Source organism: Bradyrhizobium sp. MI1.7 (assembly GCF_055811795.1).
Window position 1 is genome coordinate 23987 of the sequence record NZ_JBVVPO010000044.1, and the last position, 55259, is coordinate 79245.

Sequence of the window (55259 nt, forward strand, 5' to 3'; positions counted from 1 at the left end):
GGGGGGTGGTTGGGGGGGGGTGGGGGCGTTCGTGGGGGGGGTTTGGGGGGGGGGGGGGGGCCCCGCCCCCCCCCCGGTGGGGGGGGGGGGGGGGGGCCGGGGGGGGGGGGCGGCGGGTGAGGGGTTATCTCCGCAAGCAAATCTCTTACGTTCGAACTCGCGGAGGGAGACCCCTCATCCGGCGCTCCGCGCCACCTTCTCCCACAAGGGGAGAAGGGATGGCAGCGTGCCTGCGGTCTCTTCAGCGGCCCTACAACACCACCCGCTGTCCCTCCTCCGCGGCCCAGTAGCCCGCGTAGTTCACCTTGATCGTCTCATACGCCAGCGCCAGGTCCGACAGCGGCTGCCTCCCGCTCGCGGCGCATTCCATGAAATCCTGGATCTCCTGCAAGTACCCGCGCGTCCACTCCTCCTCGAGGCAGACATATTGCCAGCCGGTTTTGCGGTCGACCTTCTCGGTGATGTAGACGCTGGCGAGCTTCTCCTCGCTGGTCTGGTAGCTCATCAGATGCGTGTTCGGGGTGATGTTGGCGAACAGCGAACCGCCGGAGGTGTAGGTTTCGATCAGATTGCGCACGCCGCCCATGATCATGTCGCCGGAAAACACCGTCGCTTTGGTGCCGTCGGAGAAGGTCGCCGTCAGCGTGCCCCAATCTTCGACATCGACCGGATTGGCCTTGATGTAAGTGCGCTCCTCGGGCTTCAGGGCTGCCGTGACGTTGCCGACATCGCCGGTGACGCTGGCGACGTGGATGGTTTCGCCGCGCGCCCTGGCCTCCACCTGCTTGAGATAAAGCACGGCCGAGAGCGGATGGCAGCCCATGCGGATCAGCGAGCCGCCGCCGGTCATCGCCCATTGCGCAGCATGCGCGGCGTGCGAGCCGGAATGGCTCTCCTCACCCTTCATGAACAGGATCTTGTCTTTCGTCGCCCTGATGATCTCCGCGGTCTTGGTCACCGCGGGCGCGTAGACCCAATCCTCCGCATACATGAAGAGCTTTCCGGTGCGCTCGATCGCGGCGCGGGTCGCGTCCATCTCCTCCAGCACCCGCTCATACATCAGCGCCTTCGGTACATGCTTGCCGATCGGCTGCGCGTCGCCTGCACGGCCGAAATAGCCGGCGAACGGCTTCTCGCAGATCACGTGCTTGCCGGCCTGCATGCTGGCGACGATCATGTCGGCATGGAGATTGGGCGGGGTGCAGATGTCGATGACATCGAGCTCGCGGTCCGCGATCAGTTCGGCGAAGCTGCGATAGACCCGCGGAATCCCGTGGCGGCCGGCGAATTCGACGACATGATCGCTGCGCGCCGCGACCGCCGCGACCTCGACATCCACACCGTAGACGCGGCGGAACGCATACATGTGCAGCTCCGACACGAAGCCGCAGCCGACAAGCCCCACCCGAATCCTGGCCATAGCCCCCCCTTACCCTTGCGTTGGGCGGCACTATAGCGCGACGGCCAGCCTATTCCACCGAGACCCGCACCACGCCGGCACTCATCATGCCGAGCGCTTTGGCCGCCGGCACCGAGAGATCGACGATCCGGCCGCGGATGAAGGGACCGCGGTCATTGACGCGGCACTGGATCGACCGGCTGCCGTAGGAGACTCTCAGCACGGTGCCGAACGGGCGCGTGCGGTGAGCGCAGGTCAGTTCGCTGCCCTTACCGGCTTTTCCGTAGCCGTAGTATGAGGCAAGCCCGCTTTCGGCTTGCGCGACAGAAAATGCAGAAAGCGAAAAAGTGGCCAGACTGAAGAAAAGCGTCGTCTGCGTTCGCACGGCACCGCTCCCGGTTGCCCTGCCCGGCGCTGCAAACGTCGATTTGTTCCGGTAAGTTCCAGGAACACTGCCGGGCGCGCCCGGCAGTGCCATCACACATTGTTACTGTTTATGGAACACCAGCGTGCGGACTTCGATGCTTTCGCGCGGAGCCGCATCGGCCGGCGTGGTCGGATCGACGAAGGCCGTATGCGGCCCGAACCGCGTCCGGCCGTCGGTTGCGGAATCGTAGCACTTGAGCAGCAGCGCCTCGTCCGGCGTCATCTCCGGAAAATAGAACCAGCGGTGGTTCGGATTGTATTTCACCGAATAGGTCTCGCCGCGGCGATTGGGATAGATCAGATCGGAGGCGACGAGATCGTCGGGCGCAACCGTCGTGCCGTCTGCCATCGCCAGCGGTGAATCGCGCAAGGGTCCGCGGATCGGCCGCCAGAGGTTGATCACCTGCACACGGCCTTTCAACAGCGCGTCGGCTTCGTCGGGCAGATGCTCACGCACGCGGTTGGCGCCGGAGACGGCGGTCTGGTCGACATGGACGCGCGTCGCAGGCTGGCGCGGGCCGCCATCGCGAATATCCGCCGCCCCCTCGACACGCCTGCGCACGGTATGATCGAAGATGACGACCCGATCGGCCTTCAGCGTCGCCCGCAGGAACGCCTCGACGGCGGGGTAATAGACCGCCCGGATTTCCTCGTCGTTGTAAAAGTCCTTCACCTGCGTCGGGTGACGCACCAGCGCAAAGCCCTCGCGATCGAGCGAGAAATCGTCCGCGATCAGGCGCGCATCGAAGATCGGGACCTGATGCGGCTCCGGCAACGACGTGCTCTTGGGCTCGCCCGGCGGCGGATCGAAAGCATAGGTGCGCGGCTTGCCGGAAACCGGCGCGAGGTAGTTGAGTTCAGCAGTGACGAAGGGAAGCGATTCGATTTTTGTTTCTTGCAGGCCCATGGCCGGTCTCCCGATGTGGTCGTCTGTGTGATTTTTGCGGGGATGCGGTGTGGTGCAAGCGAGGCGATGCAAATAGCAATGGGGCTGTTGTCGGCGGTGAGGAACGCAGAAGAAATGTTTCGAGGGTAACCCGGCGTACGCTACTCCCCTTCTCCCCTTGTGGGAGAAGGTGGCGCGAGCGCCGGATGAGGGGTATCTATCCGCGAGCTCCATCGCGAGAGGTGGTACGCGGAGAGAGACCCCTCACCCGTCTCGCCGCTACGCGGCGAGCCACCCTCTCCCACAAGGGGAGAGGGAAAGCGCGCACTACAATCCCGCCTTGGCGATCGCATCCGCAAACGAACGGTCGACGATCTCGGCCGCATCGAGCTTCTGCTTGATCAGGCCCCAGCGGAAATAGAGGTCGATCGTGCTCTGCTCGTCCGCGACCACGCCGTCGTCGATCGGCGCGATGCGGATCTTTGCGCGCGACAGCCAGTTCTGCGGCACGGCGGTCGGGATGTTCATCAGCTTGCCCCAGGTCGCGGCATAGCTATCGACGTTGCTCAGCGACCATGCCCGCGCCGCCGTGAGGCGCCGGATGAAGTCCGTCAGCTCCGCGCGCTTGTCGCGGATGGCGTCGGGCCGTGCGACCTGGAAGCTCAGCCCCGGCGTCAGGCCCTCCGAGGTGATGACACGGCGCGATCTGAACAGCACCTCCTCCTGGCTCACATAAGGCTCCCAGGTCGACCAGGCATCGACGGAGCCTTGCGTGTAGGCGATCTTGGCATCGGACGGCGCCAGGAACGCGATCTGCACGTCGGACCCAGCCCAGCCGTTCTTCTCGAGCGCAGCGAGGATCAATTGATGACCGATCGAGCCGCGGCCGGTCGCGATCTTCTTGCCGCGCAGGTCGGCGAAGGACTTGATCGGCGAATTCTCGGGCACGAGGATGGCGAGCCCCTCGCGGGTCTGACGGATCGCGGCGATCGCCTTCACCGGCGCGCCGGAGGCGGCGGCGAAAGTGAAGGGTGCATCGCCCACGATACCGGTCTCGATCGCGCCGGCGCTGAGCGCCTCCAGCAGCGGTGCCGCCGCCGGAAACTCCTTCCACTCGATCTTGTACGGGACGTCCTTGAGCACGCCTGCCGCTTCCATCACGGCCTGCGAGTTGCCCTTCTGGTCGCCAACGCGCAAGGTGGTTTGCGCCGCTACGAGCTCCAACGAGCCGAACAGCAGCGCACCGGCCAGCATGAGACGGATCATTCCGCCGCCTCGCCGCGAACGGCCTGGCGCTTGGCGACCAGCTCGCGCGTCAGCGGGATCAGCTCGCGGCCATATTCAATGGCGTCGATCAGGGGATCGAAGCCGCGGATCAGGAAGTGGCTGATGCCGAGATCGTAATAGTCGCCGAACACTTCGGCGACTTGCTCGGGCGTGCCGACCAGCGCGGTGGTGTTGCTGTTGGCGCCGGTGAGCTTGGCGATCTCGGTCCAGAGCCGCTTGTCGATCCGGCTGCCCTGGTCGGCGAGCGCGAGCAGGCGCCGCGCGCCGGCCGTGGCATGGCCGTCGGCGGGCTTGCGGTAGCCGGTCTTGTCCTGGAGCGCGGTGGCACGTGCCAGAATCTCTTCCGCCTTCTCCCAGGCCTGCTTCTCGGTCGAGGCAATGATCGGCCGCACCGAGAGGCTGAAACGCGGCGTCGGCCGTCCCTGACGAACCGCCGCGTTGTGGACGCGGGAGGTGACGTCGCGCACCTGGGCATAGGATTCACCCCACAGCGCAAAGGTGTCGGCATGCTTGCCCGCGACCTCGATCGCCGCATCCGAAGCGCCGCCGAAATAAGTCCGGATGCCCTCGGGACGATACGGCTTCACCTGCGAGAACGCGTTCTCGACCTGGTAGTACTTGCCCTTGTAGGTGAACGGCTTGTCGCTGGTCCATTCGAGCTTGAGGACATCGAGGAACTCGGAGGTGCGGGCGTAGCGCTCGTCCTTGTCGTCGAGCGTGTTGCCATCCTGCCGAAGCTCGGTCGCATTGCCGCCGGTGATGACATGCAGGGCGACCCTGCCGCGGGAAAACTGGTCGAGCACGGCGAACTGGCGCGCCAGCAGCGTCGGCGCGGTGAAGCCCGGCCGCTGCGCGATCAGCACATTGAGGCGGTCGGTGACGCCCAGCACGTGCTGGGCAATCTGGAGCGCGTCCGGCGTCGTCGAATGAAACGCCAGCAGGGCGCGGTCGAAGCCGGCATTCTCGTGCGCCTTGGCCACCGTCTCGATGTGGGTGGGGTTGAGGACCGGCCCTTCGCGAACGACGGTCTCGGACGAATTGTTGTTGCTGATGAAGCCGATGAACTCGATCGACATGATCGTCTCCCTGTTTGTTGTCCTGAAAGCTAGAGGCCCAATGCGGCGCGGCCGAGGCCGGTGCGGGTGGCATCGTCCTGCGGCGTGTGCACGCGGCCGCACAAGACATCGCGAAAGTGCCGCTCCAGCGGATTGGTGCGGGACAGGCCGTGATTGCCGGTCAGCGATAGTGCATCCTCGACCACGGCGACGGCGTTGTTGGTCACCGTCAGCTTGATCACGTTGGATTCGCCGGTGGAGAGATCGACGCCTTCGTCGAAGTCGCGGGCGAACGTCTCGATCAGCCGTGCATTGACTGCGAGCCTGGCCTCGATGGCACCGAGGATCTCCTGCGCCCGTGGCAAGGTCGCAAGCGGCGCGCCGAGGCTGGCGGGGACGCGCTGCTTCAGGAACTGGACGAACCAGTCGCGCGCGGCGCGGGCAACGCCGTCATAGATCGCGGCGACGAACACTGTGTGGACGGTCGCCTGCGCGATGTCGGGCGCACGCCACTCCTGGGGATTGCGGACATCGACCTCGGCATCAAGCGGGATCACGACATCGTCGAAGATGACATCATGGCTGCCGCTGGCGCGCAGGCCGTGATGATCCCAGGTCTCGACGATGCGGGTGCCCGGCAGTCCCGCCGGCACCAGGAACTGGCCGACGCGCGGCTCGGCCTCATCCGTCCGCGCCCAGACCAGATACCATTTCAGGATCGGCGACCCCGTCGAATAGATCTTGTGACCGGTCAGGCGCCAGCCGGTCTCGGTGCGGCGCGCGATCGTCGCCGGCAGGCCGCCGCGCGCGGGCGAGCCGAGCTCGGGCTCGACGCGGAGCGCGTTGACGAGCGCGAGGCCCTCGACGCTCTCACGCGCAAGCTTGCGCGACAGCTTCGCCGGCCAGGTCGGGCTGCGCCCCATCACCAGATGGTTGATGTAGTGCATCGACAGCACCAAGGCGGTCGAAGGATCGGCCTTGCCGATGATGCCGATGACGCGCGCGGCGTATCGTGCGCCCGCCCCGGCGCCGCCATGAACGGCCGGCACCGTCAGCGACAGCAAGCCCGCCTCGGACAGCTCGCGAAAATTCTCGAAGGGAAAGCTGCCGGTGCGGTCGTGCTCGGCTGCACGCGCAGCAAAGCCTTCGGCCAGCGCCTCGGCGCGCGCGATGTAGTCGGGCTCGCTATGGGCCGCCCGGCCCTTGGCTACAGAGGTCACCATGTAGCGTCCAATCCCAACAAGCCGAGGATCTGGCGGCGCAGATCCGCGAGATATGGATCGCCGCGATGGCGCGGATAGGGCCGGTCGACACGGATGTCGGCCTGCACCCGCGCCGGGCGGTCGCTGAACACGATGACGCGGTTGGCGAGCACCAGCGCTTCCTCGGCGTCATGCGTCACCAGCAGCGTGGTAAAGCCCTTGCGCTGCCAGAGCGAGACGAGCTCGGCCTGCATGGTGATACGGGTCAGCGAGTCGAGCTTGCCGAGCGGCTCGTCGAGGATCAGGATTTTTGGATCATTCACGAGCGCGCGGGCGAGCGCGACGCGCTGCGCCATGCCGCCGGAGAGCTGATGCGGATAAGCATTGCGGAACGACGACAGACCAACGAGATCGAGCGCGTCATCGACACGCTGCCGCTGGCTCTTCAAAATGCCCTGGGCCTCGAGGCCCAGGGCGACGTTGTCCCAGACCGACCGCCAGGGAAACAGGGTCGGATCCTGGAACACGACGACGCGCGATGGATGCGGCCGGGTGATGCGCGCCTCGTCCTCGCGGAGCGTTCCGGCCTTGGGCTGGTCGAGGCCGGCGACGAGCCGGAGCAAGGTCGACTTGCCGCAGCCGGAGGGGCCGAGCAGCGCGACGAACTCGCCCGGCTCAACGGAGACGCTGACGTCGCTGAGAACAGGCAGCTCAGTGCCATCGATGTCGAAGGCGTGGCTGACCTGCTCGATGTCGAGCGCGGCGCCGGCGGCCGGCGGGGGCGCGATTTCGGCCAGTGCGGTTGCGGCTACCATTTCACGGTCCCCTTCTGCCAGACCAGCAGGCGATCGCGGATGGCGAACAGCAGCGTGATGGCGCCGGAGCAGAGCAGCGACATCACGATCAGCGCCGCATACATGTTGGCGTAGGCGGCCCAGCCCTGCGCCCATTGCAGATACCAGCCGAGCCCGGCCTTCACGCCGATCATCTCGGCCACGACGAGCACGGCGAAGGACGAGCCGAGGCCCATGAACAGGCCGACGAAGACGTGCGGGAGTGCCGCAGGGATCGCGACCTTCAGCACCAGGAAGGACGGCTTTGCGCCGAGCGTGCGTGCGACGTCGTAATAGGCGTTGCTGACGCTCGCGACGCCGGACCAGGTCAAGACGGTGACCGGGAAGCCGGTCGCGAGCGCGATCAGGAAGGTCGAGGCGCTCCAGCTCGACGGGAACGTGAAGAAGGCGATCGGCAGCCAGGCGGTTGCCGGCAGCGGGCCGATGAAGCGCAGCACCGGATGCACCCAATAGCCGACCGCGCGCGACCAGCCGATCGAGACGCCGGTCAGGAAGCCGACCGTGGCGCCGATCAGATAGCCGCCAAGCTGCAGCTTGACCGAGGCGAAGACACTGTCGAGCAGCTTTGGCAGATCGTCGGTATAGACCTCGATGATCGACTGCGGCGGCGGGAAGAACGGCAGCGGCAGCCAGGCGAATTTTGCGGTGGCCACCTCCCACAGCGTCAGGAATGCGCCGAGCGCCACGAGCCAGGGCGCGCGCTGGCGCAAGGCCTTACCGGCGGAGCCGAGGTAGTCGGCGCCGACGGTGCCGAACAAGGCGATTGCGGCAACGATGAAGGCGGCGATGCCGAGCGAATGCGTCCGCGACCAGTCGCCGACATCCTCCCACCACAGGCAGGACAGGCCGAACGCGATCCACGCGACGCTGGCGAGAATGCCGACGCCGGATTCCCGGACCCAGCTCGCAAGAACCGGCGCGCGCGAGAGGCGCGGCGCGCCGGAGGCGAGGCCGTCAGACAGCGAATACGTCGACATAGATGCGCTCCGCGAATTTGGCGGTATCGGTGCTTTGCTTGAAGACCTGGACGCTCTTCAAATCGTCGGCATAGGACTTCAGCTCGCGCTTGAGCACTTCACCGACGGGATGATGATGGTGGGTGTGGTAGCGCACCATGCCCTCGATATCGGCGAGTGATGCCGTCTTCGGCGCATAAGGCTGGAACGACTTCGCCGTTACGGTCGGGTTCTGCGCGGTGAACATCGCGGCATCGAGCAGCGCCTGCGTCAGGGCGCGCGCGACTTGAGGTTCTTCGCGCACAAGCGAGCCGCGCAGGCCGAGGATGCAGCAGCTCTTGTCGCGATATTCGCCGTCGAGATTGGAGGCGACTTCCTTGTACTGGCTGTCCTTGAGCCAGAGATAGCCCAGCGGATCGGATGACAGGAAAGCCTGCACCTCACCCTTCTCGACGGCGACGTTGAGCAGGTTGCCGGGATAGGCGCGCCAGTCGACATCCTTGACCGGGTCGATACCGAGCTTGGCGAGCTGAATGGAGAAGAAGTTCTTGTCGGGGCCACCGAGGTCGCCGACCGCGACGATCTTGCCCTTGAGGTCGGCGAGCTTGCTCAGGTTGGAGTCGGCGCGGGTCAGGACGCGCATGCAGCCGCCATGGGTGCCGGCGGCGATCTTGACGTCAAAGCCCTGCTCCAGCGGCTTCAGCCAACGCAGCGCCATGCCGAGCCCGGCATCGCTCTTTCCCGTTGCGATCGCCTCGAGCAGCTGGTCGGTCGAGCCGGAATAGTTGATGAGCTCGATGTCGAGATTGTGCTTCTGGAAGAAGCCGTGCTCGATGGCGACGGGCACCGGGGCGAGACAGACCGCGCCGGCGTTCCAGGAGAGTTTCAGCTTGCGCGGCGCGCCGGTGAGGACGGGGCCATCCGCGGCCGTCCGGCACAGCGGAAACTCAGAGAGATCGACACCGGGCGCGATCGCCTGTGGCGCAAAGGCCTGGGCTGCACCAAAGGCACCAAGCGGCGCGGCGAATGCCGCCGCAAGCCCCGCCTGCAGCAAATGACGCCGGTCGATGCCCGATCCGCTGCCCTTGTTGTCGTTGCCCATCAGTCTCCACTCCTGCGCTGGCACAGCTCCGCCATTCACGCAACGTCTCGCGTTGCGCATGTTCCATGTGGAGCTGCGTTGAGAGAATAATTTTCGCGGGCGCTTACCACGCCGATTGATGCGATGCGCAAATCATGCGGCGCGCCCGCCGCATCGTCAATGAAATGGAATTTCGAATGTAGCGCGAAGCGAGGTCATTCTCTCCATCAGCGCATGGGACAGCGATGAAACGATTTTGGTTGCTGCATCATCTTGCAAGGATGCGCCGCGACTCCGCAGCCTGCATCATTCTTGCGCATCACCCGCCGCGCACGCGGTGCGTTCTCGAAAGCGGCGCTGCGCTGAAACGTCATTGCCCGACGCATCTGCAATACGGATAGCCATTTCATTGACTGCGCATCGCGCCGTCATAGACTTGTCGCTGCATCGCTCGCTCACGCGTCGTGAGCAAAGCAACAAGACAGGCCAAATGAGCATCAACTTCGACGACCATTCCATCACACGCCGGCTCGCAGCATCGCTGTTCGCCGCAGCCATCACCTTGTCGACGGCTGCCGCCTCGTTCGCGGCCGACACCGTCGTGCTGCGCGTCGGCGACCAGAAGGGCGGCAACCGCTCGCTGCTCGAAATCTCCGGCTATGCGAAGGACCTGCCCTACAAGATCGAATGGTCGGAATTCCCTGCCGCCGCTCCGATCCTGGAGGCGCTGAACGCCGGCGCGCTCGACGTCGGCTACACCGGCGATCTCTCCTTTCTCTCGGTCTATGCGGCCGGCGCGCCGATCAAGGCAATCGGCGGCACAAAGTCGGATGCGAAGACGCAAGCGATCCTCGTGCGCCAGGATTCACCGATCAAGTCGGCCGCCGACCTCAAGGGAAAACGCCTCGCCGGCACGCGCGGCGGCTGGGGCCAGTTCCTGATCGACGCGACGCTGGAGAAGGCGCAGATCAAGCTGGAGGACGCGACCTTCGCGCCGCTCGGCCCGGTCGACGCCAAGATCGCACTCGTCGCCGGCTCGATCGATGCCTGGGCCGTGTGGGAGCCCTACGTCTCGTTCGCGACGCTGAAGGACAAGGCCCGCGTGATCGCCGACGGCGAAGGCCTGACGCCGACCATCACCTTCATCGTGGCCTCCGACAACGCCATCGCCACCAAGCGCGCGGTGGTGCAGGACCTCGTGCAGCGGCTGAACAAGGCACGGCTGTGGTCGCTCGATCATGTTGCCGAATACGCAAAGAGCACGGCCGAGCTGACAAAACTGCCGGAGGACGTACTGCTGTCGGCCTACACCGCGCAGCGTACCAGCCCGATCGTGATCGATCAGAACGTGGTGAAGGAGGTGCAGGAAGCCTCCGACCGCTCGACGCGCTACGGCATCCTGCCGAAGACGCTCGACGTGAGCAAAGCCGTCGACCGCAGCTTTACAGCCGCGGCCGCGGGGTCAAACTAGCGCGGGGCGCGGCGGGATGCGCAAGTCCAGCCTCAAGGCCGGCCCGTTGCATCTCGCCGCGATCGTGCTCGCGCATCTCGCCTGCATGAGCCTGATCGTGTGGCTCTCGCTCTAGCCGCGCAGGGTCCTTACCAATATCCGCGATCATAGGCCCGGTACGGCCGGTAGTAGCCGTAGCGAGGGCCGTAGTATGGACGATAGGCTCGATAGCCGTAGTAGCTGGGACGCGCGTAGTAGCCGCCATACCCATAGCTCGGCCCGTAGCCGCCGTAATAGGCCGGCGCATAGCCATAGGACGGAGCGTAGCCATAGCCGTAGCCCGAGCCATAACCATAACCACCATAACCGCCGTAATACGGGCCGCCGCCATAGTAACCATAGGGCGCGCTGCTCGCGATGGCACCGCCGATGATTGCTCCGGCGAGGAGGCCTCCTGCGCCCCATCCCCAGCCACGGCCGCGCCAATACACCGGGGTGACATCGTCACCAACGGCGGCCTTCATGGTCGCGACGTTGGTCGGCAGCGGAGCCGCTGCCGCCTGCTCGATTTGGCCGGCCATCACCGCGCCCGCCAGCGAACAGGCAATTGCGGTTTTCCAGATACTCATCCTCTTGCTCCCTGTCTGACGTTCGTTTGGAAAAGGATCGCAAGGCCATGATCGGGCATCCTTGCCCCAAGTCAAAGCCTCCGAAAGTCACAGCCTGCATTGCGTGCACCGCACAAGAATGCCCGCGCATGCCTCGATTGTGGTCCGGCCAACGCCGGCGCCCGCACGGACATGACACCGGTGCGACGGAGCCACAGGCCACAGCAAAGCATTAAGCTTCCCGGGCGTTCGCAACCAACAAGCACCTTCCCGATTTACTATTCGTACCGTTACTATCGGTTCCAATGTGCGCGGCCGGGAGGCTTCTCGCAAAGCGCCAGAGTTGTGGGAGGATGACATGAGTGCCGCGAGACCCGAGCCGCTTGCCCGTCAGGCGCTGGCGTTCGTCCTGGCCGGCGGACGCGGCAGCCGGCTCCTGGAACTGACCGACCGGCGCGCCAAGCCCGCGGTCTATTTCGGCGGCAAGTCCCGCATCATCGATTTCGCGCTGTCCAATGCGGTGAATTCCGGCATCCGCCGGATCGCGGTCGCGACCCAGTACAAGGCGCACAGCCTGATCCGGCACCTTCAGATGGGCTGGAACTTCTTCCGCCCCGAACGTAACGAGAGCTTTGACATCCTCCCGGCCAGTCAGCGCGTCTCGGAGAACATGTGGTATGTCGGCACGGCGGATGCGATCTATCAGAACATCGACATCATCGAGTCGCACAACGCACGCTTCATCGTCGTGCTTGCCGGCGATCACATCTACAAGATGGACTACGAGGTGATGCTGCGCCAGCATGTCGACAGCGGCGCCGACGTCACGGTCGGCTGCCTCGAGATGCCGCGCCAGGAATCATCCGGCTTCGGCATCATGCATGTCGACGAGAACGGCTGGATCCAGCAGTTCCTCGAGAAGCCCAAGGATCCGCCGCCGATGCCGGGCAAACCAGACGTCTCGCTCGCCAGCATGGGCATCTACGTGTTCGATACGAAATTCCTGTTCGACCAGCTCAAGCGCGACGCCGAGGATACGAACTCCAGTCACGATTTCGGCAAGGACATCATCCCCTATATCGTCAAGAACGGCCGCGCCATCGCGCATCAATTCTCGACCTCGTGCGTACGCTCGGGCAGCGATCCCCGCGCCTACTGGCGCGATGCCGGCACGGTCGATGCCTATTGGGCGGCCAATATCGACCTCACCGACGTCGTGCCGGAGCTCGACCTGTTCGACCGCGCCTGGCCGATCTGGTCCTATGCGGAGATCACGCCGCCCGCCAAGTTCGTCCATGACGAGGAGAGCCGGCGCGGCCAGGCCGTGAGCTCGCTGGTCTCGGGCGGCTGCATCATCTCCGGCGCCTCGCTGCGCCGCTCGCTGCTGTTCACCGGCGTGCGCGTCAACTCCTACGCCACTGTCGAGAACGCCGTGATCATGCCCTACGTGAACGTCGCTCGCGGCGCTCGCTTGAAGAACGTCGTGATCGACCGCGGCGTCGAAATCCCCGAGGGGCTCGTCGTCGGCGAGGACCCGGAGCTCGACGCCAAGCGCTTCCGCACCACCGAGCAGGGCATCTCGCTCATCACCCAGACAATGCTCGACAGGCTCAATACATGACGCCTGTTCGCGTCCTCGCGGTCGCCTCCGAAGTCTACCCGATCGTCAAGACCGGCGGCCTCGCGGATGTCGCCGGCGCGCTGCCGCTTGCGCTGAAGGCGCACGGCGTCGAGATGCGCACGCTGATGCCGGGCTATCCCGACGTGATGCGGATGCTGGGGGGAGCCGGCGAAATCCGGCGCTGGCCGGATTATTTCGGCGGCCCGGGCCGCCTGCTCGCGGGCTCGCATGACGGCCTCGACCTGTTCGTGCTCGACGTGCCGCATCTTTACGCGCGACCGGGCAATCCGTACGTCACCCCTGAGGGCGTCGACTGGCCGGACAACGGTGTGCGCTTCGCGGCACTGTCGCGTATCGCGGCCGATATCGGCCACGGCCTCGTGCCCGCGTTCGTGCCGGATGTCGTCCATGCCCATGACTGGCAGGCGGGGCTCGCGCCGGCCTATCTGCACTATGACGGCGGGCCGCGCCCCGGCACCGTGATGACCATCCACAACATGGCCTATCAGGGCAAGTTCGATCGCACGCTGACAAGCGCGATCGGCCTGCCCGCGGAGGCGGCGTTCGACGTTCACGGCCTCGAATATTTCGGCGGCATCAGCTTCCTCAAGGCGGGGCTTCAACTCGCCGATCGCATCACCACGGTATCCCCGACCTATGCGCAGGAGATCCAGAGCGATGAAGGCGGCATGGGGCTCGGCGGCCTGCTCCGCGAGCGCGCTGATGTGCTGAGCGGCATCCTCAACGGCATCGACACCGACGTGTGGAATCCGCAAACCGATCCGCACATCGCCTACCGCTTCGGCGCGGACGACCTCACGTTCCGCGCCGCGAACAAGGCGGTGCTTCAGCAACAGTTCAATCTCGATTCCTCGGACGAGGCACCGTTGCTCGGCGTCATCAGCCGCTTGTCCTGGCAGAAAGGGCTCGATCTCCTGCTCGAGGCCATTCCGACCATTTTGGGCGACGGCATGCAGCTCGCGCTGCTCGGCAGCGGCGATCGCGATCTCCAGGATCGCTATCAGGCCGTCGCCCGCGCGAACCCCGGGCGGATCGGCGTCGTGATCGGCTATGACGAGATTCTGGCGCACCTGATCCAGGCCGGATCGGACGCCCTCATCGTGCCCTCGCGGTTCGAGCCGTGCGGCCTGACCCAGCTCTACGCGCTGCGCTACGGCGCCGTCCCGATCGTGTCGCGCGTCGGCGGCCTCGAAGACACCATCGTCGATATCGGCGAGTCCAACACATCGGACCGCGACGCGACCGGCTTCAAGTTCGCGCCCGTCACCGTAGAGGCCCTCACCGGCACGCTGCGCAAGGCCAACACCGCCTTCCACAACAAGGCGACCTGGCGCCGGCTGCAATTGAGCGGCCTTGCGACCGACGTCTCCTGGCGCAACCGCGCCGGCGACTATGCCGTGCTCTATCGCGATCTCATGGCGGCGCGCCGGACCTGAGGCGGCAGGGCTGCCGCATGTGAATAGCGGCTTCCCTGCGGCCCATCCTTCGAGACGCCCGCATTCGCGGGCTCCTCAGGATGAGGGCGGAGTACGCGGCAGCAATTTCGACGGCACCGATGCTGCTTAGCCTCATCCTGAGGAGACCGCAGAGCGGTCGTCTCGAAGGACGAGGCGCGCGCGGGCCGCCGCCAAATGCCCGCACCAGAAGCACGGCCGCCGTCGAATCCATGCTATAGAGCCGGCATGGACCCTTTCGCGATCAAGCTGATCGGCTTTGCCGCCGCAACCTGCACCACCGTCGCCTACGCGCCGCAGTTCATCAAGGTCTGGAAGACCCGCTCGGCGCGCGACATTTCGCTCGGCATGTTCCTGGTCATGGTGCTGGGCCTGGCGCTCTGGCTCATCTACGGCCTGCTCTCTGGCGACGCCCCGCTGGTCGCGGCCAACGCCATCACCATGGTGCTCGCCGGCGGTATCCTGTTCATGAAGCTGAGGTATGGGTGAGGTTGAAGCTGCGTAGAGCGGATTGGCGCGTGTACCCATAAAATCCGGGATGTCTGTTTTCGAGGGGCCCCGGAGCGGACATAGACAATCGATCATCGTGTGGTCCGTGCGGTACCTGAAAGGTAACGGTCCTTGATCCAGATCAAGTCAGACTGTTTGTAGCCCGCTGCTTAATTGCCAATATGCCAGGCCGCAGGAGCCGCCTCCGTTAGCGGCGCCGGAAACATTCTTCGTCGCTACGACGCCGCGGTAATATGAAGGGGCAGCGACAGACGCATTCTCAACACCGATCTCGCGTTCCCAAGGGGGCGCCTATGAGTAGATCAGAAGCTGACGTCCAAGATCTGCGAATGATGGAAAGATGCCTCGAACTCGCTCGGCAAGGGGTGAAGCAAGGAGAGCTGCCATTCGGCGCCGTAATCGCGTTTCGAGGACAGGTCATCGCAGAAGCGACCAACCACGTTTCATCGGAATGCGACGTGACCCGACACGCGGAACTCGTGGCTCTTTCAGAGGCGCAGAAGATTCTAAGACAAAAGCGTTTGCCGGATTGCACCTTGTATTCAATCGTCGAACCTTGCCCAATGTGTTCTTTCCCGGCACGGGAGGCGCGGATTGGTCGCGTGGTGTTCGCCATCTCATCTCCGATCATGGGCGGATTTTCGAGATGGGACGTTCTGTCGGACAACAGTTTGTCGAGCAAACTGCCTGAGGTCTTCGGACCTGCGCCGGAAATCGTCTCGGGCTTGCTATCCCAAAGGGCCGAGCAGGTTTGGCGCGACTGGAACCCGCTCGCCTGGCGATTTATGAGACGACGAGGCTGCTTCGGACGAGCGGCCGAGCCGACTTCGTGCCACGCGGGCGCGCCTCGGCCAACGTTTTCCTGGAACGCGCTGGCGGATATTTTGGCCGCGCCGGCTCTTTCGGTGAGTAACGTCTTCCTGCGCCGGCGTGCAGATTCGAACACCATCTCGGACCTGGACAAGCCTGGAGTCTGAGATCGGGAGCGCGCCGCTGCAGAATCAGGCGCGTGTGGCTATCGTTTCAAGTGCACGCGTCGGAATGGGGACTCGGTCTCGTGAACACAGGTGCGGGAAACCAAAGTGAGCTCCGAGCCGTCGCTTGGCGCTGCGCAAAGCCATCACCGCCATGACGGAGTCAACGGCGAGCCGGCCAAGGCCAGGGAGTTGCCCCGGGTCTTGAACAAGCGAACGTCCAATCTTGCGCAGTTCAGGCTTACCTGCTGGCCCGATATCTATGAGCGCTGCCCTCGGAAGTTTTCGATGAGCGGGGTTTAGAACAACACGACAGACGGCAAAGGGAATTCTGAGTTCGGAAGCAATTCGAGCGACGATCTGCGACTCCATATCGGCGGCAACCGCCCCGGTGATGCCATGGAAATCCCGTCTCTCTTCAAGACTTGTCATCGGGGAAGCGACACCAGCTATCGCAGAGTAGCTGGCACCCGGGATCATCCGAAGGAGCTCCTCGGCCCAGGGGAGGTCAGCTGGATAAGCTTCATCTTTCGCGGCAAATACCGACGAGGCGATGACAATGTTACCTGGTCGGAGCTTCGGATCTAGCCCGCCGCACACTCCGAAACTTATAATGCCGCGCGCGCCATGTCTGATGGCGTCGCGCAAGTAAAAGGCGGTCCGGTCACCTTCAGCGATCATCGCTGGCGCGCCGGCTATTCTGGCCTCGATCGCAAGTCCAACGACGGCGATGACCGCCTTCACGTCACAGCGGGGGGCGCCAGTCTGAGCGTCGTTGACCGTGACATGCAGCGTCATCAGAGGCGTCGATAATCCTGAAACCGAAGTATTTCCAGACTCGGACAATCAAGAGTAAGCCGGCACTAGCACTGTCCGTCTAGACAAAATCGACAGGCCTCCCGATTGGAAGCCAGTTGTTGGAGAACTGTGCCTCTGACACCACAGCTGCCGCCTGATCGCGGCGGAGAATCGCACCTTCAAAGGCGCAACGAACCCAAAGCGGACTCCTCGCAAATGCCGTGAATCGCTGTGCTTCAGCGAGAGCGGTGCCATGATCGAATTTTGCCGCTGTTTTGCCCGACGTGTCAAACCCGTCGAAATACCGCTCGCGTATCCTGCCCGGCAAAAGTACTCTGCTAAGCCATTCTATTTGCTGGGCCGTTCTACTGTGCATGGGGTTGTTTTCGACATTTTTAGTCGGAACCCCGTAGGGTGGATTAGCCCGCGGCTGCGCGAAGCGCAGTCCGCCAGCGTAATCCACCACCTTCATTGTGGCTCGATGGTGGATTACGCTGCGCTAATCCACCCTAAGATTCATCCAAACACATACGACGCCATCGCGACGTTCGCGACCTCGTCGACGAAGACGCGCTTGCCAACGTCGCTGCCGGCGGCACCTGCCGCCACCATCAGCGGCAGCAGATGGTCCTCGCGGGGATGCGCGAGACGCGCGCTCGGCGCGTTCTCCCAGTCGACCAGCATCGCGTTGCGGCGCGCCGCATCCGGGTTGCTGATCGCCTCGTTCAGATAGGCCTCGAAATCATACGAGACCGGCTTGGACTCAGGCCGGTTGAAGCCGCGCATGTTGTGATAGGTGAGCCCGCTGCCGACGATCAGGATGCCTTCGTCGCGGAGCGATGCGATCGCCTGTCCGACCTTGATGTGCTCGGCCGCATCGTAGCTCGACTTCAGCGACAGCAGCACGATCGGCATGTCCGCGTTCGGATACATCAGGCCGAGCGGCACGAAGGTGCCGTGATCGAAACCTTGATTGGGATCCTCTCGGCAATCGAGGCCCGCGTGCTCGAGCAGCGCCCTCACCTCCGCGGCGAGCTCGGGCTTGCCCGGCGCTGGATATTTGAGGTGATAGGTATGCTCGGGGAAACCGTAATAGTCGTACACCATCGGCGGATGCGCCGAGGTCGACACGGTGAAGGCTTCGGCCTCCCAATGGCCGGTGATGACGAGCACGGCCTTGGGCTTCTCGGGGAGAAGCTGCGGCAACCGGCCGAACTCCGCGGCCGTCTTGGCATATTGCACCCGCCGGTCCTCCATGAAGGGCCAGGGGCCGCCGCCATGCGACAGGAAGAGGGTTGGAAATCGCGTCATGGATGCCGGCTCGTTGACAACATGCGCGTGCGAGCTGCCCGCGCGAACGGCGGCGAGCATAGGCAAACCGGTATGGTTAGCAAGTCGTTAACGATTTGCCGCCCACAATCCGGCCGTGGCCGAAGGAGTCGGCCTGAAGACAAGCGGGACGTGAGATGAAGAAGTTTGCGCTGGGGGACGTCGTCAACAGTGACAAGGGCCGCCGCGGCGTCGTTCGCGCCGCCTACAGGTCCAAGGACGGTCAGCAGTTCTACGCCGTCGAGAAGGACGGCGCGATGGACCATCTGGAAGAACACCGGCTGAGCCCCGCGCCGCGCGTCGAGCTCGCGGCCTAAGCCCAACTCATTTTCTGCTCTCACTTGCAAGCCGGTCCAGGCGATCCGACCAGGGGTCGTCTCCGCTCGCGATGCGATCGTTCGTGATCAGCAGCAGGCGATCGCGGTCTGCGGCCGCGTCCCAATGCGGCAGATCCGGGCCGTTGGGATTGCCAGTTTTCGCAAAGTTGATCCAGTAACCGCGCATGCGGGTCGCGACCTCGCGATCCCCCCATGTGAGCGGCCCCGCGCCGGGCACGCCTTCCGCGCCGAAGACGAATTGCAACTCGCGCCCGTGCCCTTCGTCGGGATTTGTGCGCCGGGCCTCGGTCACGTAAGCGAAGCGATAGCGAAACGTTGGCGCACCGGTTGCCGCATGGAGGCGGGCAAGCAGCCTGACCGGCTCGGAGAAAACCTTGTCGGTGTAGAATCTGGCTGCGCGCTCCGATGGCCTGGCGATGTCAGGGTAGAGCTGGCGCAGCTCATCGCTGCTCTCGCCCGAGGACGCCAGCGTCTCCTTGATCTCCCGCTCGCCGTCGAAACGCGTCTCGTCGTCATTCGAGCCGATCATGAGTGGAATGCGGCTTTCATGTCCTGCCGCAAATCCCGCGGCCACGTCTTCGCGCAGCAGGATTCCATCCATCGCGGGCGCGAAGCTGCGCTCGGATTTGGCGAGCAGTTTTTGTTCGGCCGCAAGCAGCCGCGCCGGCGCGGCGACGCGCAAATCCGCCTGCTGCCCAAGCGCCGCCACGAATTGCCGGCCCATGGCCTCCGCCTCCTGCACCGGGCGCAGGCGCGCGCGGCCGGGCAGCGATTGCAGAATGGCTTTCTGGAACAGATCGCGCGATGGCGCACACAGCATCAGCAGCGCGATCGACGTCGCGCCTGCGCCGCCGCCGAACAAGGTGACGTTGTTCGGATCGCCGCCGAAGGCCGCGATGTTGTCGTGCACCCAATGCAGCGCCGCGATCTGGTCCATCAGGCCGTAATTGCCGGAGCCACCTTCCGACAGCGCGGGATGAGTGAGCCAGCCGAGCGCGCCGAGCCGATAATTCACGGTGACCACGATGAGGCCCGCTTGCGCGAGCTTTGCACCGTCGAACAGCGGATCGTTCGCGGTGCCGCTGATGAAGCCGCCGTCATGGATGAAGACCATCACCGGCAGCGGACCATCGACCCCGAAGGGACGGAATACGTTGAGCGTGAGGCAGTCCTCGCTCGTATCAGGCAGCGAGGGCTGAAGACACGGCGCGCCGTACTCATAGGCGGTGCGCATCTCGGGGTTCTCGGCCGTTGCCTGCGGTGGGCGCCAGCGCAGTGCGCCGACCGGAGCCGCCGCGTAGGCCAGCCCCTTGAACGACGCCACCTCGCCCTCGACGGCGCCGAGCATCTGTCCTTCACGCGTCAGCGCAAACGGAAACTGCCCGACCGCCTGAGCGACGGCAGCACCGTCCCAGCAGAGGAGTGAAGACGCCACAACGAGCGCAAACTGGAGTCGCATCCTGGAGGATCTCGATGCGCCAAAAGGTTCCCCGACAGGTTACGTCTGCGGCCCGCGATGAAGCAAGCTCGGCGGCGCCAGCTAGCTGCCCTTGGCGACGATCTCCGCCAGCGCGCGGCGTGCGACGATGCCGAGCTCACCAAGCGTGGAATGGCCCGATTGCGCCGCCTCGATCAGGCGCTCGGCGATGAACCTGCGGCTGTCGTGATCGCCGCCGTGCGGCAATTGGCGGCACGTCTGCTCCAGGACGACGTCCATGTTCGCTTTCGTCCGCTCACTCAGCTCTGTCATGACGCCCTGGGTACGCGTGGCTTGTAACCGCAAGCATACACAGAAGGATGTGGTCTGATTAGCCCGGACAATCCCGGCGGTTGTGCATCGCGGTGCGTGTATCGCCGCAACCTTCGCGCGGTCACGATGGTGCCGCAAACGACTACCGAAGATTGTACCTGTCCTGATGACAAGCCAAGCCTGCGGCGATAGCCTGCCGGCAAAACAAAAGACACGGGAGGAATACCATGCCAGACGCAATGGTCGCCGCACGTGAGTCCAAAGCGGCGAGTGGAACAGCCCAACAAGTCGACGTTGCCGTGGTCGGTGCCGGATTTGCCGGCCTTTATCTTCTCCATCGCCTGCGCAAGTCCGGCCTCACGGCGGTCGCCCTCGAGGAAGCCGGCGATGTCGGCGGCACCTGGTACTGGAACCGCTATCCCGGCGCCCGCTGCGATATCCAGACCATCGACTACAGCTACACTTTCGATCCGGAGCTCGATAACGCGTGGACCTGGTCTGAGAAGTACGCGACCCAGCCCGAGATCCTGCGCTATCTCGGCTTCGTCGCCGATCGCTACGATCTGCGCCGCGACATCCGCTTCAAGACCAAGGTCACCGAAGCCAAATGGGACGAAGCGACTGAGCGCTGGCAGCTCACCACCAGCAGCGGCACGCCGGTCTCCTGCCGCCACTACATCATGGCCACAGGCTGCCTCTCCGCGCCGAAGCCGCCGGAGATCGACGGCGTCAAGGATTTCGAGGGCAAAGTCTATTTCACCGGGCGCTGGCCGCATGACGGCGTCGATCTTGCCGGCAAGCGCGTCGCCGTGATCGGCACGGGCTCGTCAGCCATCCAGTCGATCCCGCTGATCGCCGAGCAGGCCGCGCATCTGACCGTGTTCCAGCGCACGCCAAACTTCGCGCTGCCGGCGCATAACGGCCCCTCGCCGTCCGATCGCATGGATATTTTCCAGAGCGACCGCGCGGCCTATCGCGAGCAAGCGCGACAGTCGATGACCGGCGTGCCCTATCCGCAGCAAACCGTCGTGAGCTGGCAATTGAGCGATGCCGAGCGTCGTGAGCGGTTCGAACGTGCCTGGGCAGCCGGCGACCTCGTCCACATCCTGACGCAGCTCTGGGCCGACCAGGGCGTCGACTTCAACGGCAATGCGCTGATCGGCGAGCTGATCCGCGAGAAGATCGGCGCTGCCGTGAAGGATCCGGAGACGGCGGCGGCGCTGATGCCGCACGACCATCCCTTCGGCGCAAAGCGCCCCTGCCTCGATACCAATTACTACGCGACCTACAACCGGCCGAACGTCACGCTGGTCAATCTGCGCCAGGAGCCGATCAAGGCGATCACCGCCAGCGGCATCACCACCGGCAAACGTAACGTCGACATCGACGTCATCGTGTTCGCGACCGGCTTCGACGCCATGACCGGCGCGATCCGCGCCGTGCATCCGATCACCGGACGCGGCGGCAAGTCGCTGACCGATGTCTGGGCGCAGGGGCCGCAGACCTATCTCGGGGTCACGGTCGAAGGGTTCCCCAACTTCTTCATGATCACCGGGCCCGGCAGCCCGTCGGTGCTGTCGAACATGGCGGTGTCGATCGAGCAGCATGTCGACTGGGTCGTCGACCGCATCGCTGCTCTGCGCGACGCCGGCTTCACCACGATCGAGCCGACCGAGACGGCGCAGGCCGGCTGGGGCCGGCATATGACGGACTGTTCGATGGTGACCCTGCACCGGCTCGCCAACACCTGGTACACGGGCGCCAACGTTCCCGGCAAGGTGCAGGGCCTGATGCCTTACACCGGCGGCGTCGGCCCCTATCGCAGCATTTGCGACGAGGTCACGGCCCGCGGCATGCTCGGCTTCAAGCTGACCGGCCCCAACGGCGCCGCGCAATGCAACGACGGCGAGGTGGTATGCCTGCAGCCGGATGTGCGGCTGGTGCTGAACCTGCTGGCATCGCTGAACCTGCCGCCGATCGAGTCGATGGGCGCGCTCGGCGCACGCGCCTTCGTCAACGAGTTCAACCAGGGCCGGCCCGCGGGACGGCTGATCGGCGATATCGTCGACGGCACGCTGCCCGGCGCGGACGGCCCGCTGCCTTACCGGATCTACAAGCCGGCAACGCCGGGGCCGCATCCGGTCGTGGTCTATTTCCACGGCGGCGGCTGGGTGCTCGGCGACGAGCAATCGGACGAGCCGCTGTGCCGCGATCTGGTGCGGCGGACCGGCATGATGTTCGTCAGCGTCGGCTATCGCCATGCGCCCGAGCATCGTTTCCCGACCGCGGCCGAGGACGGCTATGCGGCAACGCGCTGGATCGCCGAGCACGCGACCGAGCTTGGCGGCAGGCCGGGCCCGGTGCTGGTCGCGGGCTGGAGCGCCGGCGGCAACATCGCCGCCGTCACCTGCCAGCTTGCGCGCGATCGCGGCGGGCCTGACATCGCCGGCCAGCTCCTGGTCTGCCCGGTCACCGATTGCACCTTCGACCGGCCCTCCTACAACGACAATGCAACCGGCTATTTCCTGACGCGCCCGCTGATGTACTGGTTCTGGGACCTCTACTGCTCACCGGCCGACCGCACTGATCCGCGCGTCTCGCCGCTGCGCGGCAACGTCGCCGGCCTGCCGCCGGCCTTGGTCGTCACCTGTGAATTCGACCCGTTGCGCGACGAGGGCATCGCCTATGCCGAGGCAATGGCGGCCGCCGGCGTCCCGGTCGAGCAGCTCAGGGCGCGCGGCCATTTCCACTCGTCCTTTGCGATGGTCGACGTGGTGATCACCGGTGTAGCAGGCCGGGTGCAGATGGCCGAAGCCCTGCGGCGCTTCGCCGGGCTTCCGCCGGAAGTCAGCCGCGGCGATGAGGATAGCCACGATCATGCCAGCCCGGGCCACAGAATCGCGGCGGCCGCGAGTTGATTTGCGACAAGGCGGCCGGGAACCTTTTCCCGGCTGCTGCGTTAAGCGCTTGGCATTAAGATGCAGCGATAGGTGTGGGCCCTGGCACGCAGATCCGCGTGTTGGGGCTATTTTTGTTGCGTGAGGCGAGACGATGGGAGACGTGGTTGCGGATTCAAAGGTCGATTTCGGAGCGCCTGCAGCCCTGCATAAATGGCCGTCGCTTGCGAACCAGCGCCGACCGGACAGGGATTCTTATCCGATAAGCGAAGGTACGCTCGACCAGTGCATATCGGCCTTCATGGAGAAGCCGGCCACGACCAGGCATCTCTATGAGATTCACACGATTGCGCAGCCGCCGCTGGTCACCGATATCCTCTCGCCCGAGCACGTCATCGAGCTATCGCGGTTGAGAGAATTTCTCTGATTGCGTGCAGACGCGGAAGCTGCACGCGCGCGACAAGCTTTTCATGAGGCAGGAACCTTCTACCGGATTTTCCCGTTAACCGGGATCGGAAGTCGAGACGAGAGCCCCAAGATGCTTGAAGCCGGCGTACCATCCGCGGTCGTGCCCTATGGCGCAGACCAGACCCTGTTCGTGGTGATTGATCGCCGCGACAAGGCGACTGAAATCCGCATCGAACGAAGCGATCTTGAAGCCACGATTGGCGAGCTTGTCGCCGGCTGCTTCAACGATCCGATCAAGGTGATCTCGTTCAACACGCTCGAGCATTGGATGAAGGACATCTCGACCGAAATCGCCGGCGAGATCAAGGCGCGCTGCGACATCGATGGCGTCCGGCTTCCCGACTATCTCAGCGACTTCGTCGAGAGCCATAGCTGACCTGACCGCGCGTCGTTCTCATTGATACGCTTCAAATCGCAGGCAACAACAAAAAAAGCGCCGCTTCCGCGGCGCTTTTCGTGTGGCAGCATTATTGTGTGAGCGTGATCTTATCGGAGAACCGCTCCATACTTTTCCGGATCGTGCTCTAGTGGTGCCAGAACAATGCCAGCAGCAGAACGATCGGCAGCGGCACGCCAAGCAGCCAAAGCAAAGCACCTCGTCCAAAACCCATGACTTTACTCCTCCACATTCATCATTGACATGACGCCAGAGACGAACAGAAGTTCCGCGCCTCGCAGCGAGGGCGAATGCGTCCAGTGCATGGTTTATCAGGCGCGCCGATACTTGCCGGCGATGACCTCGATTTCGCGGCGGCGTTCGCCGGCGAAGGTCAGGAGCTTTTCGATCGTCAGCGTATCCGTGATCCGTTTGGCGAGCCGCTCGGCGCGCGCGGCCTGATCTTCGAGATACTGGATCGTGTTCAAACGCCGCCTCCCCCGAGGACTCCAAATTGGAGCCCCGACTTGTTTGGGCACTCATGGTGCGCCAGGGCGACTAACACTCGGTTAAGCGGGGCGGCTCAAGTCAATCAATCGCGCTCTATCGCACCACGTCGAGCCGGACATTGGTGATGCCCTTGTCGACCATGCCGAGCGCCTCGGCCGCGGACGGCGAGATGTCGACCACGCGCCCGCGAACATAGGGCCCGCGATCGTTGACCCTGACGGTCACGAAGCGGCCTGAGGAGACATCGGTGACGCGCAGCTTGGTGCCGAACGGCAGGCTGGGATGCGCCGCGGTCAATTCGTTCTTGTCGAACCTCTCGCCGCTCGCGGTCTCCGTGTCCGAATAGAAGCTGGCAACGCCGTGCGAAGCGGTTTGCTTTGCGTCACGGTCGGGGACGCGTACCCGGCTGATCGGACGCGGATGCAAGGCCGCTACCCTATGGGGCCGCTGGACCGCAGCCTGCCGATTGGTGCCAAGATCGGCCTTCTGGCGGCCGACCGGCGATTGTGCGCAGGCGGCGAGCGATGCGGCACCGACGATGGCGAGCAGCAACCGGCATGAGCTTGCGAGGGAAATTCGGGCAGTTTCGGCACTTGCAATGCGAGACATGATGCGCCCTCCGAACTACCCGGAGTTTCGGCGGGCAATGAGGGCAGAACCTTGGCTGAAGGAAAGCAGGCTTAGGGCCACGACCGTTTCGCGCCGGCTGTGGCGATTCCACCACAGTGGCGTGTCCTAAGTCGAGCCAGACTCGCGAAAAACTAACCCGATACAACACGCCAGACGATCGGGCGCGTCTCCAGCTGCGCGTCGCTCGCCTCGGTGTCACCCTTCAGGAGCCGCATCAGCTCGCGCCGATAGAGCCGCCGCCAGCCGGTTTTCAGACTGGCGAGAAAGTCGAGTTCCCGTTGCGTCAGTGTGCACATCATGGACCCGATCCGGTTGCGCAGGCCGCGCCGTCAGCCGACGAGGCCGCCCATCGGCTTGACGTCAGCACTGCCGGGGAAGACCGCATCCGCCAGCACCTTCTCCTCGACACGCAGATGATCCCTGAGCAGGCCCTTCAGCACGGCGCGGAGATCGGTGGTCGGCTTGAGGTCGCGATCCTCGAACAGTTGCGCCGGCTTGAGGCCCGGCCAGTCCGCGATCACGCGGCCGCCGGCGAGCGCGCCGCCAATGAGGAAGGCGACCGTGCCCGTGCCGTGATCCGTGCCCTGCGTGCCATTGATGCGCGCGGTGCGCCCGAACTCGGTGACGACGGCGACGACCGTCTCGCCCCACACCTCGCCCATGTTGCTCTCGATCGCGGCAAACGCACCGTCGAGCGCGCCGAGCAGATTGTAGAGCTGGCCTGACGCTGCGCCTTCCGCGATGTGCGTATCCCAGCCGACGAAGCCCATCGCGCCGACGCGCGGGCCGTCGGGCTTGGCGAGATAGCGCGCGGCGGTTCCGGCGGCTTCGGCGAAGTAGGCGCGCACGCGCGCGATGCCGGGCGGCATCAATGTCGGATCGTCCGACATCGGATCGCCCGTGCCGGGCGCGCCGCCGAGCGAGGCGAGCTTCATGCGTGCCTGGAGCACGGTCGCAAGCTTTGGATCGGTGTGCTGGTAGAGATCGAGCAGGCGGTTCTGCGTGTCCTCGCTCGCCGGTAACAGTTTTTGCGGCACCCATGTCATGACGGGCGCCGAGCCGCGCACCACCAGCGGCGTCACCGAGCCGATGCCGAGCGCACGGCTGCCGCGCGGATCGACGCGCCCACCCGATTCCATCGCGAGCAGCGCGCGGTTGAGCCATCCCGATGCGGTGGCACCGGGCTTGGTGAACCCGCTCTCCAGCACGTCCTGGCCGTCGAAATGCGAGCGCTCGCGGTAGGGCGTCGCGGCGGCATGGACGATTGCGGCCTTGCCGGTCTTGTAGAGCCGGTGCAGGTTCGGCATCGCCGGGTTGAGCGCGAAGAAGGAATCGAGCGGCAGCGCCGGCGGCTTGCCGTCCAGCACTAGCGCGCGATCGCCGCGCAAGCCGACCCAATCGGGATCGCCGACCGGCGCGACCGCACCGAGACCATCGAGCGCGCCACGCAAGACGACGACGAGAAGGCGCGGATCGCGCCCTTCGGCGCGTGCGATCCGCGGCATCTGGCTCCACGCGAACAGCGCACCGGAGCCGACCAGAAGCTCGCGCCGCGTGGGCAAATGATTGACGAAGCCCATGCTCACCTCCTCTGAAAATCCGCCGACATGAACAACAACGCCAGCGCCTGCTGCCGGCTCTCGGCGCGGCCGACCGCCTGCTTCACCTCGGACGCGATCTGCGATGCGAAGACGTCCTCGATGATCCCCTGCGGATCAGCAGTGGCCGCCACGCGCTCGGCAAAATTGTTGGCGATGTCGAGCCGCCGGCCAATGCCGTCGATCCAGCTTGCCTCGTCATCCGGATAGCCCTTGGGCGCCGACGGCCGCCACAGCCCTTCGCCGAGCAGCTCCTGGCCCGCCGTGAAACGCGTGGGGTCGACGACCGTAATCCCCGTCGCGCGCACCATGCCAACGCCCCATTCGCTCGGACGCTTCAGTTTTGACGGCGACCCGCGCCACGCGTCGTCCGACGAGACCATCGTGATCGCGACCTGCTTGAGATCGCCCTCGGTGTCGCGGAACGTCTTCGCCATTTGTTCGACGAGTGGCGGAGGCGGCTCGTCGGCCACGAAATGCCGTGCGAGCTTGGTTGCGACATGGGTCGCGGTCGCCGGATGTGCAGCAAGGTCGCGCAGCACGGCGCGGCCCTGCTCGGCATCCTCCTGCTCGTAACGCTTGCCGAGCACCGTCTGCCCGCCGGGCTCGTGGAGCCGCGGGTTGAAGGTGAATTCGCCGCCGTGCTCCGGATTGTCTCCAGGAGGAACAAGCGTCCATCCCGTCAACACATTGGCGAAGCTGATCACGTCGTCCTGGGTGTAGCCGGTCCGCACACCCAGCGTGTGCAATTCCATGATCTCACGCGCAATGTTTTCGTTGAGGCCGCGGCTGCGGTTGATGCCGGCGATCGAGTTCGCGCCCATCGAGCCGAGATTATCGAGATAGAACAGCATCGCCGGGTGACCTTCGACCGCCAACAGAAGATCGACGAAGTGGCCGAGCGCATTGGCACGAACGGCCTCGCGCTCGTAAGCACCCGACATGCTCTGGATCTTGTAGGCCGAGATGCAGAAATGATTGGACCAGAACCACACCAGCCGCTCGGCAAAGCCGATGTCGGTGGCGAGCGCGGCTTCGGTGCGCAGCTTGGCTTCCTGCAAGTAGATCGGACGGCCGGGATCGGGAACGGCATCGGCCGCCTGCTTGGCCGCCATCTCGGCAGCATCCTTCTCCTGGCCCTGTGCTGGCGCTTGCCCCTCGGTCTGCGCCTGAGCCTGAGCCTGAGCCTGGTCACCCGGAGCAGTTGGCACCGCAGCCACCTGCTGCTTCTTGGCCTGTTGCTGCGCCTGCTTGGCGCGCGCGGCTCGCCGTGCATTGGCATCGGCCACTGTGCGATAGGCCTTCGCACTGGTGGGAAGGCTGGCGGCGGCGCTCAATCCGAGCGGCCGATCGAGCTCTGCGATCAACGCGCCGCGCGGGTCGGTCCCGACAGCCGCAAGTGATCCCGGTCGCGGCCCCATCCCGAACCGATGAAGCGCCAGCACCGCTTCAGCCTTTGCAGAATTGCTCATGGCGAACGCCCAATTCTCCGAGCCACCCGACGGCAGCGCGATGTTGCCGCGTGCGGACTACGAACCGTAATGCTACAGACCGTAACACTAGAGATCGGCTTGCGCAAGCCGGGATTGAAAACGCCGCTGCACTATCTCGGTAGAACAAGCGCGCATCCGCTGCCCGGCGGACGCGCGTGAGAGGCCTAGAAATTCGGCCCGAGCGCGATCTTCGCCGCGTGCTGCTCCCAAGGCCCAGGATTCAAGATGAGCCCAGAGACTTTGCCCGCGGCGTCCCTGACGAAAGCGATCCGGGTACGATCTTCGTCGGCTGCGGTGAATTCGTTGCTTGATGTCGCCACGAACGGGGTCGCCTTGCCCTTCTCGAATTCGAGGACCGGCCAGACCCCCGTCGCTTCCGCGACGAGCTTGCCTTCCGCGACGCGAACCTGAAGCCGGACCGAATTGACACGGCGGTCGGCTCTCACGACACTGAGGTCGTTCACGCCGTCTTGCCCTTTGTGGACGAGCTTCATCTTGACCGTCGTGTTGGCTGGCCCTCGCAGCTTGGCCAGGACATCGGCGAGCGCGAGGCCTCTGAGCGACGCGCCGTCAATTTCAGTGATGAGGTCGCCCGCCGTCACACCGGCCTTGGCTGCGGGGCTGCTGCCAGGGTTCGGCTTGTTGATCCTGAGCCCCTCCTGCTCCATGGCGACGAAATTCCCGATTCCAAGCCATCCGGTCTTGCCATCGGCCAGGCCCTGCCTGTCACGCGAGCTCACCGTGGCGCCGAAGTCATAGCTCCCGGCATAATCGGCGAGCGCTTCCGGGCTCAGGGTCACCGGCGCAACCGGCGGGACGGCGGACGACTCGGGAATCGTCAATGCGCCATAGACGAGGTGATTGATCCCCGAATACAGCACCGCCTGGCGCCCTTTGCTGCCGGGCGTCGCCTGGACCATCTGTACGCCGATCAATTGCTCGGCCGGATCGATCCAGAAATACGTGCTCCAATGTCCAGCCCAGGAAAAGCTTCCGACCGCTCCCGGTATCCAGCTTTGGACCGGATCGGTGCGGATGGCGAAGCCAAGCCCGAAGGTTGTTCCCGCGCGGGCGCCAACCTCGTCACCTCCGAAGATGGTGACACCCGATGGCAGTGCGTTCGTCGTCATCTGCTTCACCGCATGCTGGCTGAGCACGCGCACGCCATCGAGCTCGCCGCCATTGAGCAGCATCTGGCAAAAGCGGAGATAGTCGGGCGCGGTCGATACGAGTCCGCCGTCGCCGGAAAACAACTTTGGCGGCGTCGTGACATCCCAGATCGGCGGCCGTTCCGGCATGGGAGAATCGACCAGCCGATCGAGCTTCTCCTTCGGCACAAAGAAGCCGGTGTCGACCATATGCAGCGGACCAAAGATGCGGCTCTCCAGGAACTGATCGAAGGGCTGACCGGACGCCACTTCAACGACCCGGCTCAGCACTTCGGCGCTCCAGCCATATTCATGGACCTCGCCGGGCTCGTGCGCGAGCGGCAGGCGGGCCAGGCTCGACACGAATTCCGCCAACGTCGTGTCGCGTCTCCGCACGGCCCTCAAGCCGTAGAGCCCATGGATCGTCCGGATCCCGAAGTCGGCGCTTGCGTCGGCAAGGCCCCGTTCCGGGTAGGCAAAATCGAGCTCCGGATAGATCAGGCCAGACGTATGGCGCAACAGATCGCGAACCGTCATCGCACGTTTTGCTGGTTTTGGCAGACCGAGCCCGTACTCCATTTCGCCTGTCGCCGGGTCCGCCTTCTGGAAAGCGACCCGCATGTTCGCAAGCTCCGGCAGATATTGCGAGACGGGCGCGTCGAGGTCGAGCTTGCCCTCATCCACCAGAATCATGGCGGCGACACTGGCCACCGGCTTGGACATCGAGGCGATCCAGAAGATGGAATTCGTCTTCATCGGGACGGTCTTGGCGCGGTCCTGAAATCCGATGGCTTGCAAATAGGCGAGCTTGCCGCCCTTCGCGATGGCGACGACGGCACCGGGGAGAAGGCCGTCCGACGGCGAGAAAGAATCGAAGCGCGCCTGATACCACGGCGCGATCCGCGCCAGACGCGCGGCCGAGAACCCCAGGCTTTTCGCATCGCCCGGCGTCGCGAGGTCATCGGCGAACGCCGTCCCCGACAGGCAAAGCACAACGGGAATCGCCCACATCGATGCGACGAGTCTCACTCCGCAGTCTCCGCAGAAGCAGAAGCACAACAAATCTGAGCAGGCACTCCTGCGGCAGATGTGAACCGCTAGAAATTGGGTCCGAGCGCGATCTTCGTGATCGTGCCGTTCCTGACGCCGATGCGCCATTCCGCCGAGCCGTTGGCGAACTGGGCGACATAGATGTCGCTGTCGAGCGCGGTGACGCCACGGAACGAAACCGCGCGCAATGCGCCGAGCCGCGCCAGGATCGCCTGGTCGAACGGAAGCTGCTGACGCGTGATGTCGGCCACCTCCGACGTCATGCGCTCGTAGTCCGGCTGGCCCTTGCCGACGCCTTCGATATAGCGGCGCAGCATCTCCTCGCCATTGGCGACCGGAACGGCGCGGCGCGCTGCGCGCCCCGGCCGCGCGCCGATGTTCGACGCTTCGACATTGTGGAAGCGGGTCTGCCGCCCCGGCACGAGGACCTCGAGGCACCGCCCGGACTTGTCGGCAATCACCCAGGGGTTGTTCACGGTGGTCGTGGACGCCCAGGACACGTTGGGCCTGACGGTGCTCTGCATCCTGCGATTGCCATCGGCGTCGAGATTGAAGACCTGGATGTCGTCGCCCATCTCGTTATAGACCATGATCCTGATCGGCGAAGTGCCGGCGTGGCCGCGCACGCGCGCTTCCTCCGAGCAAGGCACGATACCGCCGAGCTCGTCATTGCCGTCGGGCCGGAAGATGACGTCGCCGGCCTTGCCGTCGGGCTCGATCATCAAGCGGAATTCTGCCGTGCCGTTCTCGAACTTCGCGCCATAGATGTCATAGCCGCCAGGGCCGACGCCGCGGAAGAAGAGCGATTCCACCACGCCTAGCGCCTGGAACGCCTCGCGCATTTCATTGAGCTGCCGGTGGACCTTGGCCGCAAGCGGCGCGCTCATGCGATCGTAGTTCGGCGTGCCGGCGCGCAGGTCTTCGATCCCGCGCAAGATCATCTCCTTGCCGCCCGCGACCGGGACCTGCTCCCTGAACCTGTCAGGAACTTCGGCAAGGCGGCGCGTGAAGTCCGCCTCGACCGCCTGGGCCACCGCTGCATCGACGCGAGGCGCGAGGCGCGCGCCGAACATCGCGCTCTGGACCAGCACGCGTGCGACCTTCGACTGCTCGTCGCGCAGGAAGATCAAGAGATGGTCGCCGCGGAAGGAGAAGGCGTCAGCGCCCTCGGCGAGGACCTGCGTTGCGCCCTGTCCCGTCTCACGCAACCAGAGACGATCGCCGTCACGCCGCAGCGTGAGCACGCGGTTCGGCGCGATCCTGTACCAGCCGACATATTGATCGAGCGACGCGGGGGCGACGGCCGCCGTCGGCGTCTCGGCGACGCGAACCGCGCGGATATCGCGGCCGTTCATGCGCAGCGTCAGCTCGGAGGAGCGGCGCTCCGCATCGAGCGGGAACGTGATCTCGCCGGACGAGGCCGCGTAGGCCGCGGTGCCGTCACTGCCAACCGTCAGGCGCAGCCTGCGCTGTCCGGTGAGCTGGCCGTAGAGGTCGTCGCCCTCGCGGAAGATGGCGAACACCGAGGCAGGACCCATGGCGTAGAAATTGACGAAGGGGCGGTAATGCTGGGCCGGCACCTCGCCGGTATCCGCAGCGACGGGCGCGGGGTCCGGGGTGCGATAGGCGATCATGCCGGCGGACACGATCACAGCCGGAATGATCGCGGCCGCGATCCACAGCCGCTTGCGCCAGCCGACCGCGACGGGCATGGCGGCGGCCGCGATGATGCGCTCGACGCGGGCGCGTACGGTCGATACCCGCGCCATCGCGAGCTCCACCGGCCGCGGATTTACGCTGGTCGCGACATCGAGCAGGATTTCGGCATAAGACCACCGGTCGTCGATGACTTCGATCGCCTCGGCGTCGCTGATGATCTCGGCGAGCTCGGCAAGGCGCGCGAGCTGCCACCACGAGAACGGACTGAACCAGAACACTGCACGGTTGAGCGAGGCGAGCAGCAGGACATAGAAATCGCGATTGGCGACGTGCGCGCCCTCATGCGCAAGCACCGCGAGGCGCTTCTTCGCATCCCAGCCGGAGAACTGCGGCGGCACCAGAATGGTCGAGCCGAACGTGACGGGACCGCCGACCTCGCGGCTGACGCGCACGTCGGCGTCGATCAGCTGCGGGCCGCTCATCGGCCTTGCCGCGCGTGCCAGACGCCAGGTCAGGCAGAGACCGATGGCCAGCCGCAGCAGCAACGCGCCGGCGACGCCGGCATAGACGATGGTGGCGACCAGCCACCAATTGATCGATACAGCAGCTTTTGCCGGCGCCACGACAGCCGCGCCCGGCGGAATTGGCAGCGCCGGTTGCGGGGCCTCCAGCATCGAGATGTCGGCCGGCAGGAAATCATCCGGCACGGATACCGGCAGAGGCATCCGGGTGATCGTCAGCGTCGGCCAATGCATCACGAAGGGCATCGCCAGCGATGCCAGCAGCACGACGACCCACGCCGTCATGTGGACGTGCGGATTGCGCACGCGAAACAGGTTGAGACCGAACCAGACGACGCCTCCCAGCACGAAGGAGCGTAGCGCCGCCTCAGCCAGAGTTGCGATCATTCTTTCTTCACTCCCCTCGCCTTCTTCGCCTTGGCCACCTGGTCGGCCAGTGTACGCAGCTGCTGCTGGTCGAGCATCGCATTGTCCACCATGCCGACGAGGACTTCCTCCATCGAGCCGTTGCAGAACCAGTCGACGATACGCTGCACCGCCTTGGCCGCGACCCGCGCGCGCTCTTCCGCAGCGTGGTAGACATAGGTGCGTCCGTCCACGGTGTGCCGAGCATAGCCCTTTTCTTCCAGCCGGCGCAGCACCGTGCGGACCGTGGATTCCTTTAGACGCCGCGACAGCCGCTCGCGCACGACTTCGGCCGTAACGGGACCATGGGCCCAAACCAATTGCATAACCTCGTGCTCGAGGTCGCCCAGTTCGGGCAAACGATCGTCCATGGCATCTGACCTTGCGGATTGAGTTTTCTTGTAACGCTACAGATCGTCGCATATGCGGCCGCGCCGCGCAACGGCGATTCCACCTGAAATGGCGTCGTGGGCCGGCCTGACGAGACGGATAAACTTTCGATTTTGGCCAGCAGCGTGCCTTGCCCCTCACCCGGATCGCTAGCGCGATCCGACCTCTCCCCGCTGAAAAAGCGGGGAGAGGTTAAGAAGCGTCACCGCGAACGATCTGGCTGACCATCCGACGTCAGGGACGCACCACTCTCGCGCTCCCTCGCCCCGTTCTTACGGGGAGAGGGTTGGGGTGAGGGGCTGCCCCCACACGTTCGGCTGAAGTTGTGAGCCTCAATACTGCGGCTCGTACATCTGGGACTGGACCAGGCCCTTCACGTCGTTGGGAGCGGGGCCGTCGGCGAGACCGCGCTGGTAGGCGACGTCTGCCACCGCAACGGCGATGCGGGCCGAGACCTCACGGATGCGGGGCAGCGCCGGATAGAGGCTGCCCTGCGCGAGGTCCTCCTTGCCGACGCAATCGGCGAGCGTATGGGCGGCCGCCATGAACATCTCGTCCGTCACCAGGCGCGAACGGCTGGCGATGACGCCGAGGCCGACGCCGGGGAAGATATAGGAGTTGTTGCCCTGGCGCGGCGCGAAGGTGCGGCCGTTGAGCGTCACCGGATCATAGGGACTGCCGCAGGCGAACAGTGCGCGGCCCTCGGTATAGCGGTAGGCATCCTCGGCCGAGCATTCGGCCTTCGAGGTCGGGTTGGAGAGCGCGAACACGATGGGCTGCTCGTTGAGCGCGGCCATCGCCTTGAGCACCTCGGGCGTGAAGGCGCCCCCGACCGCGGCGACACCGATGATCGCCGTCGGCTTCAGCGTCTTGATCGCGGTGAGGAAATCGGCGATCGGCGCTTGGCCGGCATGGGCATAGCGCAGCTTGTGGCCAGAGAGGCCATCACGGCCGCCGACGACGAGGCCGCGGGAATCCACCAGCCAGTTGCGCCGGAGAGCTTCCGCCTCGGAAATCCCCTCCGCCATCATGGCGGAGACGACGAGATCGGCGATGCCGGTTGCCGCCTCGCCCGCACCGAGGAACAGGATACGCTGATCCCTGAGCTTGCCGCCATTGACGCGCAGCGCGGAGAACAGGCCGGCGAGCGCCACGGCCGCGGTGCCCTGGATGTCGTCGTTGAAGACGCAGGCCTCGTCCCGATATTTGTGCAGCAGCTTGAACGCCGAGTGATTGGCGAAATCCTCAAACTGGATCAGCACGCCCGGAAACGTCTTTCGCGCAGCCTGCATGAACTCGTCGACGAAGCTGTCATAGGCCTCGCCGGTCAGCCGCCGCTCGCGCAGGCCCAGATAATAGGGATCATTCAAGAGCTCTTCGTTGTTGGTTCCGACGTCGAGCACGATCGGCAGGCAATGCTCGGGATGCACGCCGGCGCAGGCGGAATAGAGCGAGAGCTTTCCGACCGGGATGCCCATGCCGTTGGCGCCGAGATCGCCCAGCCCAAGGATGCGTTCGCCATCGGTCACGACGATCAGCTTGGCCGGATAGGGCCAGTTCTTCAGGATCTCCGCGATCTGGCCGCGATCGCGCGATGAGATGAACATGCCGCGCGGCCGCTGGAAGATCAGACCGTATTTCTGGCAGGCGAGCCCGACCGTCGGGGTGTAGATGATCGGCTGAATCTCGTCGATATTGTCGACGACGACGCGGAAGAACAGCGCCTCGTTGCGGTCATGCAGCGCATTCAGCGCGACGTATTTCTCCAGATCCGTCGGCAGCGTGCGCAGATTGGTCAGCACGCGCTCGACCTGGGTCTCCATCGTCAGCACGCAGGGCGGCAGCAGGCCGCGCAGGCCGAGCGCATCGCGCTCCGCTTCCGTGAAGGCGGTGCCCTTGTTGAGCAAGGGATCGCGCAGCAGCGTCATGCCGTGAGCGGGGTCGGATGATGTCGATTGGGCGCTGACCCGAGCAGGTCTATTCACGAAATCCCCCAGGGAGTTTCTTATTGAAGGGCAAACATTGTCGGCCAGCGCTCACCTGAGATCAAGGACGTAGAGACTCAAGGCTCGATTGTGATCTCGCACCGCAGCGAGATTTCGTGAAAAGCCGGCATTTGCGCGCGAGAAGAGGTCAACGCAGCAGAACTACTCGGGCTTGATGTCGGCGGCCTTCACGATCGGCCACCATTTCTCGGTCTCCGCCTTCTGGAATGCGCCGAGCGCCGAAGGCGATTGCTGGTCGGCAGGCGGAATCTCCTGCCCCAATTCGGCGAAACGCTGCTTGACAACGGGATCGGCAAGCACCGCGACGATGGCCGCGTTGAGCTTTGTGACGATCTCCTTCGGCGTGTTCTTCGGTGCCCAGATGCCGTGCCAGTAGGAGATGTAGAGACCGGGCAGGCCCGCCTCGTCGACGGTCGGGATATCAGGCGCGGACGCGAGCCGCGTCGGCGACGTCACCGCGAACGCCTTGATCGCGCCGTTCTTGTATTGCGGCAGCGAGTTCGAGGCCTGGTCGAACATGATGTCGATCTGGCCGGCGACGAGATCGATCATGGCGGGTCCGGCGCCGCGATAAGGCACGAACTGGAAATCGGTCCCGGTCTTCTCCTTGAAGAAGACGCCCGCGACGTGTGCGCCCGTGCCGGCACCAGCCGTGCCAGCAGTCGCCTTGCCGGGGCTGGCCTTCAGCCACGCAATCATCTCTTTCAGATTGTTGGCCTCGAGCGACTTCCGGCCAACGATCAGCTGCGTTCCCATCGCGATCGTCGCGACCGGCTCGAAATCGGCGATCACATCATAGGGCAGCTTGAAGATTGCGCCGTTCAGCACATGCGTGCCCCAATGGCCGATGGTGATCGTCGTGCCGTCAGGCGTCGCGCGCGCGACGCGGGCGCCCGCAATGCTGCCGGAGGCACCGGCGACGTTCTCGACCACGACGGTCGTGTGCAGCTGAGCGGCGATCCGCTCGGACAGGATCCGCGCCAGCGTGTCGGTCGGGCCACCCGCCGCGAACGGCACCACGAGGGTGATGGGGCGCGACGGGAACGGCTGGGCGCCCGCCGGTACGGTCCACGCCGCACATCCGATCAACGCGCAAATGACGATCACATGACCGCGTAGTCCGGCCCACAGCCCCTGCATTCCATCCACCCTTTTTCATCGCCCGCATGTTGTCAGCGGGCTGGGGCCGGAGTGAACGCTGCCGGGCGGGCAGAGGCAAGCTGGAAATTATGCCGAGCGCTAACCAGCCGCCCGCCGCGGGGCCAGATTGGTGGCGCCATCAGCCGGCGGCGCGATCTGCATCAGGATAGTCTGGACCGGGGATGCGACCTCGATGCCGTTCTGCTGGAAGCGCAGCTTCATGCGGCGGTTGAATTCGCGCTGGACCGGCCAGCGGCCGGCCTCCGTGCAGCGGATCTGGCCGACGATCGACACCATGGCACCATCGACCTTGTCGATGCCCCACAGATCGAGGTCGCCGCGAATTGCCGCGCGAAACTCCGGCTCGCGGCGCATCTCCTCGACGATGTCCTTGAGGATCTGGCCGGCGCGGTCGGTGTCTTCCTTGTAGGCGACATTGACGCTGACGGATGCATTGCCGGCGCCGCGGCTGGCATTGGTGATGGTCGTCACCGCGCTGAACGGCACGATGTGCACGGCGCCGTCGCCGGCGCGCAGACGAATGGTGCGGATCGAGACGTTCTCGACCACGCCGGACAGCCCCGAGACGCTGACATTATCGCCGACCTGGACCGTGTTCTCCAGCAGCAGGAACAGGCCGGTGATGAGATCCTGCACCAGCTTCTGCGAGCCGAAGCCGATGGCGATGCCGACGATACCGGCGCCGGCCAGCAGCGGCGCGACGTTGACGCCGATCTCGCTCAGCGCCGTGAGGCCGACGACCGTGGCGATCAGGCAGAGCAGCGCCGTCCGCAGCATCGGCTGGAAGGTGCGCAGGCGCGCGGCGCGGGCGTAGTGCCCGTCGCGCGACAGCGTGTTGATCTGGCGGTCCAGCAGCGCGTTGCTGGCTTCCCAGATGGCGGCAGCAATGAGCACGGCGATGCCGATGGTCGCCACCGCCGAAATCAGCCGGCCGCCGATCTGGCCTCCATAGAACCAGACGATGGCGTCGACGCCCCAGACTTCGAGCACGGCCACGAAGCCGATGAACGCGATCACGCTGGATACGATCTTGCGCAGCAACGGCAGATAGCGGTTGGCGCGGATCTCGAGGCCCGGAAAGCGCTGGAGGATCTCCGGCCTGATGCGGAAGCCGCGGTCGATCAGGCTCAGCGTCACCATGATGGCGACGCGCGTGATCAGCGCGACCACGACGGTGCCGACGAAATATTGCAGCAGCAGCGAATAGCCATTGCGGATGTTGAGCGCCCACACCGCCCACAGCGCAAGGTCGAGCGCGATGGCGAGATAGTGCCAGCCGCCGGCAATGCGGTTGCGCAGGCGCGCCGCGATCCCCTGCCGCTCCGCCGGGGCGCGGATGGCTTCGGCGACCTGGCGGCGGCATTGCAGGATGATGACGACGACGAAGAGATGCACGACCAGCAACACCATGCGCAGCAGCGCGGCATAGCCGGCGCGATGCAGGCCGAGCAGCAGCGCCACATTGGCGAAGGCGATGCCGGAGACACCGACGCCGACGATGCGCCGCGCCCAGATCTCGATATAGGCCGCGGTTTCTGCCCGAACCGGAACCAGGCCAAACGGCCCCGCCAGCGCGCGGACGACGCAGATGAGCCCGCGCGAGAACGCATAGGCATTGACGACGGCCAGGATCACGAGGCGGACGGTTGCTGGATCGCCGATCTCCGTGCCGAGCAGTGCGGTTGCGACACCGATGAAAACGAACACGGGAAGCAGCTCGAGCAGGAGACGCCCGAGCACGAAGGGCAGCCGCAGCAGCAATTGCCAGACACGTGCGAGACTGTGGCGGCGCTTGTGCAGTTCGGGCGCGGGCGTGACATCGGCGACCGATGAGGGCGGATCGGCGATGGGCAGCACCTGCGCCGGCAGGCGCGCGGTTTGGGGTACGCGTCCTTCCAGGAAGGCGACCGGTCGCCGGATCGCGCGGAAGATCACCCACTCCGCCGCAATGGCGCAGCCGAGCACCAGCGCGAGCTTCCACGCGATCTCGATCAGGAGGTTGTAGGCGACGGGATCGTTGGCGGTCCGTACGATCCAGTAATAGAAGGCGGGGAAATGCGTCAGCGTCCGCGCCACGTCGGCGATCTCGCGCGATATCTCGCCGATCTCTTCCGACACCGTGAGCAGGAGCTGTGCGCCAAGGCCGTCGGCCGAGAGCGGGATCGGCGATTTCTGCTCGGGCGCGGCGGGCACGGGCTGCTGCTGACCGGGCACATTCGCGATCACGCGCAGCGTATCGATCATCTTCGCACGTTTTTTGTCGTCCTGGAGCGTCTCCAGCGCCCGCTTGGCTTCCTCCGGCGACAGTGCGGCGGCCCTATTGGCGGCCGGCGGCTCGGCGCGAACGGTGGAAAGAGATGAGATCGCGATGAAGAGAGCGGCGAGGAACGCCGGGGCAAGCTTGTGCGACACGAGGATTCCCTGGAAAAGCGCATGCGCCGGCGGAGTCGGGACTGTCGCCGCCGAAGCACTGCGTCATGTCGTATCGACGCTATTCGCCCCGGCGCTGTGTCGGAAGTTGGCCAACGCGGCGACATTCTCTTGGCATTTGCCGCGGTGCAGGAACGGGAACCGTCGGCCCCGTGCGGCCGAACATCAACCGAGTGCGATGCGCACAGCAAAGCTCGTCCGTCATTCCGGGAGTCGGCCCGGAATGACGGCGAGGAGGAGGAGGAGAGCAGGATGTCAAAGCGCCTATCGCGGCGGCCGCATCACGGCCATCCGACATGATCGGTGTGATGCAAAATACAGCGCCGGGAAGGTAGGGGCTTTGCCTCACTGATGCAGCCCGCTAAACCTTGACCCGGCGTGCCGTTCGCGGTTTCTGCCGCTATGCGATAGTCCGAACGAGCTCCATCGCACTTAACGCGGCTGGATCTGCGGAGGTGGAGTCATAGACCTCCCCTTGCTCATGAGGTGGACGTTACGCGTCGCGTATTCGCGACCAGCACGATGCTCCTCCCGTGACATAAAACTGTCAAGCAGGATCAATGGTGCCGGTATCACATTTGAGGACGTGTTCCCTCCCACCTCGACAGATTGATCACAGTGGATCAGGGAATAAATTCCCTCCCGCCGCGTTTGTGTCAGAGAGTCCATTCGCCTTCCGCATTCCATCCATTTCCAGAAAGCAAGACATGAAAGCATTACTTTGCATCGCCGCTGTCGCGGCCCTCCTGACTGGATCAGCCTTCGCGCAGACCCCGCCGCAGACCTCGACCAAGAAGGTCGACGGCACCGAGAACGTCTACGTCTTCCGCTATGGCGGTCATCAGTCGATGTTCATCGTGACGCCGCAGGGCGTGATCGCGACCGACCCGATCTCGTATTTGCGTCCGGCAAAGCCCTATATCGACGCCATCAAGGCCGTCACCGACAAGCCGATCAAATACGTCATCTACAGCCACCACCATTACGACCACATCGCCGGCGGCCAGCCCTTCAAGGATCTCGGTGCCACCTTCATTGCGCACCGGCGGACCAAGGAGCGCCTGCTCGAGCTGAAGAAGCAGAATTCGCTGCTCGCCGATGTCGTGATGCCGGACCAGGTGATCGACGACAAGAAGAGCATCACGCTCGGCGGCACCACGCTGGAGCTGAACTATGTCGGCCGCAACCACTCCGACAATTCGCTGGTGATGCGGCTGCCGAAGGAGAAGATCGTCTTCGTCGTCGACTTCGCGCCGATCGAGTCCGTGCAGTTCCGCAACATTCCCGACAACGCCTCGCCGGTCGAGTATATCGCCTCGCTGAAGAAGCTGGCCTCGCTCGACTGGGAGCGGATGATCCCCGGCCATCCCTATGCCGGAGGGCGCTTTGGCACCAAGAAGGACGTCGAGGACGACATCGCGTACATGGAAGATCTGTCCGCGGAGGTGAAGAAGGCCGCCGATGCCGGCAAATGCTTCGACACCGCGATGAAGGAAGTGAAGCTGCCGAAATACGAGAGCTGGGCGAATTACGAGACCGCCCTTCCCGCCAATATCGAGCGTTTCTGCTACTGGTGGGGCCGCGGGTATTGAGGGTCGGCTTGCTCAGACGCGACGAGCTTCGCTCGCGCTGAGATCGTAGGGTGGGCAAAGGCGCTCTTGCGCCGTGCTCACCACCTCTCGCCGGATGAAGATTGGTGGGCACGCTTTGCTTTGCCCACCCTAGGGATCGCCGCTAGCGAACGCGCCGCCCTGTCCTCGCCGACGGCGCCTGCGCGAAATACGGATTCGTCAGACATGTCGCCGGACGCCCCTGCGCGCTTGCCTGACACTGGGCGAACGAGGAGAAAATGCAGTCCATCCGCTCGCCCTCCAACTCGCCGAAGACGTGCAGGCAGACCGGCGCATCGCCCCCATAGGTCTGGGCGCGCGCGGAACCGGCGATCGAGAGCGCGGCGAACAGGGAAACGACGACAGCAGGCTTGTACACGACAACCTCGAAATCAGAGAAACATTTCAGTCAAATCAACCGTCGACGAGCTGCCGATCAAGTCGAAGTTTTGCGTCAGCCAGCTTCGCGCGGCCTCGCGCCCCTCGTCACGCAGACGGCACAACAGACTCCATTCGGGATGGAACTGCGTGGCCGTTCCGAGCTGCGACATCAATTGGTCGTTTCCAATCCAGTGCATGAACATACGGCTGTGCGTGTTGCGATCGAGCTCGCCATTGTCGATCAGCCGGGTCGCGAAGGCAATCGCGCGCATCTCACGCATCAGTGACGAATTGAAGCTGATCTCGTTGATGCGATGGAGAACGTCGGCGGCGCTCGCCGGCAGTTCGTCACGCCGGATCGCGGTCACCTGCACGATGATGACGTCTTGGCTACCTTTTCGATAGATCAGCGGAAAGATCGCGGGATTTCCGAGATAGCCGCCATCCCAATAATGCTCGCCGTCGATCTCGACCGCCTGGAAATATGGCGGCAAACAGGCCGAGGCGAGCACGGTCTCCGCGCTGAGCAGCGGCGTCTGGAACACCTTGATCTTGCCGGTACGGACATTCGTTGCGTTGAGAAAGAGCTGCGGTGCGTCCGGCGATGAATTGAGCCGATCGAAATCGACCACGCGTAGCAGCAACGACCGGAGCGGATTGAAGTGGAGGGGGTTGAGCAGGTTCGGCGGCACCGTGTGCGTCAGCGTGTGGATGAAAGCATGGACAGGGTGATATTCCGGCGGCAGCTTGAGGGCCTGGATCAACTGGTTGAGTGGCGAGAACAGGTCATAGACCTGATCCATCCGCGAGACCTCGTACCAGAACGCATGCAGGTTCTGCCGCGCCGCCTCGGCTCCACCGATGGCCATGCCTGAGGCCAGCACCACCGCATTCATCGCGCCCGCGCTTGTAGCGCTGATCGCCTCGATGGCGAGCCTGCCGTCCTCGAGCACGTGGTCCAGCACGCCCCAGACGAAGGCGCCGTGCGCGCCGCCGCCCTGGAGCGCGAAGTTGACGTTCTTCTGGTTGCTGGTCTCACGGGCGGTCACTTTGCGGGCTTCCGGCCTCCCTTCCCCTCGCGCTCCAGCGCCTTGCGCACCTCGTCGAATTCGCCAAGCGAGGCCTTGTCGGCGCGGGGGAAGCGCAGGTCGAGCTTTTCGAGCGCCGCGACGATCGCCGAGCCGATCACGACGCGCGCGAACCATTTGTGGTCGGCCGGCACGACATACCAGGGCGCGTGCGACGTTGCCGTATGCCGGACGATGTCCTGATAGACCGCCTGGTAGCGCGGCCACAGCGCGCGCTCCTTGATGTCGTCCATCGAGAACTTCCACTGCTTGGCCGGTTCCTCGAGCCGCTCAAGGAAGCGCTCGCGCTGCTCCTCCTTGGATAGATTGAGGAAGAATTTCAGAACCACCGTGCCGTTGCGGCTGAGATGGCGCTCGAAAGCGGAGATGTCCTCGAACCGCTCCTTCCAGATGTTCTTGGTGACGAGCCCTTGCGGCAGCTTCTGCCTGGCAAGAATCTCCGGGTGCACCCGCGTGACCAGGCACTCCTCGTAATGGGAGCGGTTGAAGATGCCGATATGGCCGCGCTCGGGCAGCGCGATCGCGTGGCGCCAGAGGAAATCGTGATCGAGCTCCTTGGTGCTCGGCGCCTTGAAAGCATGGACCTCGCAGCCCTGCGGATTGATGCCCTCGAAGATCGCCTTGATCGCAGAATCCTTGCCGGCGGCGTCCATGGCCTGGAGCACGATCAGCACCGACCAGCGGTCCTGGGCGTAGAGCTTCTCCTGAAACTCGATCATCCGCTTCTTGTTGGCGTCGAGAATCTCCTGCGCCTTCTCCTTGTCGAGATCGCCCTTCTCGTTGGTCTTGTAATCCTTGAGGTGAAACTTGCCCGATCCGTCGTAACGGAACGGCGTGATGTAGCTGTCAAGTTCCTGGGCGAGCGATTTGGACGGCTTCTTGCTCATGAGCGCGGGGCACCTTGCGTTGCGGCTTCAATCGGTCGAGCAGGCTACCAAGGATGCCCTTGGGAAGGAATATGATGAAAAGGACCAGCAGCACGCCATAGACGAGGTTGTCCCAGCCGACCGCCTTGGTGCCGAAGCCGATACGCAGGGTTTCCGCCAGCAGAATGGTGATGACAGCGCCAAAGGTCGGGCCGAGCGAGACGAACAGGCCGCCGACGATGGCCGCGAACACCATCTGGAGAGACACCGCGATGCCGCTGACGGTGTCGGGGGTGATGAACATCTGGTACTGGCAGTACATTGCGCCGGCGAGCGCCGTCATCACCGCACTGAGCAGCGTGATCTTCAGCTTCTCCGCGGTGACATCGACGCCGGCGGCGGCCGCGGCATCCTCGTCCTCCGAGATCGCCTCGAGCGCGTAGCGGGCCATGCTGCGGTCGACCCAGTGCCAGACCACGATGCCGAAAAGCCAGACCCCGAGCGCGATCAGATACCAGGTCGTCTTGTCGTCGAATTGCAGCGCCAGCAGCTTGTTGCCGGAGGCGCGATTCGGCGTATAGCCGAGCGAGCCGCCGGTATAGTCGCGCGTCGCGGTAATGACCTGAAGCACGATGCCTGACAGCGCCAGCGTCACCAGCACGAAATAATGTCCGGTGATACGGAAGCGGAAGCAGGGATAGCCGACGATTAGCGCCAGCGCACCCGCCGCAACCATGCTGATGGGGATGCCGATCCAGGGCGACCAGCCCAGATGATTCCAGAGCAGCGCGGTGACATAGGCGCCGATCCCCATGAAGCCGCCATGGCCGAGCGAGACCAGACCGAACCGTCCCATCATCGACCAGGACGTGTAGGCGAACGACCAGATCAGGATCAGCACCAGAATGTGCAGATGATAGGGGTCGCGATAGAGGAAGGGCAGCGCGATCAATGCTGCAAGCCCGATTGCCCACGCCACAAGCCGGCCCTGCCCCATCATCGGCGCCTCGCAAGCAGGCCCGCGGGCCGGATGAACATCATGACGATGAAGAAGGCGAAGGCGAGCACGTAGCCCCATTCGAGGTCGGAGAACAGGCCGCCGAGCGAGATGATCTCGGCGAACACAAAGGCGGCGATGAAGCCGCCGATGAAATTGCCGAGCCCCCCGAGCACGCAGATCAGGAAGGTGATCGGTCCGAAGGAGAGGCCGACGAAGGGATGCACGTCATATTGCAGCACCAGCAGGCAAGCGGCGAGCCCAGCCAGCGCGCCGCCGAGCGCGGAGGTGATGAGATACATTCTCTTCGTGTCGACGCCCATCAGCGCCATGATCTGCCGATCCTGGGAGATGGCGCGGATCGCGGTGCCGGTGAAGGTGCGGGTCATGAACAGGTACACTGCGACCATGCCGACCAGCGCGGCCAGAAAGGATAGCAGCCGCGCGTAGCTGAAATTCATGTCGCCGAAGGCGAGCACCGGCAGGCGGATGCCGAGATTGCGGAAGTCGATGCCGAAGGCGACGGTGGCAAAGCTCTGGAGCACGAACAGCACCCCGCCTGTCGCAAGCAGCTGGTTGATCGGCGGCGCGGTGAGCAGCGGCGCGATCACGAGGTAGTGCAGCGCGGCGCCGAGGATCGCGACGAGCAAAATGGTGAACGGCGCTGCGATGAAGTAGCTGAGGCCGTAATACTGCACGATGAAATACATGGCGTACATGCCGATCATCACCAGCTCTGCGTAGCAGATCCAGGTCACGTCGATGACGCCAAAGATCAAATTGAGCCCGAGCGCGAGCAGTGCCAGCACGCCGCCGAGCAGGATGCCGTTGATCACGGCCTCCAGCAGATAGATGTCGAAAATGCCCAAAAAAGCTTGCATGCCTGCATGAACCTCATACCCCGAGATACGCTTCCTTGACCGTGTCGCTCGCCAGCATCTCGGCCGAGGTGCCGGACGCCCGGATCGTGCCCGCCTCGATCAGATAGGCGCGATCAACCACTTTCAGCACCTGCTGCACGTTTTGCTCGACGATCAGCACCGTCAGGCCACGGGCGCGGATCCGCTTCACCAGCTCGAACACCTGCTGCACCACGACTGGCGCCAGCCCCGCCGACGGCTCGTCGAGCAGCAGGAGTTTTGGATTCGACATCAGCGCGCGGCCGATCGCGCACATCTGCTGCTCGCCGCCGGACATGGTGCCGGCCATCTGGTGGCGGCGTTCCTTCAGGCGCGGAAACAGGTCGAACACGACATCCAGCCGCTCGGCATAGTGGCCGCGCGCTTCCTTCATGAAGGCGCCCATCTTGAGATTGTCGTCGACCGTGAGCTGCGGAAACAGCCGCCGGTTCTCCGGCACATGGGCGATCCCGAGGCTGACGATCTTGTGCGGCGGCGTCGCCACGACATCGACGCCCTCCATCCTGATCGACCCGCGCGTGGGACGGATCAGGCCGGAGATGACGCGCATCAGGGTGGTCTTGCCGGCGCCGTTCGGACCGATGACGCCGACGGCCTCGCCCGCTTTCACGTCAAGATTGACGTCGAACAGCGCCTGGAACGTGCCGTAACCCGCGCTGACCGAACGAAGCTCCAGCATCGTCTAGCCTCCCGAGCGGCGGCGCGCTTCCGCCGCCGCGGCCTGCGTGGTCTCGGCATCGGTGCCGAGATAGACCTCGATGACGCGCGGGTCGCCGGCAACCGCGCTCGGCAAGCCTTCCGAGATCTTCTCGCCGTGATCGAGCACCATGACGCGGTCGACGACGCGCATCAGCACGCCCATGATGTGCTCGACCCAGATGATCGTGATGCCGAGCTCGTCGCGGATGTTGCGCAGCATGTCCGCCGCCTGGTCCATCTCGGTCTCGTCGAGACCGCCGAGGCTCTCGTCGGCAAGCAGCAGTTTTGGCGCGGTGGCGAGCGCCTTCGCCAATTCGAGCTTCTTCAGGCCGGCTGCGCCCAGGCCATCGACGCTGGCATGGCGATCGGTCGGCAAGCCCACCATCGCAAGTGACCGCTCGGCCGCCTCCTCCGCCCTGGCACGGCTGTGGCGGCCCTGGCCGTAGAAGCCGGCCAGTGCGACATTCTCGAAGATTGTCAGGCGCCGGAACGGCCGCGGAATCTGGAAGGTGCGGCCGATGCCGCTGTTGATGATCCGGTGCGGCGCAAGGCCTGCGATCTCGGCGCCGCCGAACAGGATCGAGCCGGTTGTCGGCGCCAGCGTGCCGGAGAGCATGTTGAAGATCGTGCTCTTGCCCGAGCCGTTGGGGCCGATCAGGCCGAGGATCTCGCCCTGATCGACCCGAAACGACACGTTGTTGACGGCGGTGAAGCCACCAAACCGCTTCACCAGCCCGCTGACTTCCAGCACCGCCCTGCTCCGCCGCTACTGGTTGCTGTAGGTGGTGCCCTTCGGCAGCGGCAGCACGGCCTCGCGCTGCGCCTGACTCTTGGGCCACACCACAGAGGATTTGTCGTCGATGTACTGGATCACGACCGGGAATGAGCGCTCGTTCTGCCCGGCCATCGGCGTGCCCTCGCCGTAGAACTTGACGCCGAAGCCGAGCATCGTGCCGCCTTCGGGGATGTCGGTGTCGAGCGCGGCCTTGCGCAGCGCGTCGGGATCGACGCCGCCATACTTTTTGATCGCGCGCGGCAGCACATCACTCATGAACACGTAAGTGTTGGACGCGCCGATGCCGACATGCGCCGAGCGGATGGCAACGCCGGGCCTGATCTTGTCGAACTCCTCGCCGACCATCTTGATGACGGGCGGGAGCTTGGGATCCATGGTCTTCTGGTTGGCGAGCCAGATCGAGATCGGGTCGGTGTTGAAGATGTAGGTAGCGTCGACCCCCATCCCCTCTTTCAGCTTCTCGTAGACGCCGTAGCCGGCGCCATGGCCCATCAGCGCGCCGAACTTCAGCCCCTGCTCGCGGGCCTGGCGCAGCAACAGCGTGATGTCAGGGTTGTAGCCGGTGTGGAAGATGACATCGGGCTTGGCACGCTTCAGCTTGGTCACCAGCGCGGAGAGATCGGGCGCCGTCGCCGAATAGCCTTCCTTCATCACGACGTTGAAGCCCGCCTTCTTCGCGCCTGCCTCATTGCCCCTGGAGACGTCGACGCCATAGGCGCCATCCTCGTGGATGATGGCGACGCGCAGGTCCTTCGGCTCCTTGTCGAACTTCGCCTTGGCATTCTGCGCGATGAAATCCATCGTCATCATGCCGAACTGGTCGCCGCTCGCCTGCGGGCGGAACACGTATTTGTAGCCCTTGTCGTTGAACACGGCCGACGAGATGCAGGTCGTCATCCACATGAACTTCTTGAGCTGCTCGACGCGGGCGGCGACCGGCACGCATTGCGCCGAGGAGAAGAAGCCGAGCACCATGTCCACCTTCTCCTGCTCGAGCAGGCGGACGGATTCGTTGATGGCGATGTCGGGCTTGCTCTGCGCGTCGGCGTAGACCGCCTCGATCATGTAGCCCTCGACGCCGGTCTTGGCGAAATGGTCGAGAATAATTTTTGCGCCGATATAGCCGAGCTCAGATCCACCGCCCGCGAGAGGCCCGGTCAGGTCGAAAACAACGCCGATCTTGATCTTCTTCTCTTGAGCCTGGGCCGAAGCCATCAAGCCCGTCGCTGATATCGCGACCAACAGCCCACGTACCAAGCGGGCAGCCATGCGCAGGCGCATTAAAACCTCCCTGGACGATTGTGCATTGCAGTCTTCTTGCTTTTGCTTTTTGGCCCATCACATGGGCTGGGGGCAGCGATGTCAAGCCTCGCGCTTCAGCGCGACGCGAACTGCTGCTCGATAAAGGCCGTGACAAATCGCGGCATGGTCGGCGTGAGATCACTCATCCCGCGCACGAGATGAATGGCCGACAACTCCGGTTCGGCTTCGCGGGCGAGGTTGGCCTCGATCCGGGCCCGGGCCACGTCACCCGGCATGTCCAGGTTGATGATTTGAATCATTGCAATCGACGGACCAGTGACGACACAGTGCCAGTCCGGCTGGGTCCGGTAGTCGGCCGCGGTCAAGCCGGTCTCTTCCCCGAGTTCGCGGATGACACTGCCGGGAATGTCGAGCGCGCCGTCACTGACGTCGTCCAGATCGGGCGTGCCCGAGGGGAAATAGATGCGGCCCGCATTGGCGGTGTGCTGCGCCATCTCGCCCATGATGAAGGCGCCGTCGGAGGCGCGCAGCGCGCCCATGCCAAAACCGTTGAACACGGCCCTGTCGGGAAAGCCCCAGTCGCGCCAGGCAAGGAAGCTCGCGAAATCCGTCTCGAAATAGGTCGCGGCGAGATGGCCGTCCGTGAACACGGCATCGCGCCCGAGCAGGACGCGGCCGTTCCACATCTTCGGCCGCTCGCGCTGCTTCTCGGCGAAATGCGCCGCGATCTCGGCGCGGCGTTCCTCCGCGAACGGCCAGGCGATTGGCCGCACGGCAAGATCAAGCGTCGTGACGCGATGAATGACCAATGACGTCATGACAGCTGATTACAATGCCTTCGCGTCAGTTATTTGGCATTCCCCGTGGTCTTCTTGGCCTGATCGACATACTTGTTGGTAAAGGTCTTGCTGACGTCGATCTTGGCGGCGGCCACCTCGGGCGAGCCGACGCTGAACACCGCGAGCACCGCGTCCGCGCCCTTCGGGTCCATCTTGCCGGTTTCGGAGAACATCGGGATCGTGTTCTTCAGCGCGGCGAGATAAAGCTCCTTGTTCTTGCCGACCATCTCGTCCGGCATCTTCGCCATGATCTCCTCCGGCGAATGCGAATGGATCCAGCCGATCGTGGCCAGCATTGCGTTGGTGAGCGCCTGCGTTTCCTTCTCGTGGCCGTTGATCCAGGCCACGGTCGAGTACAGCGCGCCGCCCGGATATTCGCCGCCGAACGTCTCGAGCGTGTCCTTCTGGGTCCGGGTGTCGCTGAGGATGAGCAGATCCTTGTGGCTGCCTTGGAGCACGGTGACGGAGGGATCGAGCATCACGGCGGCGTCAATCTGCCCCTGCTCCATCGCGGCCACGGCGGTGGCGCCGAGGCCGACGCCGATCACGGCGGTGCCGGCGGGATCGAGCCCGTTCTTCTTGAGCAAATATTTGAGGAAGAAGTCGGTCGAGGAGCCGGGCGCGCTGACGCCGACCTTCTTGCCGGCGAGATCCTTGATCGACTTGATTTCGTTCGTGTGCGACGGCGAGACCACCAGCACGAGGCCGGGATAACGGTCATAGACCACGAAGGCTTGAAGCTCCTGCTTCTTGGCGGCGAGGTTGACGCAATGGTCGAAATAGCCGGAGACCACGTCGGCGCTGCCGCCGAGCACGGCCTTCAGCGCGTCCGAGCCGCCCTTGAGGTCCACGAGCTCGACATTGAGGCCCGCCTTCTCGTATTCGCCGAGCTGCTTTGCCAGCACCGTCGGCAGATAGCACAGGCAGGCGCCGCCGCCGATCGCGATGGTGACCTTGCTTTGCGCCGCGGCAAGACCGGTGGTGAGCGTGAGCGCGAGCAGCGCGCCGGCGAGCCTGGCAATCGTGTTCTTCATTGGTTTCCTCCGTTCGGCCGGCGGCACCATAGAGCAGCGGGACTGGCTTGAGAAGCACCGCTTAAGTGGCACTGGCCATTGGCCTTTCGGCGCAATAACATGCTCAGACAAGAACAATTCTTGATGGGGAGGATCATCCATGAATCGCCTTGCAATCGGGCTGTCGATCGCCGCCGCCTTTGCCGCCGGATGCGGCGCAAACCAACTGCTCCGGCCGGCGCTGGCCGCGGAGAACGTCACCGCGCAGATCATCCATACCGGCGAGATGGAAGGCGACGCGCTCGGGCCCGCCAACAATGTCGGCTACCGTTCCAAGATGTTTGCCAGCGCCGACGGCGCCACCATCTCGATCCAGGTCGGCAATGTGCCCAAGCACATGCATCCCAACACCAACGAGATCCAGTACATCCTGGACGGGACCGGGACGATCTGGCTCGGCGACAAGGAGGTGACGGTGAAACCCGGCGACCTCGTCATCATCCCCAAGGGAACGCCGCATGGCGGCACCAAGCCGATCAGCGGTCAAGTCAAGGCCATCGCGATCAAGACGCCTCCGCAGGCGCCCGATGACACCAAGCTGCTGGATTAGGCTCCCCGCAACTCGGGCCGGTTGAACGTTCGGGCTCGCACTGCCGTGCGGGCCCATTTCGTCGGTTTCGAGGCTAGATCGGGCGCGTCTGCTTCCGGATCTCGTTCGCGATCGGCTTGAGGGTGTCTCCCGGAAGCTGGCCGACGAGCGTGTAACCCATGCCGCCATCTGCCCACACGAAGCCCGCGACATCGCCGGTCGATTGCGGCATCATCGGCGTATCCAGGTTGCGGTTGCTCATCGGACGCGTCAGCACGACAAGCCGGTCGCCGCGATCGTCATCGTACATGAACATCGCGGCCGGGCCGTGCGACGTCGCAACCAGGCGACCGCCCATCAACCGATAACCTGAGCCGGAGAGGTCCGGCACCTTGACCGGCTGTTTCAGCCGATTCGATACCCATCGCGTGAGCTCGGCACTGTCGGACGCCCTTATCTCGACCGGCCGCACGCGGTCCGGTGCGTAAACGCCATACGAATAGGCCGCCTCCTGTGCCAGCGCAGACAGTCCGTTCGAGCCCTCCTGCAAGACGCCGCGCATGGTCCATCCGCCGAGACCGCCGATGCCGAGAAGCAACATCGCAGCGATCGCCCACCACGCCCGCATGGGAGACCGCCTCCGGCTTTCGATGATGTGCGACAGATTCAGCTCGGCCGGCAACGGCTCGTCGGCGATCGACGCAAATGCCCCGCGCAGCTGCTCGCGCTGGGTGGCGAAGGCCGCAACGCGCGTGGCGACATCCTGATGATCGTCCAGATAGGATGCGACCTCCGCGCGCCGCTCAGGCTCGAGCGCCTGGTCGACATAGGCGTGGAGATCATCCTCGGTGATCGGCCGGCGGTTCATTTCACGCCCCGCAATGCCACGACGTTCCCTGGAGCCACGCCCTCCATCTCCTGCAATAGCCTCTCCCGCGCGCGCGACAGGCGTGACATCACGGTCCCGACCGGGATCTTCAGCACTCCCGCGGCGTCCGCGTAGGATAGATCCTCAACCGCAACAAGCAACAACACGGCACGCTGCTCTTCCGGCAGTCTCGCAAGCTTTTTCAGGACATCCTGATAGATCAGCCTGTGCTCCTGCGCGGCGGCACTGACAAGCTCACGCTCGCCTGCATCGTCGATCGGCATATGCCTGCCCCGCGCCGTCGCCTGACGGAATTGCGTGACCGCCAGATTGTGGAGGATGCTGAACAGCCAGGCGCGCACGCTGCCGTCGCGCCGCTGATGCCAATGGCTGACGGCACGCTCCAGGCAATCCTGAACCAGATCATCGGCAGCCACGCGATCGCGCAAAAGCGCGCGCGCGTAGCGGCGGAGCGCGGGGATAAGCGGCTCGACCTGAACCAGCATGTCCTTCACGAGCCGCTCCACCTGCCCTTTGCCGACGTCGGACGGCGCGTCATCGCGCCTCGATCTGGACCGCCTCACCAGGCATGGCCGCGTCACCGGCCGCAATCACCAGGTACCGCCTTGCTTCAGCGGCGGACTGGTCGACGATCTGCCGGATCGGACCGGCCACATTGACGATGGCAGATCCAGCCGGATTGGTCATGAACGCCGCCAACGGCTGCAACGGGCCACTGCCGTCGCCATGCTCCGCCAGGGCAAGCACATATTTCTGCTTGGGCTGAAGTCCCGTCACCGAAGCCTGCAAGATCTGAATCAGGCCCTGATCGAACAGCGACACGCTGGTCGGCGCCGTGCCGTCCTTCGCACCGTCCTTCGACGCAAGCGTGAGATGAGCGACTTGGCCGGCAACGCCGAGGGCCTGCAAATTCTGGCGGTCATCAGGGTTAGGCGCAGCATTTGGAACATACGCGATTGCCTGCGGCGCCTGGCCGATCGGAACGTTCCCGACCACCTTATTGGTCGCCGTGTCGATGGCCGCGAGTGCGTCCGCGTTCTCCAGCCCCACATAGATGCGCGTGCCATCGCCGGACGGCCAGACGCCGTGCGGCAGATTGCCGACCGGGATCGTCGCGACCTGCGAGAAATCGTCGGTGCGGAACACTTTTACTTCGTTCAGGCCACCGATGGTGACGTAGGCGAACGTGCCCTTGGCGGTGTGCGCGAAATTGACGTGGTTGGTGATCGGCCCGGTATCGATCGTCTTGATCGCGTTGAACGGTGGCCTGGCGTTGAACACCTGTGTCCGGCCGACGTCCTTCAGCGTGAACCACACCTGGTTTCCATCCGGCGTCGCCGCGATGTTCGGGCAGAATGGGCTCTCCTGCTTCACCGTGGCGATGATCTTGTGCTCGGCCACCGAGACGACGTCGGTCTCGGGATTGAACGACGAGCAGATGTAGCCGTATTTGCCGTCGGGTGAGAAAATCTGCATGCCCGGCCCGTTCGGGGTCGTGATGCGAGTCTTCTCCTTGAAGCTGATCGGATCGATGACGGAGACGTAGTTCTCGCCGCGAACGGTGACCCACACTTCCTTGCCGTCCGGCGTGAAGAACGCCTCGTGCGGCGATCGTCCGACGTAAGTGATATGCTTGACCGCGTTGGTCGCGGTGTCGATGAAGCTCACCGAATTGGAACCGATCGACACCACGGCGAGCGTCTTGTGATCGGGCGAAAAGCCCATACCGTGCACGAGCACCTGCCCCTTGTAGAGCGGGCTGAAATTGCCTGGCTGCGGGTCGCCCAGCCGGATCACGCCAAGCAGCTTGTTATCGACGGGATCGGTGACCGAGACCGTATTCGAGAACTGCTCTGCGGCGTACACACGGTCGTGGTGGCTGATCGGAATATCGGGGCCGGACAGCGCGCCCGGCGCCTGCCCCGCCCTCGCGACCGAACCCGTCGCAAGCATCGTGGCCGCCAGGAAAATGCTCTTCATCATGGTGCTTCGTGACGTGGTCATCTGCGACTCCTACTTCTTCATTCCCGTGGACATATCCATCTGCATGCCCGGATGATGATGGACGGTTGTGTTGGGAGCGGAGGGCGGTTGGGTCGGGGCGGGCGTGGTGTCTGTCGCCGGCTCGCCGATCGCGAGCTTCATGGCCGCGATCTCCTGCATCTGGTCGACGATGATTTCCTGGGCGATGCGCCGCAGCTGCTCGTTCTTGCCATAGCGCAATTCGATGACCGCCATCTCGATCGCGCCCTGATGATGCGGACTCATCATTGCGACGAAGTCGCGATCGATGTCGCCGGTCGGCTTGGCCGCCATGTCGTTCATCATCTTGGTCATCGCCGCTTCGTTTTCTTCCAAAAACGCACGCTCCTCCGTGCTCACCGCGGCCGGCGGGGCGGCCGGATGGGATTCATGCGCGAACACGAGCAGCGGGAGTGCGGACGCGACCAGAATTGGCGCGGCAAGGAACGCCGTACCGAGGCCGGGCCTGGGCCATCGGCATCTGCCTGCGAACACCGCTACGGCGCGGCGGAACTGTGAGGGGGGCATCCTGAACTCCCATGCAGGTGGTTGCATGGGGGTATGACGTATGGCCGGGCGTTCTATTCCGGGCGGTCAATCACATAAACGTCAGCAGCCAAACGAGGCGGACTACCCCCGCCCGTCCACGGTCGGGCGCCAGACCAGCAGCCTGCGCTCAACCAGCGTCACCCCGAAGTCGATCAGGATGACGAAGGCCGACAACACGAACATGCCGGCGAACACACCGGCGACGTCGAAGATGCCTTCGGCCTGCTGGATCAGATAGCCGAGCCCCGCCGCCGATCCCAGATATTCGCCGACGACTGCGCCGACCACGGCGAAGCCGACCGAGGTGTGCAGCGAGGAGAACATCCACGACAGCGCCGACGGCCAATAGACATGCTGCATCAGCTGCCGCTCGCTCATGCCGAGCATGCGGCCATTGTCGAGCACGGTGCGGCTGACCTCCTTGACGCCCTGATAGACGTTGAAGAACACGATGAAGAACACCAGAGTCACGCCGAGCGCGACCTTGGACCAGATGCCGAGGCCCAGCCACAGCGCGAAGATCGGCGCAAGCACGACGCGGGGCAGCGCGTTGACCATCTTGACGTAAGGATCGAACACCGCGGCAACCAGCGGCTGGCGCGCGAACCAGAAGCCGACCAGCACGCCGCCGAGCGATCCGATCACGAACGCCAGAATCGATTCCGTCAACGTGATGCCGAGATGCTTCCAGATCACGCCGGACGAGAACCATTTGACGATCTGGCTGAACACGTCGACCGGGTTGGAGAAGAAGAACGGTGGCAACAGGATTTTTCCGAACACCGGCACGGTCGCAAAGAGCTGCCACAGTGCAAGGCAGACAACGGCGACCAGGACTTGCAGCGCAAGCAGCGTCACGCGCGACATCAGATCGCCTCCGCCGCTTGGGTCGATTGCGCGTAGCCCTTCATCACCTCGTCCTTGAGCACGCTCCAGATCTCGCGGTGGAGCGCATGGAACTCCTTGTCCAGCCGCACCTCGAAAATATCGCGCGGGCGCGGCAAGCTCACGCGCCAGTCGCCGATGATGCGCGAGGACGGCCCCGCCGACATGATCACGACGCGGTCGGCGAGCGCGATCGCCTCTTCGAGATCATGGGTCACGAACAGCACGGCCTTGCGGTCGGCATTCCAGAGGTCGAGCAGCAGATTGCCCATCACCTGGCGGGTCTGCGCATCGAGCGGCCCGAACGGCTCGTCCATCAGGAGTATCTTTGGGTCGCGGATCAGCACCTGTGCCAGCGCCACGCGCTTGCGCTGGCCGCCCGAGAGCATGTGCGGATAACGGTTGGCGAAGGCGCCGAGGCCGACGGAAGTCAGCCATTTTTGCGCGCGTTGCAGCGCCTCGGCGCGGGGCGTGCCCGCGATCTCGAGCCCGATCGCAACATTGTCGAGCGCGGTCTTCCAGGGGAACAGCGCATCGGCCTGGAACAGGTAGCCGGCGTCCCGGTTCAGCCCCGCAAGCGGCCGGTCGAAAATCTTGATGCTGCCGGCGGCGGGCTTGAGCAGGCCGGCCGCGACGTTGAGCAGGGTCGATTTCCCGCAGCCGGTCGGCCCGACGATGGCGACGAACTCGCCCTGCGCGACCGAAAGATGGGCCTTCTCCACCGCCGTATAGACCCGGTCGTCCCCCAGCCGGAACGCGACTTTGGCGTCTTCCAGCGCCACTGCCGTGGGCGTCGTCATGTGTTCCCTCCGAACTTGGCCCGATGCCTTAGCCGCTCGCGCGGCCAAGTTCAATCGAGCCGCCAAGCGTGCTACGCATGGGGTCCGTCGCCTCCTTCACCCTCCCCTGGAGGGGGAGGGTCGGTGCGCATGAAGCGAAGCGGAATGCGGACCGGGGTGGGGTGACGGTCCCTCCACGTCCAACACCGCCCGTGTTGAGAGATGGCCCCCCCCCCCCCGCCCGCGCACGGAGCGGGCGATGGGGCGGCCCCACCCCCCCCCCCCGGGGGGGGGGGGAGGGGGGGGCCGCCCCCGGGGGGACGGGGGGGGGGG

At 64.6% G+C, this 55259-nt stretch carries 53 protein-coding genes; 11 read left to right on the top strand and 42 right to left on the bottom strand.

Annotated elements, in window-relative coordinates:
- Nucleotides 1–250: 250 nt before the first annotated feature.
- The 9 genes from AC0L3X_RS31290 to AC0L3X_RS31330 all read right to left on the bottom strand — a co-directional run bounded on the left by AC0L3X_RS31290 (nucleotide 251) and on the right by AC0L3X_RS31330 (nucleotide 9167).
- A complete protein-coding gene (locus AC0L3X_RS31290; protein WP_063981669.1) occupies nucleotides 251–1420 on the bottom strand; it encodes a Gfo/Idh/MocA family protein in 1170 nt (389 codons plus the stop codon).
- A 49-nt stretch (nucleotides 1421–1469) separates the two neighbouring features.
- Nucleotides 1470–1784, bottom strand: coding sequence for a septal ring lytic transglycosylase RlpA family protein (locus AC0L3X_RS31295; RefSeq protein WP_063981668.1), 315 nt, complete (start codon nucleotides 1782–1784; stop codon nucleotides 1470–1472).
- Nucleotides 1785–1886: 102 nt separating this feature from the next.
- Nucleotides 1887–2732, bottom strand: a complete 846-nt coding sequence (locus AC0L3X_RS31300) for a CmcJ/NvfI family oxidoreductase (RefSeq protein ID WP_063981667.1) — start codon at nucleotides 2730–2732, stop codon at nucleotides 1887–1889.
- Between the two features lie 306 nt (nucleotides 2733–3038).
- On the bottom strand, nucleotides 3039–3977 hold the full coding sequence (locus AC0L3X_RS31305; RefSeq protein WP_063981666.1) for an ABC transporter substrate-binding protein: 939 nt from the start codon (nucleotides 3975–3977) through the stop codon (nucleotides 3039–3041).
- Nucleotides 3974–5074: an LLM class flavin-dependent oxidoreductase gene (locus tag AC0L3X_RS31310; protein WP_063981665.1), complete on the bottom strand. Its 1101-nt coding sequence runs from the start codon at nucleotides 5072–5074 to the stop codon at nucleotides 3974–3976. The genes AC0L3X_RS31305 and AC0L3X_RS31310 overlap by 4 nt, the downstream gene beginning before the upstream one ends.
- Before the next feature lie 29 nt (nucleotides 5075–5103).
- Nucleotides 5104–6276, bottom strand: coding sequence for an acyl-CoA dehydrogenase family protein (locus tag AC0L3X_RS31315; RefSeq protein WP_473317096.1), 1173 nt, complete (start codon nucleotides 6274–6276; stop codon nucleotides 5104–5106).
- A complete protein-coding gene (locus tag AC0L3X_RS31320) occupies nucleotides 6270–7070 on the bottom strand; it encodes an ABC transporter ATP-binding protein (RefSeq protein ID WP_063981663.1) in 801 nt (266 codons plus the stop codon). Before AC0L3X_RS31320 ends, AC0L3X_RS31315 begins: the two co-directional genes overlap by 7 nt.
- Nucleotides 7064–8086, bottom strand: coding sequence for an ABC transporter permease (locus tag AC0L3X_RS31325; protein WP_063981662.1), 1023 nt, complete (start codon nucleotides 8084–8086; stop codon nucleotides 7064–7066). The genes AC0L3X_RS31320 and AC0L3X_RS31325 overlap by 7 nt, the downstream gene beginning before the upstream one ends.
- A complete protein-coding gene (locus AC0L3X_RS31330) occupies nucleotides 8064–9167 on the bottom strand; it encodes an ABC transporter substrate-binding protein (protein ID WP_063981661.1) in 1104 nt (367 codons plus the stop codon). The genes AC0L3X_RS31325 and AC0L3X_RS31330 overlap by 23 nt, the downstream gene beginning before the upstream one ends.
- Nucleotides 9168–9636: 469 nt before the next feature.
- Here AC0L3X_RS31330 and AC0L3X_RS31335 point away from each other — a divergent pair, with 469 nt between their 5' ends.
- Complete coding sequence (locus tag AC0L3X_RS31335) at nucleotides 9637–10617, top strand: ABC transporter substrate-binding protein (protein WP_063986156.1); 981 nt, start codon at nucleotides 9637–9639, stop codon at nucleotides 10615–10617.
- 128 nt (nucleotides 10618–10745) lie between these two features.
- Here AC0L3X_RS31335 and AC0L3X_RS31340 read toward each other — a convergent pair whose 3' ends face one another.
- Complete coding sequence (locus AC0L3X_RS31340) at nucleotides 10746–11225, bottom strand: hypothetical protein (protein ID WP_063981660.1); 480 nt, start codon at nucleotides 11223–11225, stop codon at nucleotides 10746–10748.
- Nucleotides 11226–11562: 337 nt separating this feature from the next.
- Between AC0L3X_RS31340 and glgC the strand changes: the two genes are divergently transcribed.
- The 4 genes from glgC (at nucleotide 11563) to AC0L3X_RS31360 (ending at nucleotide 15787) form a co-directional block, all read left to right on the top strand.
- Nucleotides 11563–12825, top strand: coding sequence for a glucose-1-phosphate adenylyltransferase (gene glgC, locus AC0L3X_RS31345; protein WP_063981659.1), 1263 nt, complete (start codon nucleotides 11563–11565; stop codon nucleotides 12823–12825).
- Entirely contained in the window at nucleotides 12822–14282 is a 1461-nt protein-coding gene (glgA, locus tag AC0L3X_RS31350) for a glycogen synthase GlgA (protein WP_063981658.1), read from the top strand. The genes glgC and glgA overlap by 4 nt, the downstream gene beginning before the upstream one ends.
- A 246-nt stretch (nucleotides 14283–14528) precedes the next feature.
- A complete protein-coding gene (locus AC0L3X_RS31355; protein WP_028150382.1) occupies nucleotides 14529–14789 on the top strand; it encodes a SemiSWEET transporter in 261 nt (86 codons plus the stop codon).
- 314 nt (nucleotides 14790–15103) lie between these two features.
- Nucleotides 15104–15787, top strand: coding sequence for a nucleoside deaminase (locus AC0L3X_RS31360; RefSeq protein WP_167767964.1), 684 nt, complete (start codon nucleotides 15104–15106; stop codon nucleotides 15785–15787).
- A gap of 24 nt (nucleotides 15788–15811) precedes the next feature.
- On the opposite strand, the gene AC0L3X_RS31365 is transcribed toward AC0L3X_RS31360, so the two are convergent.
- The 3 genes from AC0L3X_RS31365 to AC0L3X_RS31375 all read right to left on the bottom strand — a co-directional run bounded on the left by AC0L3X_RS31365 (nucleotide 15812) and on the right by AC0L3X_RS31375 (nucleotide 17893).
- The gene (locus AC0L3X_RS31365; protein WP_354102702.1) at nucleotides 15812–16582 is read right to left on the bottom strand and encodes a phosphorylase family protein; all 771 of its coding nucleotides are present in this window, start codon (nucleotides 16580–16582) and stop codon (nucleotides 15812–15814) included.
- Between the two features lie 79 nt (nucleotides 16583–16661).
- A complete protein-coding gene (locus tag AC0L3X_RS31370; protein ID WP_354131787.1) occupies nucleotides 16662–17054 on the bottom strand; it encodes a hypothetical protein in 393 nt (130 codons plus the stop codon).
- Between the two features lie 44 nt (nucleotides 17055–17098).
- Nucleotides 17099–17893 (bottom strand): DODA-type extradiol aromatic ring-opening family dioxygenase, encoded by a 795-nt coding sequence (locus tag AC0L3X_RS31375; RefSeq protein WP_354102701.1) that lies wholly within the window; start codon nucleotides 17891–17893, stop codon nucleotides 17099–17101.
- A 155-nt stretch (nucleotides 17894–18048) separates the two neighbouring features.
- Here AC0L3X_RS31375 and AC0L3X_RS31380 point away from each other — a divergent pair, with 155 nt between their 5' ends.
- On the top strand, nucleotides 18049–18228 hold the full coding sequence (locus tag AC0L3X_RS31380) for a hypothetical protein (protein WP_014493109.1): 180 nt from the start codon (nucleotides 18049–18051) through the stop codon (nucleotides 18226–18228).
- Between the two features lie 7 nt (nucleotides 18229–18235).
- On the opposite strand, the gene AC0L3X_RS31385 is transcribed toward AC0L3X_RS31380, so the two are convergent.
- Together AC0L3X_RS31385 and AC0L3X_RS31390 are read right to left on the bottom strand one after the other, a co-directional pair.
- Nucleotides 18236–19708 carry a carboxylesterase/lipase family protein gene (locus AC0L3X_RS31385; RefSeq protein WP_354102700.1) on the bottom strand — a complete coding sequence of 491 codons (1473 nt, stop codon included), beginning with the start codon at nucleotides 19706–19708 and terminating at the stop codon, nucleotides 18236–18238.
- A gap of 81 nt (nucleotides 19709–19789) precedes the next feature.
- Entirely contained in the window at nucleotides 19790–19966 is a 177-nt protein-coding gene (locus tag AC0L3X_RS31390) for a hypothetical protein (protein ID WP_354102699.1), read from the bottom strand.
- Between the two features lie 260 nt (nucleotides 19967–20226).
- Here AC0L3X_RS31390 and AC0L3X_RS31395 point away from each other — a divergent pair, with 260 nt between their 5' ends.
- The 3 genes from AC0L3X_RS31395 to AC0L3X_RS31405 all read left to right on the top strand — a co-directional run bounded on the left by AC0L3X_RS31395 (nucleotide 20227) and on the right by AC0L3X_RS31405 (nucleotide 23740).
- Entirely contained in the window at nucleotides 20227–22917 is a 2691-nt protein-coding gene (locus AC0L3X_RS31395) for a flavin-containing monooxygenase (protein ID WP_354102698.1), read from the top strand.
- Nucleotides 22918–23050: 133 nt separating this feature from the next.
- A complete protein-coding gene (locus tag AC0L3X_RS31400; protein ID WP_028156484.1) occupies nucleotides 23051–23323 on the top strand; it encodes a hypothetical protein in 273 nt (90 codons plus the stop codon).
- Between the two features lie 111 nt (nucleotides 23324–23434).
- Complete coding sequence (locus tag AC0L3X_RS31405; RefSeq protein WP_014493104.1) at nucleotides 23435–23740, top strand: hypothetical protein; 306 nt, start codon at nucleotides 23435–23437, stop codon at nucleotides 23738–23740.
- Nucleotides 23741–24072: 332 nt separating this feature from the next.
- Here AC0L3X_RS31405 and AC0L3X_RS31410 read toward each other — a convergent pair whose 3' ends face one another.
- The 11 genes from AC0L3X_RS31410 to AC0L3X_RS31460 form a co-directional block, all read right to left on the bottom strand.
- On the bottom strand, nucleotides 24073–24228 hold the full coding sequence (locus AC0L3X_RS31410) for a hypothetical protein (protein WP_014493103.1): 156 nt from the start codon (nucleotides 24226–24228) through the stop codon (nucleotides 24073–24075).
- Between the two features lie 115 nt (nucleotides 24229–24343).
- A complete protein-coding gene (locus AC0L3X_RS31415; protein ID WP_283017471.1) occupies nucleotides 24344–24859 on the bottom strand; it encodes a septal ring lytic transglycosylase RlpA family protein in 516 nt (171 codons plus the stop codon).
- Between the two features lie 152 nt (nucleotides 24860–25011).
- On the bottom strand, nucleotides 25012–25179 hold the full coding sequence (locus AC0L3X_RS31420) for a hypothetical protein (protein WP_166101541.1): 168 nt from the start codon (nucleotides 25177–25179) through the stop codon (nucleotides 25012–25014).
- Between the two features lie 30 nt (nucleotides 25180–25209).
- Nucleotides 25210–26460 carry a DUF1501 domain-containing protein gene (locus tag AC0L3X_RS31425; RefSeq protein ID WP_259256473.1) on the bottom strand — a complete coding sequence of 417 codons (1251 nt, stop codon included), beginning with the start codon at nucleotides 26458–26460 and terminating at the stop codon, nucleotides 25210–25212.
- A gap of 2 nt (nucleotides 26461–26462) precedes the next feature.
- Nucleotides 26463–27950 (bottom strand): DUF1800 domain-containing protein, encoded by a 1488-nt coding sequence (locus tag AC0L3X_RS31430; protein ID WP_354102697.1) that lies wholly within the window; start codon nucleotides 27948–27950, stop codon nucleotides 26463–26465.
- 185 nt (nucleotides 27951–28135) lie between these two features.
- The gene (locus tag AC0L3X_RS31435) at nucleotides 28136–30148 is read right to left on the bottom strand and encodes a serine hydrolase (RefSeq protein ID WP_354102696.1); all 2013 of its coding nucleotides are present in this window, start codon (nucleotides 30146–30148) and stop codon (nucleotides 28136–28138) included.
- A 68-nt stretch (nucleotides 30149–30216) separates the two neighbouring features.
- On the bottom strand, nucleotides 30217–32736 hold the full coding sequence (locus tag AC0L3X_RS31440; RefSeq protein WP_354102695.1) for a M56 family metallopeptidase: 2520 nt from the start codon (nucleotides 32734–32736) through the stop codon (nucleotides 30217–30219).
- Nucleotides 32733–33125: a BlaI/MecI/CopY family transcriptional regulator gene (locus tag AC0L3X_RS31445; protein ID WP_014493096.1), complete on the bottom strand. Its 393-nt coding sequence runs from the start codon at nucleotides 33123–33125 to the stop codon at nucleotides 32733–32735. The genes AC0L3X_RS31440 and AC0L3X_RS31445 overlap by 4 nt, the downstream gene beginning before the upstream one ends.
- 351 nt (nucleotides 33126–33476) lie before the next feature.
- Nucleotides 33477–35129 (bottom strand): NAD-dependent malic enzyme, encoded by a 1653-nt coding sequence (locus AC0L3X_RS31450; protein WP_473317097.1) that lies wholly within the window; start codon nucleotides 35127–35129, stop codon nucleotides 33477–33479.
- 162 nt (nucleotides 35130–35291) lie between these two features.
- Nucleotides 35292–36290: a tripartite tricarboxylate transporter substrate-binding protein gene (locus AC0L3X_RS31455; RefSeq protein WP_354102693.1), complete on the bottom strand. Its 999-nt coding sequence runs from the start codon at nucleotides 36288–36290 to the stop codon at nucleotides 35292–35294.
- Between the two features lie 99 nt (nucleotides 36291–36389).
- Complete coding sequence (locus AC0L3X_RS31460; RefSeq protein ID WP_063981649.1) at nucleotides 36390–38723, bottom strand: mechanosensitive ion channel domain-containing protein; 2334 nt, start codon at nucleotides 38721–38723, stop codon at nucleotides 36390–36392.
- A 725-nt stretch (nucleotides 38724–39448) separates the two neighbouring features.
- Between AC0L3X_RS31460 and AC0L3X_RS31465 the strand changes: the two genes are divergently transcribed.
- Complete coding sequence (locus AC0L3X_RS31465; RefSeq protein ID WP_473317098.1) at nucleotides 39449–40333, top strand: MBL fold metallo-hydrolase; 885 nt, start codon at nucleotides 39449–39451, stop codon at nucleotides 40331–40333.
- Between the two features lie 142 nt (nucleotides 40334–40475).
- On the opposite strand, the gene AC0L3X_RS31470 is transcribed toward AC0L3X_RS31465, so the two are convergent.
- From AC0L3X_RS31470 to AC0L3X_RS31515, 10 genes are all read right to left on the bottom strand, one after another.
- Nucleotides 40476–40730, bottom strand: a complete 255-nt coding sequence (locus AC0L3X_RS31470) for a DUF3551 domain-containing protein (protein WP_063981647.1) — start codon at nucleotides 40728–40730, stop codon at nucleotides 40476–40478.
- 13 nt (nucleotides 40731–40743) lie between these two features.
- Entirely contained in the window at nucleotides 40744–41781 is a 1038-nt protein-coding gene (locus tag AC0L3X_RS31475) for a patatin-like phospholipase family protein (RefSeq protein ID WP_063981646.1), read from the bottom strand.
- Entirely contained in the window at nucleotides 41778–42707 is a 930-nt protein-coding gene (locus AC0L3X_RS31480; protein ID WP_063981645.1) for a polyphosphate kinase 2 family protein, read from the bottom strand. The genes AC0L3X_RS31475 and AC0L3X_RS31480 overlap by 4 nt, the downstream gene beginning before the upstream one ends.
- Nucleotides 42667–43686 carry a branched-chain amino acid ABC transporter permease gene (locus AC0L3X_RS31485; RefSeq protein ID WP_063981644.1) on the bottom strand — a complete coding sequence of 340 codons (1020 nt, stop codon included), beginning with the start codon at nucleotides 43684–43686 and terminating at the stop codon, nucleotides 42667–42669. Before AC0L3X_RS31485 ends, AC0L3X_RS31480 begins: the two co-directional genes overlap by 41 nt.
- Nucleotides 43683–44564, bottom strand: a complete 882-nt coding sequence (locus AC0L3X_RS31490; protein WP_063981643.1) for a branched-chain amino acid ABC transporter permease — start codon at nucleotides 44562–44564, stop codon at nucleotides 43683–43685. Before AC0L3X_RS31490 ends, AC0L3X_RS31485 begins: the two co-directional genes overlap by 4 nt.
- A gap of 13 nt (nucleotides 44565–44577) precedes the next feature.
- The gene (locus tag AC0L3X_RS31495) at nucleotides 44578–45282 is read right to left on the bottom strand and encodes an ABC transporter ATP-binding protein (protein WP_028150400.1); all 705 of its coding nucleotides are present in this window, start codon (nucleotides 45280–45282) and stop codon (nucleotides 44578–44580) included.
- A 3-nt stretch (nucleotides 45283–45285) separates the two neighbouring features.
- Nucleotides 45286–46053: an ABC transporter ATP-binding protein gene (locus tag AC0L3X_RS31500; protein WP_063981642.1), complete on the bottom strand. Its 768-nt coding sequence runs from the start codon at nucleotides 46051–46053 to the stop codon at nucleotides 45286–45288.
- 15 nt (nucleotides 46054–46068) lie between these two features.
- Nucleotides 46069–47379, bottom strand: a complete 1311-nt coding sequence (locus AC0L3X_RS31505; protein WP_063981641.1) for an ABC transporter substrate-binding protein — start codon at nucleotides 47377–47379, stop codon at nucleotides 46069–46071.
- Between the two features lie 95 nt (nucleotides 47380–47474).
- The gene (locus tag AC0L3X_RS31510) at nucleotides 47475–48179 is read right to left on the bottom strand and encodes a hypothetical protein (protein WP_063981640.1); all 705 of its coding nucleotides are present in this window, start codon (nucleotides 48177–48179) and stop codon (nucleotides 47475–47477) included.
- Nucleotides 48180–48208: 29 nt separating this feature from the next.
- Nucleotides 48209–49234, bottom strand: a complete 1026-nt coding sequence (locus AC0L3X_RS31515; RefSeq protein ID WP_063981639.1) for an ABC transporter substrate-binding protein — start codon at nucleotides 49232–49234, stop codon at nucleotides 48209–48211.
- A gap of 139 nt (nucleotides 49235–49373) precedes the next feature.
- On the opposite strand from AC0L3X_RS31515, the gene AC0L3X_RS31520 reads away from it, so the two are divergent.
- Nucleotides 49374–49823: a cupin domain-containing protein gene (locus AC0L3X_RS31520; protein ID WP_015684397.1), complete on the top strand. Its 450-nt coding sequence runs from the start codon at nucleotides 49374–49376 to the stop codon at nucleotides 49821–49823.
- Nucleotides 49824–49896: 73 nt separating this feature from the next.
- On the opposite strand, the gene AC0L3X_RS31525 is transcribed toward AC0L3X_RS31520, so the two are convergent.
- The 6 genes from AC0L3X_RS31525 to AC0L3X_RS31550 all read right to left on the bottom strand — a co-directional run bounded on the left by AC0L3X_RS31525 (nucleotide 49897) and on the right by AC0L3X_RS31550 (nucleotide 54947).
- Complete coding sequence (locus AC0L3X_RS31525) at nucleotides 49897–50670, bottom strand: anti-sigma factor family protein (RefSeq protein WP_063981638.1); 774 nt, start codon at nucleotides 50668–50670, stop codon at nucleotides 49897–49899.
- Nucleotides 50667–51176, bottom strand: coding sequence for a sigma-70 family RNA polymerase sigma factor (locus tag AC0L3X_RS31530; protein ID WP_210387729.1), 510 nt, complete (start codon nucleotides 51174–51176; stop codon nucleotides 50667–50669). The genes AC0L3X_RS31525 and AC0L3X_RS31530 overlap by 4 nt, the downstream gene beginning before the upstream one ends.
- 49 nt (nucleotides 51177–51225) lie before the next feature.
- Nucleotides 51226–52695 (bottom strand): YncE family protein, encoded by a 1470-nt coding sequence (locus AC0L3X_RS31535; protein ID WP_063981637.1) that lies wholly within the window; start codon nucleotides 52693–52695, stop codon nucleotides 51226–51228.
- Between the two features lie 9 nt (nucleotides 52696–52704).
- Complete coding sequence (locus tag AC0L3X_RS31540) at nucleotides 52705–53241, bottom strand: DUF305 domain-containing protein (RefSeq protein WP_063981636.1); 537 nt, start codon at nucleotides 53239–53241, stop codon at nucleotides 52705–52707.
- A 102-nt stretch (nucleotides 53242–53343) separates the two neighbouring features.
- Nucleotides 53344–54129 (bottom strand): ABC transporter permease, encoded by a 786-nt coding sequence (locus AC0L3X_RS31545; RefSeq protein WP_063981635.1) that lies wholly within the window; start codon nucleotides 54127–54129, stop codon nucleotides 53344–53346.
- Nucleotides 54129–54947 carry an ABC transporter ATP-binding protein gene (locus AC0L3X_RS31550; RefSeq protein ID WP_014493075.1) on the bottom strand — a complete coding sequence of 273 codons (819 nt, stop codon included), beginning with the start codon at nucleotides 54945–54947 and terminating at the stop codon, nucleotides 54129–54131. The genes AC0L3X_RS31545 and AC0L3X_RS31550 overlap by 1 nt, the downstream gene beginning before the upstream one ends.
- Nucleotides 54948–55259: the final 312 nt, after the last annotated feature.

What these genes read in the sequence shown, in the direction of transcription:
- AC0L3X_RS31525 (WP_063981638.1), bottom strand. Translation starts at nt 50,670, where the DNA reads ATGAACCGCCGGCCGATCACCGAGGATGATCTCCACGCCTATGTCGAC.
- AC0L3X_RS31445 (WP_014493096.1), bottom strand. Translation starts at nt 33,125, where the DNA reads ATGGACGATCGTTTGCCCGAACTGGGCGACCTCGAGCACGAGGTTATG.
- AC0L3X_RS31520 (WP_015684397.1), top strand. Translation starts at nt 49,374, where the DNA reads ATGAATCGCCTTGCAATCGGGCTGTCGATCGCCGCCGCCTTTGCCGCC.
- AC0L3X_RS31440 (WP_354102695.1), bottom strand. Translation starts at nt 32,736, where the DNA reads ATGATCGCAACTCTGGCTGAGGCGGCGCTACGCTCCTTCGTGCTGGGA.
- AC0L3X_RS31400 (WP_028156484.1), top strand. Translation starts at nt 23,051, where the DNA reads ATGGGAGACGTGGTTGCGGATTCAAAGGTCGATTTCGGAGCGCCTGCA.
- AC0L3X_RS31485 (WP_063981644.1), bottom strand. Translation starts at nt 43,686, where the DNA reads ATGATGGGGCAGGGCCGGCTTGTGGCGTGGGCAATCGGGCTTGCAGCA.
- AC0L3X_RS31355 (WP_028150382.1), top strand. Translation starts at nt 14,529, where the DNA reads ATGGACCCTTTCGCGATCAAGCTGATCGGCTTTGCCGCCGCAACCTGC.
- AC0L3X_RS31480 (WP_063981645.1), bottom strand. Translation starts at nt 42,707, where the DNA reads ATGAGCAAGAAGCCGTCCAAATCGCTCGCCCAGGAACTTGACAGCTAC.
- AC0L3X_RS31505 (WP_063981641.1), bottom strand. Translation starts at nt 47,379, where the DNA reads ATGCGCCTGCGCATGGCTGCCCGCTTGGTACGTGGGCTGTTGGTCGCG.
- AC0L3X_RS31530 (WP_210387729.1), bottom strand. Translation starts at nt 51,176, where the DNA reads ATGCTGGTTCAGGTCGAGCCGCTTATCCCCGCGCTCCGCCGCTACGCG.
- AC0L3X_RS31550 (WP_014493075.1), bottom strand. Translation starts at nt 54,947, where the DNA reads ATGACGACGCCCACGGCAGTGGCGCTGGAAGACGCCAAAGTCGCGTTC.
- AC0L3X_RS31395 (WP_354102698.1), top strand. Translation starts at nt 20,227, where the DNA reads ATGCCAGACGCAATGGTCGCCGCACGTGAGTCCAAAGCGGCGAGTGGA.
- AC0L3X_RS31325 (WP_063981662.1), bottom strand. Translation starts at nt 8,086, where the DNA reads ATGTCGACGTATTCGCTGTCTGACGGCCTCGCCTCCGGCGCGCCGCGC.
- AC0L3X_RS31415 (WP_283017471.1), bottom strand. Translation starts at nt 24,859, where the DNA reads ATGTCTCGCATTGCAAGTGCCGAAACTGCCCGAATTTCCCTCGCAAGC.
- AC0L3X_RS31535 (WP_063981637.1), bottom strand. Translation starts at nt 52,695, where the DNA reads ATGACCACGTCACGAAGCACCATGATGAAGAGCATTTTCCTGGCGGCC.
- AC0L3X_RS31515 (WP_063981639.1), bottom strand. Translation starts at nt 49,234, where the DNA reads ATGAAGAACACGATTGCCAGGCTCGCCGGCGCGCTGCTCGCGCTCACG.
- AC0L3X_RS31425 (WP_259256473.1), bottom strand. Translation starts at nt 26,460, where the DNA reads ATGGGCTTCGTCAATCATTTGCCCACGCGGCGCGAGCTTCTGGTCGGC.
- AC0L3X_RS31510 (WP_063981640.1), bottom strand. Translation starts at nt 48,179, where the DNA reads ATGACGTCATTGGTCATTCATCGCGTCACGACGCTTGATCTTGCCGTG.
- AC0L3X_RS31330 (WP_063981661.1), bottom strand. Translation starts at nt 9,167, where the DNA reads ATGGGCAACGACAACAAGGGCAGCGGATCGGGCATCGACCGGCGTCAT.
- AC0L3X_RS31375 (WP_354102701.1), bottom strand. Translation starts at nt 17,893, where the DNA reads ATGACGCGATTTCCAACCCTCTTCCTGTCGCATGGCGGCGGCCCCTGG.
- AC0L3X_RS31455 (WP_354102693.1), bottom strand. Translation starts at nt 36,290, where the DNA reads ATGCAGGGGCTGTGGGCCGGACTACGCGGTCATGTGATCGTCATTTGC.
- AC0L3X_RS31305 (WP_063981666.1), bottom strand. Translation starts at nt 3,977, where the DNA reads ATGATCCGTCTCATGCTGGCCGGTGCGCTGCTGTTCGGCTCGTTGGAG.
- AC0L3X_RS31340 (WP_063981660.1), bottom strand. Translation starts at nt 11,225, where the DNA reads ATGAGTATCTGGAAAACCGCAATTGCCTGTTCGCTGGCGGGCGCGGTG.
- AC0L3X_RS31495 (WP_028150400.1), bottom strand. Translation starts at nt 45,282, where the DNA reads ATGCTGGAGCTTCGTTCGGTCAGCGCGGGTTACGGCACGTTCCAGGCG.
- AC0L3X_RS31465 (WP_473317098.1), top strand. Translation starts at nt 39,449, where the DNA reads ATGAAAGCATTACTTTGCATCGCCGCTGTCGCGGCCCTCCTGACTGGA.
- AC0L3X_RS31360 (WP_167767964.1), top strand. Translation starts at nt 15,104, where the DNA reads ATGAGTAGATCAGAAGCTGACGTCCAAGATCTGCGAATGATGGAAAGA.
- AC0L3X_RS31405 (WP_014493104.1), top strand. Translation starts at nt 23,435, where the DNA reads ATGCTTGAAGCCGGCGTACCATCCGCGGTCGTGCCCTATGGCGCAGAC.
- AC0L3X_RS31420 (WP_166101541.1), bottom strand. Translation starts at nt 25,179, where the DNA reads ATGATGTGCACACTGACGCAACGGGAACTCGACTTTCTCGCCAGTCTG.
- AC0L3X_RS31390 (WP_354102699.1), bottom strand. Translation starts at nt 19,966, where the DNA reads ATGGACGTCGTCCTGGAGCAGACGTGCCGCCAATTGCCGCACGGCGGC.
- AC0L3X_RS31430 (WP_354102697.1), bottom strand. Translation starts at nt 27,950, where the DNA reads ATGAGCAATTCTGCAAAGGCTGAAGCGGTGCTGGCGCTTCATCGGTTC.
- AC0L3X_RS31385 (WP_354102700.1), bottom strand. Translation starts at nt 19,708, where the DNA reads ATGCGACTCCAGTTTGCGCTCGTTGTGGCGTCTTCACTCCTCTGCTGG.
- AC0L3X_RS31335 (WP_063986156.1), top strand. Translation starts at nt 9,637, where the DNA reads ATGAGCATCAACTTCGACGACCATTCCATCACACGCCGGCTCGCAGCA.
- AC0L3X_RS31545 (WP_063981635.1), bottom strand. Translation starts at nt 54,129, where the DNA reads ATGTCGCGCGTGACGCTGCTTGCGCTGCAAGTCCTGGTCGCCGTTGTC.
- glgC (WP_063981659.1), top strand. Translation starts at nt 11,563, where the DNA reads ATGAGTGCCGCGAGACCCGAGCCGCTTGCCCGTCAGGCGCTGGCGTTC.
- AC0L3X_RS31380 (WP_014493109.1), top strand. Translation starts at nt 18,049, where the DNA reads ATGAAGAAGTTTGCGCTGGGGGACGTCGTCAACAGTGACAAGGGCCGC.
- AC0L3X_RS31490 (WP_063981643.1), bottom strand. Translation starts at nt 44,564, where the DNA reads ATGCAAGCTTTTTTGGGCATTTTCGACATCTATCTGCTGGAGGCCGTG.
- AC0L3X_RS31320 (WP_063981663.1), bottom strand. Translation starts at nt 7,070, where the DNA reads ATGGTAGCCGCAACCGCACTGGCCGAAATCGCGCCCCCGCCGGCCGCC.
- AC0L3X_RS31300 (WP_063981667.1), bottom strand. Translation starts at nt 2,732, where the DNA reads ATGGGCCTGCAAGAAACAAAAATCGAATCGCTTCCCTTCGTCACTGCT.
- AC0L3X_RS31370 (WP_354131787.1), bottom strand. Translation starts at nt 17,054, where the DNA reads ATGAAGGTGGTGGATTACGCTGGCGGACTGCGCTTCGCGCAGCCGCGG.
- AC0L3X_RS31310 (WP_063981665.1), bottom strand. Translation starts at nt 5,074, where the DNA reads ATGTCGATCGAGTTCATCGGCTTCATCAGCAACAACAATTCGTCCGAG.
- AC0L3X_RS31365 (WP_354102702.1), bottom strand. Translation starts at nt 16,582, where the DNA reads ATGACGCTGCATGTCACGGTCAACGACGCTCAGACTGGCGCCCCCCGC.
- AC0L3X_RS31290 (WP_063981669.1), bottom strand. Translation starts at nt 1,420, where the DNA reads ATGGCCAGGATTCGGGTGGGGCTTGTCGGCTGCGGCTTCGTGTCGGAG.
- AC0L3X_RS31315 (WP_473317096.1), bottom strand. Translation starts at nt 6,276, where the DNA reads ATGGTGACCTCTGTAGCCAAGGGCCGGGCGGCCCATAGCGAGCCCGAC.
- glgA (WP_063981658.1), top strand. Translation starts at nt 12,822, where the DNA reads ATGACGCCTGTTCGCGTCCTCGCGGTCGCCTCCGAAGTCTACCCGATC.
- AC0L3X_RS31540 (WP_063981636.1), bottom strand. Translation starts at nt 53,241, where the DNA reads ATGCCCCCCTCACAGTTCCGCCGCGCCGTAGCGGTGTTCGCAGGCAGA.